At 62.9% G+C, this 57002-nt stretch carries 55 protein-coding genes, 1 tRNA gene and 2 pseudogenes (2 of these 58 running past the window's edge); 21 read left to right on the top strand and 37 right to left on the bottom strand.

Going from position 1 to position 57002, the window contains the following annotated elements; genetic code table 11:
- From merA to H0194_RS11195, 6 genes and pseudogenes are all read left to right on the top strand, one after another.
- Positions 1-1067, top strand: partial view of a mercury(II) reductase gene (gene merA / locus H0194_RS08535; protein WP_185175485.1) — the 3' portion only. 358 nt of this gene lie to the left of the window's left edge; 1067 of the gene's 1425 nt are visible here — the last part of the coding sequence; its start codon lies off the left edge, out of view; the stop codon is at positions 1065-1067.
- Between the two features lie 34 nt (positions 1068-1101).
- The gene (merB, locus tag H0194_RS08530; RefSeq protein WP_004601217.1) at positions 1102-1755 is read left to right on the top strand and encodes an organomercurial lyase MerB; all 654 of its coding nucleotides are present in this window, start codon (positions 1102-1104) and stop codon (positions 1753-1755) included.
- Positions 1756-1881: 126 nt separating this feature from the next.
- Positions 1882-2097 carry a hypothetical protein gene (locus H0194_RS08525; RefSeq protein ID WP_004601218.1) on the top strand — a complete coding sequence of 72 codons (216 nt, stop codon included), beginning with the start codon at positions 1882-1884 and terminating at the stop codon, positions 2095-2097.
- Between the two features lie 119 nt (positions 2098-2216).
- On the top strand, positions 2217-2699 hold the full coding sequence (locus H0194_RS10995) for a TlpA family protein disulfide reductase (protein ID WP_228496497.1): 483 nt from the start codon (positions 2217-2219) through the stop codon (positions 2697-2699).
- Positions 2696-3652 carry a cytochrome c biogenesis CcdA family protein gene (locus tag H0194_RS08515; RefSeq protein WP_005326045.1) on the top strand — a complete coding sequence of 319 codons (957 nt, stop codon included), beginning with the start codon at positions 2696-2698 and terminating at the stop codon, positions 3650-3652. The genes H0194_RS10995 and H0194_RS08515 overlap by 4 nt, the downstream gene beginning before the upstream one ends.
- Positions 3653-4027: 375 nt before the next feature.
- Positions 4028-4178: pseudogene (locus H0194_RS11195) on the top strand (IS481 family transposase); the annotation flags it as partial.
- Positions 4179-4441: 263 nt separating this feature from the next.
- On the opposite strand, the gene H0194_RS08510 reads toward H0194_RS11195, so the two are convergent.
- From H0194_RS08510 to H0194_RS08495, 4 genes are all read right to left on the bottom strand, one after another.
- A complete protein-coding gene (locus H0194_RS08510; RefSeq protein WP_174232238.1) occupies positions 4442-4756 on the bottom strand; it encodes an NIPSNAP family protein in 315 nt (104 codons plus the stop codon).
- Positions 4757-4855: 99 nt separating this feature from the next.
- Positions 4856-5185: a DMT family transporter gene (locus H0194_RS08505; protein ID WP_185175484.1), complete on the bottom strand. Its 330-nt coding sequence runs from the start codon at positions 5183-5185 to the stop codon at positions 4856-4858.
- Positions 5182-5541, bottom strand: a complete 360-nt coding sequence (locus H0194_RS08500) for a DMT family transporter (protein ID WP_048733039.1) — start codon at positions 5539-5541, stop codon at positions 5182-5184. The genes H0194_RS08505 and H0194_RS08500 overlap by 4 nt, the downstream gene beginning before the upstream one ends.
- Positions 5538-6083 (bottom strand): TetR/AcrR family transcriptional regulator, encoded by a 546-nt coding sequence (locus H0194_RS08495; protein ID WP_034997557.1) that lies wholly within the window; start codon positions 6081-6083, stop codon positions 5538-5540. Before H0194_RS08495 ends, H0194_RS08500 begins: the two co-directional genes overlap by 4 nt.
- Positions 6084-6280: 197 nt before the next feature.
- Here H0194_RS08495 and H0194_RS10990 point away from each other — a divergent pair.
- Positions 6281-6556, top strand: a pseudogene (locus H0194_RS10990) (recombinase family protein); the annotation flags it as partial.
- A gap of 148 nt (positions 6557-6704) precedes the next feature.
- Here H0194_RS10990 and H0194_RS08485 read toward each other — a convergent pair.
- From H0194_RS08485 to H0194_RS08475, 3 genes are all read right to left on the bottom strand, one after another.
- Positions 6705-7136, bottom strand: a complete 432-nt coding sequence (locus tag H0194_RS08485) for a single-stranded DNA-binding protein (protein ID WP_185175483.1) — start codon at positions 7134-7136, stop codon at positions 6705-6707.
- A gap of 91 nt (positions 7137-7227) precedes the next feature.
- A complete protein-coding gene (locus tag H0194_RS08480; protein WP_016456431.1) occupies positions 7228-7371 on the bottom strand; it encodes a hypothetical protein in 144 nt (47 codons plus the stop codon).
- 159 nt (positions 7372-7530) lie between these two features.
- Positions 7531-8553: a DUF4192 domain-containing protein gene (locus H0194_RS08475; RefSeq protein ID WP_185175482.1), complete on the bottom strand. Its 1023-nt coding sequence runs from the start codon at positions 8551-8553 to the stop codon at positions 7531-7533.
- Positions 8554-9135: 582 nt separating this feature from the next.
- On the opposite strand from H0194_RS08475, the gene H0194_RS08470 reads away from it, so the two are divergent.
- The gene (locus H0194_RS08470; RefSeq protein ID WP_185175481.1) at positions 9136-9669 is read left to right on the top strand and encodes a transposase-like zinc-binding domain-containing protein; all 534 of its coding nucleotides are present in this window, start codon (positions 9136-9138) and stop codon (positions 9667-9669) included.
- A gap of 101 nt (positions 9670-9770) precedes the next feature.
- Here the strand turns inward: H0194_RS08470 and H0194_RS08465 are convergent.
- Together H0194_RS08465 and H0194_RS08460 are read right to left on the bottom strand one after the other, a co-directional pair.
- A tRNA-Met gene (locus tag H0194_RS08465) sits at positions 9771-9844 on the bottom strand.
- 151 nt (positions 9845-9995) lie between these two features.
- Positions 9996-12968, bottom strand: coding sequence for a UPF0182 family protein (locus H0194_RS08460; protein WP_185176964.1), 2973 nt, complete (start codon positions 12966-12968; stop codon positions 9996-9998).
- 127 nt (positions 12969-13095) lie between these two features.
- Here H0194_RS08460 and H0194_RS08455 point away from each other — a divergent pair, with 127 nt between their 5' ends.
- Positions 13096-13644 carry a PPA1309 family protein gene (locus tag H0194_RS08455; protein ID WP_185175480.1) on the top strand — a complete coding sequence of 183 codons (549 nt, stop codon included), beginning with the start codon at positions 13096-13098 and terminating at the stop codon, positions 13642-13644.
- A gap of 75 nt (positions 13645-13719) precedes the next feature.
- Entirely contained in the window at positions 13720-14412 is a 693-nt protein-coding gene (locus H0194_RS08450) for a beta-N-acetylglucosaminidase (RefSeq protein ID WP_185175479.1), read from the top strand.
- Here the strand turns inward: H0194_RS08450 and H0194_RS08445 are convergent.
- Positions 14409-15479: a YlbL family protein gene (locus H0194_RS08445; RefSeq protein ID WP_185175478.1), complete on the bottom strand. Its 1071-nt coding sequence runs from the start codon at positions 15477-15479 to the stop codon at positions 14409-14411. The two genes, H0194_RS08450 and H0194_RS08445, sit on opposite strands and share 4 nt — an antisense overlap.
- 80 nt (positions 15480-15559) lie before the next feature.
- Here H0194_RS08445 and H0194_RS08440 point away from each other — a divergent pair, with 80 nt between their 5' ends.
- Positions 15560-16948 (top strand): zinc-dependent metalloprotease, encoded by a 1389-nt coding sequence (locus H0194_RS08440; protein ID WP_185175477.1) that lies wholly within the window; start codon positions 15560-15562, stop codon positions 16946-16948.
- Between the two features lie 27 nt (positions 16949-16975).
- On the opposite strand, the gene H0194_RS08435 is transcribed toward H0194_RS08440, so the two are convergent.
- Positions 16976-17527, bottom strand: coding sequence for a M48 metallopeptidase family protein (locus H0194_RS08435; RefSeq protein ID WP_246388867.1), 552 nt, complete (start codon positions 17525-17527; stop codon positions 16976-16978).
- Between the two features lie 136 nt (positions 17528-17663).
- On the opposite strand from H0194_RS08435, the gene H0194_RS08430 reads away from it, so the two are divergent.
- The gene (locus H0194_RS08430; protein ID WP_185175476.1) at positions 17664-18761 is read left to right on the top strand and encodes a hypothetical protein; all 1098 of its coding nucleotides are present in this window, start codon (positions 17664-17666) and stop codon (positions 18759-18761) included.
- 15 nt (positions 18762-18776) lie between these two features.
- Here the strand turns inward: H0194_RS08430 and H0194_RS08425 are convergent, their stop codons facing one another.
- From H0194_RS08425 to H0194_RS08395, 7 genes are all read right to left on the bottom strand, one after another.
- Positions 18777-20834 (bottom strand): ATP-dependent DNA helicase UvrD2, encoded by a 2058-nt coding sequence (locus H0194_RS08425; protein WP_185175475.1) that lies wholly within the window; start codon positions 20832-20834, stop codon positions 18777-18779.
- Positions 20835-20842: 8 nt separating this feature from the next.
- On the bottom strand, positions 20843-21931 hold the full coding sequence (locus H0194_RS08420) for a potassium channel family protein (RefSeq protein ID WP_185176962.1): 1089 nt from the start codon (positions 21929-21931) through the stop codon (positions 20843-20845).
- An 82-nt stretch (positions 21932-22013) separates the two neighbouring features.
- Positions 22014-25442 (bottom strand): ATP-dependent helicase, encoded by a 3429-nt coding sequence (locus tag H0194_RS08415; RefSeq protein ID WP_246388866.1) that lies wholly within the window; start codon positions 25440-25442, stop codon positions 22014-22016.
- Complete coding sequence (locus H0194_RS08410) at positions 25435-28617, bottom strand: ATP-dependent DNA helicase (protein WP_246388865.1); 3183 nt, start codon at positions 28615-28617, stop codon at positions 25435-25437. The genes H0194_RS08415 and H0194_RS08410 overlap by 8 nt, the downstream gene beginning before the upstream one ends.
- 126 nt (positions 28618-28743) lie before the next feature.
- On the bottom strand, positions 28744-29571 hold the full coding sequence (locus H0194_RS08405; protein ID WP_246388863.1) for a hypothetical protein: 828 nt from the start codon (positions 29569-29571) through the stop codon (positions 28744-28746).
- 22 nt (positions 29572-29593) lie between these two features.
- Positions 29594-30613: a DUF3152 domain-containing protein gene (locus tag H0194_RS08400; protein WP_185175473.1), complete on the bottom strand. Its 1020-nt coding sequence runs from the start codon at positions 30611-30613 to the stop codon at positions 29594-29596.
- An 11-nt stretch (positions 30614-30624) separates the two neighbouring features.
- Entirely contained in the window at positions 30625-30855 is a 231-nt protein-coding gene (locus tag H0194_RS08395; RefSeq protein WP_185175472.1) for a DUF3107 domain-containing protein, read from the bottom strand.
- Between the two features lie 268 nt (positions 30856-31123).
- On the opposite strand from H0194_RS08395, the gene H0194_RS08390 reads away from it, so the two are divergent.
- Entirely contained in the window at positions 31124-32347 is a 1224-nt protein-coding gene (locus tag H0194_RS08390; RefSeq protein WP_185176959.1) for a DEAD/DEAH box helicase, read from the top strand.
- 12 nt (positions 32348-32359) lie between these two features.
- Positions 32360-33586 carry an Rv3212 family protein gene (locus H0194_RS08385; protein ID WP_185175471.1) on the top strand — a complete coding sequence of 409 codons (1227 nt, stop codon included), beginning with the start codon at positions 32360-32362 and terminating at the stop codon, positions 33584-33586.
- On the opposite strand, the gene H0194_RS08380 is transcribed toward H0194_RS08385, so the two are convergent.
- Entirely contained in the window at positions 33583-34065 is a 483-nt protein-coding gene (locus H0194_RS08380) for a hypothetical protein (RefSeq protein WP_246388862.1), read from the bottom strand. The genes H0194_RS08385 and H0194_RS08380 overlap by 4 nt on opposite strands.
- Before the next feature lie 624 nt (positions 34066-34689).
- Here H0194_RS08380 and H0194_RS08375 point away from each other — a divergent pair.
- Positions 34690-34956, top strand: coding sequence for a WhiB family transcriptional regulator (locus tag H0194_RS08375; protein WP_185175470.1), 267 nt, complete (start codon positions 34690-34692; stop codon positions 34954-34956).
- Between the two features lie 90 nt (positions 34957-35046).
- Entirely contained in the window at positions 35047-35124 is a 78-nt protein-coding gene (locus H0194_RS11190; protein ID WP_425486472.1) for a 50S ribosomal protein bL37, read from the top strand.
- A gap of 107 nt (positions 35125-35231) precedes the next feature.
- On the opposite strand, the gene H0194_RS08370 is transcribed toward H0194_RS11190, so the two are convergent.
- From H0194_RS08370 to H0194_RS08360, 3 genes are read right to left on the bottom strand one after another with little or no spacing between them, the layout of a single operon-like run.
- A complete protein-coding gene (locus tag H0194_RS08370; protein ID WP_246388861.1) occupies positions 35232-35573 on the bottom strand; it encodes an anti-sigma factor in 342 nt (113 codons plus the stop codon).
- Positions 35574-36227 (bottom strand): sigma-70 family RNA polymerase sigma factor, encoded by a 654-nt coding sequence (locus H0194_RS08365; protein ID WP_185175469.1) that lies wholly within the window; start codon positions 36225-36227, stop codon positions 35574-35576. It abuts the gene before it with no gap.
- The gene (locus tag H0194_RS08360) at positions 36228-36923 is read right to left on the bottom strand and encodes an SOS response-associated peptidase (protein ID WP_185175468.1); all 696 of its coding nucleotides are present in this window, start codon (positions 36921-36923) and stop codon (positions 36228-36230) included. It abuts the gene before it with no gap.
- A gap of 28 nt (positions 36924-36951) precedes the next feature.
- On the opposite strand from H0194_RS08360, the gene aroA reads away from it, so the two are divergent.
- The gene (gene aroA, locus H0194_RS08355) at positions 36952-38334 is read left to right on the top strand and encodes a 3-phosphoshikimate 1-carboxyvinyltransferase (protein ID WP_185176956.1); all 1383 of its coding nucleotides are present in this window, start codon (positions 36952-36954) and stop codon (positions 38332-38334) included.
- Positions 38327-39358 (top strand): ribosome small subunit-dependent GTPase A, encoded by a 1032-nt coding sequence (gene rsgA / locus H0194_RS08350; protein WP_185175467.1) that lies wholly within the window; start codon positions 38327-38329, stop codon positions 39356-39358. Before aroA ends, rsgA begins: the two co-directional genes overlap by 8 nt.
- A 32-nt stretch (positions 39359-39390) precedes the next feature.
- Here rsgA and H0194_RS08345 read toward each other — a convergent pair whose 3' ends face one another.
- The gene (locus H0194_RS08345; protein WP_185176955.1) at positions 39391-39894 is read right to left on the bottom strand and encodes a DUF6912 family protein; all 504 of its coding nucleotides are present in this window, start codon (positions 39892-39894) and stop codon (positions 39391-39393) included.
- A 25-nt stretch (positions 39895-39919) separates the two neighbouring features.
- On the bottom strand, positions 39920-40330 hold the full coding sequence (locus tag H0194_RS08340) for an HAD-IA family hydrolase (protein ID WP_185175466.1): 411 nt from the start codon (positions 40328-40330) through the stop codon (positions 39920-39922).
- A 344-nt stretch (positions 40331-40674) separates the two neighbouring features.
- Between H0194_RS08340 and H0194_RS08335 the strand changes: the two genes are divergently transcribed.
- The gene (locus H0194_RS08335; RefSeq protein WP_185175465.1) at positions 40675-40995 is read left to right on the top strand and encodes a hypothetical protein; all 321 of its coding nucleotides are present in this window, start codon (positions 40675-40677) and stop codon (positions 40993-40995) included.
- Here H0194_RS08335 and secA read toward each other — a convergent pair.
- From secA to H0194_RS08295, 8 genes are all read right to left on the bottom strand, one after another.
- Complete coding sequence (gene secA, locus H0194_RS08330; protein ID WP_185175464.1) at positions 40992-43571, bottom strand: preprotein translocase subunit SecA; 2580 nt, start codon at positions 43569-43571, stop codon at positions 40992-40994. The genes H0194_RS08335 and secA overlap by 4 nt on opposite strands.
- 159 nt (positions 43572-43730) lie before the next feature.
- Positions 43731-44402: a ribosome hibernation-promoting factor, HPF/YfiA family gene (gene hpf / locus H0194_RS08325; protein WP_425486427.1), complete on the bottom strand. Its 672-nt coding sequence runs from the start codon at positions 44400-44402 to the stop codon at positions 43731-43733.
- 151 nt (positions 44403-44553) lie between these two features.
- Positions 44554-45216, bottom strand: a complete 663-nt coding sequence (locus tag H0194_RS08320) for a ComF family protein (RefSeq protein WP_185175463.1) — start codon at positions 45214-45216, stop codon at positions 44554-44556.
- 42 nt (positions 45217-45258) lie between these two features.
- Positions 45259-46992: an MtrAB system accessory lipoprotein LpqB gene (gene lpqB / locus H0194_RS08315; protein ID WP_185175462.1), complete on the bottom strand. Its 1734-nt coding sequence runs from the start codon at positions 46990-46992 to the stop codon at positions 45259-45261.
- Positions 46992-48587: an MtrAB system histidine kinase MtrB gene (gene mtrB, locus H0194_RS08310; RefSeq protein ID WP_185175461.1), complete on the bottom strand. Its 1596-nt coding sequence runs from the start codon at positions 48585-48587 to the stop codon at positions 46992-46994. The genes lpqB and mtrB overlap by 1 nt, the downstream gene beginning before the upstream one ends.
- Positions 48588-48671: 84 nt before the next feature.
- Positions 48672-49385, bottom strand: a complete 714-nt coding sequence (gene mtrA / locus H0194_RS08305; RefSeq protein ID WP_185175460.1) for an MtrAB system response regulator MtrA — start codon at positions 49383-49385, stop codon at positions 48672-48674.
- Positions 49386-49459: 74 nt separating this feature from the next.
- Positions 49460-50089: a dTMP kinase gene (locus tag H0194_RS08300; RefSeq protein ID WP_185175459.1), complete on the bottom strand. Its 630-nt coding sequence runs from the start codon at positions 50087-50089 to the stop codon at positions 49460-49462.
- On the bottom strand, positions 50086-50430 hold the full coding sequence (locus tag H0194_RS08295) for a DUF4259 domain-containing protein (protein ID WP_185175458.1): 345 nt from the start codon (positions 50428-50430) through the stop codon (positions 50086-50088). Before H0194_RS08295 ends, H0194_RS08300 begins: the two co-directional genes overlap by 4 nt.
- Positions 50431-50567: 137 nt before the next feature.
- Here H0194_RS08295 and H0194_RS08290 point away from each other — a divergent pair, with 137 nt between their 5' ends.
- Complete coding sequence (locus tag H0194_RS08290) at positions 50568-51686, top strand: hypothetical protein (protein ID WP_185175457.1); 1119 nt, start codon at positions 50568-50570, stop codon at positions 51684-51686.
- 33 nt (positions 51687-51719) lie between these two features.
- Here the strand turns inward: H0194_RS08290 and manA are convergent, their stop codons facing one another.
- From manA to H0194_RS08275, 3 genes are all read right to left on the bottom strand, one after another.
- Entirely contained in the window at positions 51720-52934 is a 1215-nt protein-coding gene (manA, locus tag H0194_RS08285) for a mannose-6-phosphate isomerase, class I (RefSeq protein ID WP_185175456.1), read from the bottom strand.
- A 374-nt stretch (positions 52935-53308) separates the two neighbouring features.
- On the bottom strand, positions 53309-54676 hold the full coding sequence (locus tag H0194_RS08280; RefSeq protein ID WP_185175455.1) for a phosphomannomutase/phosphoglucomutase: 1368 nt from the start codon (positions 54674-54676) through the stop codon (positions 53309-53311).
- 134 nt (positions 54677-54810) lie between these two features.
- Positions 54811-55347 carry a DUF3499 domain-containing protein gene (locus H0194_RS08275; protein ID WP_185175454.1) on the bottom strand — a complete coding sequence of 179 codons (537 nt, stop codon included), beginning with the start codon at positions 55345-55347 and terminating at the stop codon, positions 54811-54813.
- A gap of 22 nt (positions 55348-55369) precedes the next feature.
- Here H0194_RS08275 and H0194_RS08270 point away from each other — a divergent pair, with 22 nt between their 5' ends.
- Positions 55370-55843, top strand: coding sequence for a metallopeptidase family protein (locus tag H0194_RS08270; protein ID WP_185175453.1), 474 nt, complete (start codon positions 55370-55372; stop codon positions 55841-55843).
- A 19-nt stretch (positions 55844-55862) separates the two neighbouring features.
- On the opposite strand, the gene H0194_RS08265 is transcribed toward H0194_RS08270, so the two are convergent.
- Together H0194_RS08265 and manB are read right to left on the bottom strand one after the other, a co-directional pair.
- Positions 55863-56162 carry a WhiB family transcriptional regulator gene (locus tag H0194_RS08265; RefSeq protein WP_425486426.1) on the bottom strand — a complete coding sequence of 100 codons (300 nt, stop codon included), beginning with the start codon at positions 56160-56162 and terminating at the stop codon, positions 55863-55865.
- A gap of 335 nt (positions 56163-56497) precedes the next feature.
- On the bottom strand, positions 56498-57002 hold the end of the coding sequence (gene manB, locus H0194_RS08260) for a mannose-1-phosphate guanylyltransferase (protein WP_185175452.1). Its footprint extends 617 nt past the window's final position; 505 of the gene's 1122 nt are visible here — the last part of the coding sequence; the start codon falls outside the window, past its right edge — the gene reads right to left on this strand; it ends in the stop codon at positions 56498-56500.

The following is a 57002-nucleotide window of genomic DNA, read 5'->3' as shown; positions in this document are numbered from 1 at the left end:
CCGGAACCCAGGACGCACCGCTGCTCCGGGTGATCTCCCCGGATGGTGCAGTGAGAACGATCGAGGCCGGGCACTACCTCGTGGCCACTGGCTCCGCACCCTACGTGCCCCCCGTTCCCGGACTGGCCGAGGCCGGGTACCTGACCTCGACGACGGCGATGGAACTGGACGAGGTGCCCGAATCAATGCTGATCCTGGGCGGAGGCTATGTTGCCCTGGAGATGGCACAGCTTTTCTCCCGGCTGGGCTCCCGGGTGACCATGCTGGTCCGTTCCCGGTTGGCCTCGCAGGAGGAACCGGAGGCATCCAAGGCGTTGGCGGGGGTGTTCGCCGACGCGGGGATCCGGGTGGTCCGGCGGGCCATGGCCGACTCCGTGGCCTCCGGCCCGGACGGGGTCTCGGTGACGGCAAACGTGGCCGGGGACGAGGAGGTGTTCCGCGCTTCCCACATCCTCGTGGCACTGGGCCGCCGCCCGGTGACCGAGGGACTGGACCTTGACGCCGTCGGGGTGAAGACCGGCGCATCCGGCGAGATCGTGGTCGATTCCCGCCTGGCCACGTCCAACCCGCGGGTTTGGGCCGCCGGGGACGCGACCGGCCATCGGGAGTTCGTTTACGTCGCAGCGGCCCACGGCGCCCTGGCCGTGGACAATGCGTTCACCGATGCCCTGGCCGAGGTCGACTACCGGCACCTGCCCCGTGTCACCTTCACCAGTCCCGCCATCGGGGCGGTCGGGATGACGGAAAAGGAAGCTGTCGCCGCCGGGATCAGCTGCGAGTGCCGGGTCCTCCCCCTGGAGTACGTGCCGCGAGCCGTGGTCAACCGCGACACCCGCGGCTTCATCAAGGTTGTCGCGGACCGCGACACCGGACGGATCCTGGGCCTCTCCGCGGTGGCCAAGGACGCCGGGGAGATCGCCGCCGCCGGCGTCTACATCCTCGAAGCGGGCATGACCACCGCGCAGGTCGCCGCCGCCTGGAGCCCCTACCTGACGATGGCCGAGGGCATCAGGATCGCCGCCAAGGCCTTCAACACCGACGTCTCCAAGCTCTCCTGCTGCGCCTGAGCTGCAGCCCCCACTACCGAAGCAAAGGAATGCGATGACCGCCACCGACCAGGCCCTCACCTATCTGTTGTCCCCCGCGCGCTCCGGAATAGACCCGGAATTGTTCGTGCCGCTGCTGCGGCTCCTGGCCGAGGGCGAGCCCGTCACGGTCGCCGAACTGGCCACCGCCAGTGGCCGGAGCGAAGACACGGTCCGGCAGGGACTGGCCGCCGTCCCGGACACCGAGTACGACGACGAGGGCCGCATCATCGGCCTGGCCCTGACGATGCGGCCCACCCCGCATCGCTTCACCCTGGCCGGGGAACAGCTCTACACCTGGTGCGCCCTGGACACCCTCTTCTTCCCGGCCCTGATCGGGAAGGCCGCAACCATTGAGTCGACCTCCCCGGGTAGCGGGACCCTCATCCGGGTGATGACGGGCGCGGACGGCACGGTGACCTCCGTGCAGCCGGCCACCGCCGTCGTGTCCATCATCAGCCACCCGGGCACGGGGCCGGTGCGGTCATCGTTCTGCAACCAGGTCCACTACTTCGCCTCCCGCGAGGACGCCCAGCCGTGGTTGGATTCCCATCCCGACGGCGAAGTCCTGGACATCGAGGCGGCACACCGGGCCGGTGCCGCCATGGCCTCCGCCCTCCTCGCCGCGGCCGCCACGCGGGCCCCCGCGGCGCAGGACTCCTGCTGCTGAGCTTTAAAAGGACATGACATGACCCAGCACCCAGAACAGCCAGACACCGGCCATCAACCCGTCCGGCAGACCGGTCGCCCCGGGCGATACCACACACTGGTCGCAGGAATCGGCATAGCAGCGGCCATGATCCTGTGCTGCGCAGGACCCATCCTCATCGCCGCCGGAGCCCTCGGCGCGATCGCCGGATTCTTCTCAAATCCCCTCGTGTTACTCGCGGCCGCCACGGTGCTCCTGGCCGGGATCATCGCCGTCACCAGGCAGCGAAAACGCCGCAGGACCGACGACTGCTGCCCTCCCGCATCCCCCGAGCACCACCGCACCGACCACGGCACCGCCTGAGTCCCCATCCCCATTCCTGGAAGGAACCACCAGACACCATGACATACCCGAGATCCCGCCGTTCTCTGTCCGTTCCCCGGCCCAGGCACCTCGCCTCCGCCCTGTTTCTGGCAGCGGTCATGGCACTGACAACTGCCTGCGCCAGCTCACCGAGCGGCCCGTCGGCCGCGCCAGGCGGTTCGTCGCCCGACGCGGCCGGTGCCGTTGCTGTTACGGTCTCCGACATTGACGGCACTACCCGGACCATCCCGGACGGTAAGCCCGCAGCACTGTTCTTCTTCTCTGCCGGATGCGGTGAGTGTGTGGAAGGGGCCGATTCCCTGAACAAGGCCTCCACGGCCCTGGGAAGCTCGGCCGACTACCTCCTGGTGGACGTGGACCCCAGAGAACCGAAGGAGACCATCAACGGATTCCGCGATTACATCAAGGCCCCTGAGCTCCCTGCCGTCATCGACACCGAGGCCACACTGACCACCCGGTACAAGGTCACCTCCATAAGCACCCTGGTGGTGGTCGACGCGAAGGGCGACGTTACCTTCCGGGCCACCGACCCGTCTGCGGAAAAGATCCAAGAAGAACTCACCAAGGCCGGTGCCCAATGACAGCCCTGCTTGCCCTGGCCTTCGCCGCTGGAATGATTGCCCCGGTCAATCCCTGCGGTTTCGCCCTCCTGCCCGCCTGGATAGCCCAGACCATCGGGGACGCCCGGACGCGCCCGCTCGCGCTGCGTCTGGCCCACGGGCTCCGGGCCGGGCTCGCGCTCAGCCTCGGCTTCGCCGGGACCCTGGCAGCCTTCGGGCTGATCGTCAGCGCGGGCGCCAGGACCCTGATCAGCGCAGCGCCCTGGCTGGGAATGGCCACCGGGGTGATCCTTCTCCTGCTGGGCCTGGCCATGCTCACCGGACTCACACCACGGCTCCGTCTGCCGGCCTGGGCCACGAAACCCCGCACACAAGAAGCCGCAGGGGCAGGTCACAAAACCGGGCGCATGGTGGCCTTCGGGATCGGATACGCCGCAGCATCCCTCGGCTGCACCCTCGGGGTGCTCCTGGCCGTGATCGCCCAAGCCCAGGCCGTCGCCAGCTACGCCGGGCTGCTCGCGGTCTTCGCCGCCTACGCCGCAGGCTCGGCCACTGTCCTGATGCTCGTTTCGGCAGGCACGGCCATCGCCGGGGCCGCCCTCGGGCGAAGAATCACCGGCCTGGCCAAGCACAGCAACCGCATCGCCGCCTTCATCCTCACCATAACCGGCGCCTACCTCAGCTGGTATTGGTATCCCGCCGCCACCGGCGGAACCGCACAGGCCAACAGCCTCGCCGTATGGTCAGCCGCCGCCAGTGCCTGGATCAGCGACAACAGCACCCTGATCGCAGCCCTCGCCGCAGCCGTGGTGCTCGCATCGGCATTGGCCGCCCTCAACCGGCGCAGGAGACTGCGCATCAGACAGGGAACGCCGCCCACAGGCGAGGGCCCCGGGCAAAGCGGGGAACCCGACTGCTGCACACCAACTCCGGACAACAACTCGACCGAGGACCGGCCAGGCACGATCCCGTAGCTGGCCGAGGACTCCCAAAAAGCAAGGGGGAGAGGGAACCTTGCCCATCTTCTGGCAAACGAGGCGCCCGCCTATCAGGACAGGTTGGTACAGCGGCATCAGGCCGGAAGTCAATTCGTGCAGAGGACTTCGGGCAATCCGTCAGGAGCCCTCTGTACCGCCCCCGCAATGACGGGAACGTCAGTGTGGTGGACTTCGGAAAGCCACAGTGACACCCACTAGTTGTACTCGACCGTGACGTTGGTGGCACTTTCGGTCTTGTGAAATAGCTAGGCCTCCTGGCTTAGTGGAGCTGTCTAGTTCTTCACTGCCAGGAGGCCTCTATGCCCAACGGTAACGCCCGCTTGACCACGCATGCGAGAGCGTTGCTGGTGGCCAGGCAAGCTCATCCATATCGATGTGAAGAAACTCAGCCGCATCCCCGACAGCGGCGGTTGGCGAGTCCACGACCGATCCGCGACCGGAAGACCCGATCGGGTTCGACCACGTCCATGGCGCTGTCGATGACCACACCCGACTCACTTATATGGCCCACTAGCGGTCGCGGAGCGTCCTGAAAACCTAAAGTTTTATGAGACACCCGGCAGGAACTGGAATGTGAGACCTTTTCATGGGGCAATTGGCCTCCTCCCCGTCTCACTAAAGCTTCTCGCCCTAAGTTGTCGCAGGGTGGTGCTCGGTAGGGGTTTGTGAGGCATAATTGAGACATGAGGCTTTTGGGGTACACCCATCTGTACGCGCTGACCTGCGGCGTTGTGGGTTGTGCCGAGCGTGCTGCCGGAGTCCCTTTCAGTGTCCCTGGGGTAGGAGCGGCCGCATGAAGGTGCGCTCGTACCGCAGGACGCACTCGGACTCGTCTCGAATCCGGTCAGCGGCGATGAAGTCCGAGTGGGTGCCGAACAAGGTGCGGTACTGCTCGTAGGCAGCCAGGCTGGGGAAGCTGAACAGGGATTCCGCACGGTCACTCACACCTTCCGCGGGTAGGTAGTACCCGTGGTGGGTGCCGCCGTGTTCGTCGACATGCCGCATCCAAGCGCGGGCGAACTGTTCAAAGGCTGCGATCTGGTCGGGGTCGATGGTGTAGTGGACGACACAGGTGATCACATCCACAACGCTAGGCCCACAGGCGCTCATTGGGGAGCCTTTGTCTGTGCGCCTCGTGGTGCAGCACACCAATCTGCCTGGTTTACCTGCGGAAATGCGTCAGTTCGCCAAGTTGGCGCCGAGTTCAACGGTGAGAACTCCGACGGCGATGAGGAGGATGCCGAGGGCCATGGTTCGGGTGAGGGGTTCGTGGAAGATGACCCGGGCGAGGATCGCGGTGAGAGCTACGCCGGATGCTGCCCAGATGCCGTAGGCGACGCCAAGGGCCATGCCGTCGGCCAAGGCGAGACTTAAGGCGACGAACGCCACGAGATACCCCGCGATGACGCCGATGAACCATCTCTTCACCCGGCCACCGTCGGAGGCTCGTAGCGACATGGTCGCGACGACTTCGGACAAGATGGCGCCTGCGAGGAAGATCCATCTCATGAGTTGACTCCTGCTTCCTGGGCTGCGGTTTGCTGAGCTTTCTGGGAGCCGAGTTCGACGGTGAGGACACCGCTGATGATCGCAACCATTCCAAGACCCATCACAGCGGTCAGAGGTTCACCGAAAATCGCGGCGGATAGCACGGCGGCGAGCACGACCCCGCTGGCTCCCCAGATGCCATAGGCGACGCCGATCTGCATTCCTTCGCGCAGGCAGAAGGTGAGGAAGACGAAAGTGCCGATGTATCCGGCAGCAACCACGATGTACCAGGATGGGTGATTGAGCGCCGCCTTGAGAGACAGCGTCGCCGCCACTTCGGTAGTGATGGCGCCAGCGAGCAGGAACCACTGCTTCATGGGGTTGTTCCTTCGATCAGGGAGCGAATGCTGGAGACGACGGCTTCGAGATCCGCGCCGTGGAGGGTGGACACACCTGTGGCCTGGGCGCCCCAGAGTCCGTCGGCGGCGAGTCGGGCGGTGGTCAGCCTGGCTCGGGTGGCGGCGTCGAGATCGTCCGGGAGTTCGAGCCAGCGGCCCATCCGCGTAGTCCACGGTTCGGTGAGTTCGGGCCGATACGTCGCTTGGCCCCAGATGATGAACTCGGCGCGCTTGGCGGCCCCGTGGGCGGCGACGTGAACGTAGCTCAGGAGCCGCTCGGTGGCGTTGGCGTTCTCGAGGGGCTTGCCAAGGGTGGCAGTCATGTCGTTCTCGACGTTGGCCGCAGCGTGGTCGACGATCGCGGCGAGCAGTACGTCGCGGTTGCGGAAGTGATATAGCAATCCCGGTTTGGTGAGCCCGGCCTCGTGGGTCACTGCGTCAAGGGTAATGTCGCCACCCTCCGCTGCGTTCATGACGCGGAGGGCAGCTTCCAGGATCTCGGAGCGCTGACTGGTTCGCATATAGCTAACTTTACCATTTGGTAGGTGAAGCCTTCAACTGCGGGCGCTGGTAGGGGCACCTGGGGTACACCCCAAGCGAACAATTTGTGAATGACAAAACTTCCTGTTCGCTAGGGTTAGTTCCATGACTAACGGAACAGAACCGTCACTGCCTCTGGAGATCACTGAACAGTTGGGGGGCGATCTCAGGACAAAAGGTGGGCTATGCCCGGGTGAGTTCGAAAGATCAGAACCTTGATCGTCAGATTGAACAACTCAAAGCAGAGAAGGTCTTCACCTATTACACGGATAAGGCCAGTGGTGGATCGCGTGAGCGCCCTGGACTTGATGAAGCAATGCGATATGTCCGTGCAGGAGATCAGCTTGTCGTCACGTCGATGGATCGGTGCGCGCGTTCACTGACGGATCTGTACGCCATTGTTGACGAGCTAGTCAGCAAAGGAGTGTCGGTGAAGTTCCTCAAGGAGGGACAGACCTACTCAAAAGACTCCACCCCGATCGCCAAGCTGATGCTAGGGCTGTTGGGTTTTGTTCAGTTGGGTAAGGCCGTGAAAGAGCTGGATCAACACCGTGAAATAGTTGAAAAAATAACCCCGCAGGTTTCCCTGCGGGGTGTCGTTGTTAGAACGGTGCTTCGTCGTTGTCGGCGTCAGCGCCAGCCAGGGCGGCGTTCGCCGCCTCGCCTCCGCGACGGGCTGCTCGCGCAGCGGACTCTTTCTTGGAGTCGATCAGCTGCACGGTGTCGATACGGGCGACCAGCGGGTAGTGCTTCACACCGTCCTTGTCGGTGTAAACGTCGGTCTTCAGCGAGTAGCTCACCGCGATGCGGTCGCCGGAGCCGATGCAGCCAAACACACCGGAGTTCGCGGCATCCTGGACGTAGCCGGTCAGCTCCACGATCTCGGACTCGACCTTGCCGGTGGCCTTGTTCTTGAAGGTGTTGCGCGCGTAGACGCTGAGTTTCACCGTCGCGCCGCCGTTTGCGTGCTCGAACAGCTTCGGTGCGCGAGCTGCGTTGCCGACGATGGTGCCGTTGTTGAAGGGGTTGGACATGTTGGTTCTCCTTACCTGAGTGGGTGTGATTTGCCGTGCAATTTGGGCACTTAAGCAGCTGCTTTGCTGCTGCGGGGTGGTTGCGCTGTCGTTACAGCACTGCCCAAGGCAGCGGTGTGCCTGCCGCCTCTAGGTCGCGCAGTTCTTGTGCTGCGCCCGGATCGGCGTCCTCGCCGTCGATGCCGTCGGCGAGCTGGTAGAGCAGTTCCAGGTCGGTGTGGGTGATGTCGCGCATCACGTGCCTCCTTGTTCGGATTGATGGTCAATCCGTCTGTTGGAGACAGCTCTGCTGTCTAGGGGGTTCTCCCCCGCCCCGCTAGGTGTGCATCTCTGCAGGCCACGGCCCCGCGAGAAAAAGAAACCCCGTTGCATCGCTGCAACGGGGTGTGTGGTGCTACTCGGTGAACAAGATCGTGCGGGTCTTCTCGGCGCCCTCGCGGACGAGTTCAACCATCCGCTCGCCTTGGCCGATGTCTGTCAGCTTCGCGACCAACGACGGGAAGTTCTCGTCTGGCCCGATCTCGGTGGCTCGCTGCGCAGCCACGCCAGCTAGCCCCGGCTGGCCTGTGGCGTGCGCAAGCACGGCAACAGTGGTGGTGAGCTGCGCGCGCATCCCTGGCCAGCTGGTCGGGACAGCACGCATAACCTGCTCCGCGAACCGTAGGCCCGCCTGCGGGTCATCGAGCAGCGCCGCGAGCAGCGCGTCTCGCAAGCGCTTTGTAGTGAAGCATTTCAGCGCCGATCGAACAGCGCGCGTGCTCGGCTGGGTTATTCCTGCCGCCGCCTGCTCGTATTCACGCTGCAGCACGTCGGAGAACATGGGCGGGATATACGCCAGCGCGTCTTCGATGATGTCGGCGTGCTCGGCAGCGTCGATGCCGTGATCGGTGCTGTTCAACCGTGCCTCGATGTCGTCTTTGCTCGGCTCCGGCAGCTCGCCGGTGTGCTCTAGCATCTGCCGCAGCGCCGCCGATGCGGCGACCTCGCCGACAACGCCGTGGCGCGGCTCGTCGATGAGCGGATGCTGGTACACAGACCACCACGCAGCCCCGGTGACGATCTCAGGCACCTGCACCACCCCGAGCAGCGGCGGTAGGTGCACTGCCCCGCTGGTGAGGTACGTGGCCGTCTCGTCGAAGATCGGCTGTGCAATGTCGTCGCTGATCATGTACGCGATAACAGCGTCGAGTTCGAGGTGGTGGACCCACGCTGCGAACCGCTCGCGGCTCTCGGTGAGCTTTGCAACAGCTTCGTCCAGGTCGAACCGCGCGACCGGGCCGAGGCGGACGGTGTCGACGCCCTCGTCGTCGACGAAGAACGCGAGGATCAACGAGTTGTTCGGGTAGAACCCGAGGATGCCGGGGAGGTTCGCGAGGATCTCGCCGTGGGATGCAAGCGTGTGGGAATGAGTGGACATGGCAGTGCTCCTTTGCACGAATACGGGGTGTACGTGGGCAATCCCGTAGTCAGTCCGGCTCTGCCGGTCGCGCCCTGCCACGGCACCACCGCACCTGAAGCGTGCTGAGCGTCGCTAGCGCAGCCTGATGCTCGCTCGCTGGGTGTGAGCGCTAGCGACGCAGCATTGTTAGATCCCCGCGTCGCCGCTGGTTAAGCGTTACCTTTGGCGCGGTTGTGAGACTTGCACAGCAGTTCGCAGTTGCTTTCCTCGAACTGCCGACTCCCGTGGCGTTCCTTCGTTGCTGCCGTCCTAGCAATCACTAAGCAATGCACCGAAAACCTGCGCCGCGTCGTTGGAGCGTCGCAGTTCCGTTTGGTGCAGGATTTTGACCCTAGTGCACCAGCTAGTGCACCAAATGGCGATCCGATCACAAAATGAGGCCTATGCGACAAAAAGTGTGTCCGGGTTGGGGTTCTTTGCCCAGCTAGATAGGCAAAAATAGCGGTTTTATAGGACCCCAACCCCCTATAAACGCCTCAGAAGCGTTCAATCCCCACCCTTGTAGCCATCGCGTGGTAGTAAATGCGTTTGCCTTAAAGGATGAGCAAAAACCGACCTCGCTGCCCGGTTTGCCACGGACCAACAAAACGCAACGGAGCCACCTCAAAAGGCACCGTACGCTGGCGCTGCAAAGACAAAAGTTGCCGTGCCTCCACCACACAACGTTGCCCCGATAACCGGCTAAGTTCAGACTTCACCGCATTCATCGACTGCATCTGCAGCAAACAATCCATGCAAGAAGTAGCCGACGCGAAAGGCATCAGCAAACGAAGCCTTGAACGCAGATTCCGTACGTTCTGGTTCATCGACATCCCACATGAATGCGACAACTTCCGCATCTACGACCAAGTCTTTATCGACGGAACCTATACAGGCGCCGGCTGCCTGCTCATCGCTGCCACACGCGACTGTGTCCTCAACTGGGTGTGGGCACGAAACGAAACAACAGCAGACTATGAGCAACTCCTTAAGCCTCTACAGCCACCCCTGATGGTCGTACTCGATGGAGGGCACTTCATCCCAACCACCTACGAACACAACCTCGGCATCCAACAAGGATGGGCAGGCACCTAACCCCGACACGGGGTAACAACCCCGGACACACTTTTTGTCGCATAGGCCCAAAATGAAGAAGGCCCCTACCAGCGTTTCCACTGGTAGGGGCCTTATCTTAGTAGCGGGGGCTGGATTCGAACCAACGACCTCTGGGTTATGAGCCCAGCGAGCTACCGAGCTGCTCCACCCCGCGACGGATGAACTTGCATTCATCTGCGCGTCACCGGGAATTTAACTTCCCGTGTCAGCGACATTGGATTACTATACAGACGCCTTTGCGCTAACCCAAATCGCCTGCGCACGTGGAGAATCCGAGGTGCGCAGGCGACGATGTTTGAGGCTTTTTAGTTGCCCATCTTTTGGTATTCCTTAACTGCCTTATCAAGCTCGTCGAGGGCGCGGCCGTACTCCTCGTGTGAGCCGTCGCGGGCCTCCTCGATGCCCTTGAGGGCATCGTTGATGGCGTCGATAGCCTCCCCCTCCTTGCCGGAGCCGGAGGCCGGGGCGCTGCCGTCCTTGCCCTCGTCGGGCTTCTTGTCCTTGGAGTCGCCCTTGGTGTCGGACTTGTCGCTGGACTCCTCGGCGTCGTCAGGCGTAGAACCGTCGACTTCCTCGATGTCCTGGGCAGCCTTGGGATCAATGCCCACCTGGGACAGCGCCTCGGAGATGGTAGGCGCGTAGCCCACCGAGCCGCGGTAGGACACGAGCACGCGCAGAAGCTTCGGGAACGCCGATTCCTGGTTATTGCGTTGCGAGTAGATAGGCTCCACGTACAGCACGTTGCCGTCCTCCAGCGGGAGGGTGAGCAGGTTACCGTTGAACAGCTTGTTAGTGCCCTCCCACAGGCGACGGTCACGCGCCACCTGGTCCGAAGACATCATGACGTCCTGAGCCTGCTTCGGGCCCTGGGTCTGAGTGTTGGTGGGCAGCACCCGGACCGTGATGTCGCCGTAGTTGTCCGGATCGGAGCTCACCGACATGTGCGCGGAGAGGAACTGACGCTCCAGGCCGCGGTACGGGGTGGTGATCTGGAACGATGGCTTGCCGGTCTTCGGGTCGGCCGCCATCACGTAGTACGGCGGCTGGTCCAGGGACTGCTTGGAATCGTCTGCGGTCGGATCCTCCGGGACGGACCAGAAAGCGTCGTTGTTGAAGAAGACGTTCGGGTCAGACACGTGATAGCGCGCCAACAGCTTACGCTGGACCTTAAACAGATCCTGCGGGTAGCGCAGGTGCTCGCGGAGTTGGTCAGAGATCTCTGATTCCGGCTTCACGACGTCCGGGAACACGTCCTGCCAGGCCTTGAGAACCGGGTCACTCTTGTCGAACTCGTAGAGCTCCACCGAGCCATCGTAGGCGTCCACGGTGGCCTTAACTGAGTTACGGATATAGCCCACCTCATCGTTGATGAGGCGCTGGGTGGTGCCGTCTGGGTTCAGGGCGTCCTGGGTGGCATCGGTCAGCGAGGCGTTTTCGGCGTACGGCATCTTGCTCAAGGTGGTGTAGCCGTCGACAATCCACTTGATGCGCCCGTCAATGACGGCCGGGTAGGTGGTGGAGTCCGTGGTCAGCCACGGGGCCACCTGCTCCACGCGCTCGCGCGGGTCGCGGTCGTAGAGCACCTTGGAGTTCTCGCCCACACGGTCGGACAGCAGGAAGTTCATCTCCTGATACTTGAGTGCATAGGCGGTGCGATCAAACACGTTGCCGATGGTCACGCCACCCTTGCCGCTGTAGGTGGTGGTTTGGGTATCGGTGTCGTATTCCACCGGACCGATGCCGGTGTCGCCGACAATCGCGTAGTCGAGTCCATCCTTCGCCGAGGCGATGACCGGACCGTAGTACACGCGCGGCTCATCCACCTTGATGCCGAGTTCCTTGGCGTCCTTGTCCTCCTTGGCCTTGTTCTGCGACTGCAGATCGGAGACCGTGAAGACCGGGTAGCCACCGCGGGTGGAGCCGGCGTCACGGGCGACCTCATCCACCTTGTTGGCCTGCGCGGCCACGATGCCGTTGCCGTGAGTATAGACGGTGTGGCGGTTAATCCAGGAGCTCTGGTTGTCCTGCAGGGCGTTGGGGTCCAGCTCGCGGGCGGCCACCACGTAGTCGCGGACCTCACCGTCTACCTCGTAGCGGTCCACCGCGAGGTTGCTGGGGAAGCCGTAGAAGTTGCGCAGCTGCTGCATCTGGGTGAACGTGGGCGAGATAATTTCTGGGTCCAGCAGGCGAATGTTGGAGATTGTCGCCTCGTCGCTGGCGGCGGCCTTGGCGGCGTCTTTCTTTTCCCCGCCGGTGCCCCAGTTCTCCTCGTAGGTCACTTTGTCTTCACCCAGCCCGAATGCGTAGCGAGTGGCATCAATGTTGCGGGCGATGTACTCGGATTCCTTGGCCTGGCGGTTGGGCTGCACCGAGAACTGCTCGATGATGAGCGGCCACGCGTTACCAATGACCAGGGAGGAACCCACCATGAGTACGACGGCAATGCCCGGGATGCGCAGATCCTTGAGCACCACGGAGGCGAACAGCGCGGCGGCCACTACGACGCCGATGACCAGAAGGATAATCTTCGCGGGTAGGTATGCATTGATGTCAGTGAAGCTGGCGCCGGTGAAAATGTCGTGGCGGTTAAACAGCAGGCTATAGCGCTCAAACCAGTAACCGGCCACCTGCAGGAGCATCCAGATGCCAGCGGTCACGGCCAGCTGAATGCGGGCCGAGCGGCTGATGCCGCCCTCGACGCCCGCCACCTTGTTGCCGATGCGGATGCCACCCAGCACGTAGTGGCCGACGAGGGCGATGACGAACGCCAGCGCGGTGAGCAGTGTAAAGATGCTAATGACCAGCTGCCAGAACGGCAGGTCAAACGCGTAGAAGCCCAGGTCCTTGCCAAACTGTGCGTCGGTTTCCCCGAAGTCCTTGCCGTTGATAAACAACAGCACCGTACGCCAGGCGCTCTGCCCCATCATGCCGGCTACCACGCCCACCAGGATGGGGAGGTATTTCAGAACCGAGCCCACAGTGCGCTCGATGGCACGGCGGTAGTGGTACACCGGTGAATTAATATCGTCGAACTCTCGATCCCGCGGTCGCCCTTGCCACGTGGCGCGGCCCGCCAGCGCGGTGATCGCCGCGGCGATCAACCCGACCACGAAGAAGAGGATGAAGCGGGCGATGATCGTCGTGTTGAACACGCCGCGATAGTCCAGCGCACCGAACCACCTCCAATCGGTATAGACCCCCACCAGCAGGGGCCCCACGAAGAAGAGGATCGCGAGGATAGCTACCAGCCAGGTAAGTATCCGCGGTGGCTTTTTAATAGGTGCAGGTTGGGACAGGCCGGAAGCCAATTCCAGCTCCTTTACGTAGTGGATTGTGTACGGCGGTATAGGCTTTTAGCATAAAGCACCACGAGTCTATGACGAAAAAGGATTTGGGCACACAACTATGACCGAGTTAACACAGCAGGCGTTAAACAAGGCCATGATGGAGGCGGTGGAATTCATTCACGCCGAGGGCTGGGACGCCCCTCCCACCCTCTTCGCACTGGTGCCCACAGCGTTGCTCGCCAACGAAGTCGGCGCCGACTTCGACCCCGAATTTCACGACGCCGCGGGCGATGCCGCCCCACTCACCCTCGTGGTCCAAGACAACCTTCCGGACAACCTTCCTGCGGGCTCGGAGGAGCTCGCCGATTATGTGGCCCGCACCGTCTGGCCACGGGCGGTCGAAGGCGCCATCCTGGCCCAGGAGATCACCTTCAAGGATTCCGCGAGCGAGGATCCTTCCCCGCGCCCGGCGCGACTATTCTCCGGCGCGCTGCGCGAAGACGGCATCGAGCAGACCCTGCTGCAACTGCGCCCGACGGAGGACGAGCTCGCAGCCAAAGGGCCCTTCGCCGAAGACGACATCGAGCTGCGCGGTGGCCCGGAGGTCGCCCCGGGGCTTATCGCCGCGATCCGCTATGGCCTCGAGCAGGATCCGGAAGAGCTTTAAGTTAGACTTTAAGGGCTAGCAGCGGCGCTCAGTGGAGCGCTGCTCAAGGTAGCTATCAGTAAAGGAAGAGAGATCGTGCGCCGTCATATTCGTTTCCGCGCCCTGTGCGCCACCGCTGTGGTGACCGCCGTGGTCCCGCTGGCCGCGGCGTGCGACTCACTCCCGTCCAGCAACAAAGAAACCAGCGAGGTAAGCGCCCCCGCGTCCCCAGAGGCACCGTCGGACGCCCCGGCTAGCGCCACTCCTGAAGACCCCGAGGGCGCGACCGACGCCGAAACAAGCGCCGCAGAATCGGAGTCCGCCACGGAATCTGAATCGGCCTCCGCAGGGGCGTCGGAAAGCGAAAAAGGCCCGGTGACGGGCAAGAAGCTGTCCCCCGGCGTGAAAGATGCCTACGCGCAGTTTAAGTCGCTGGCCCCAGAGAAACTGTTTGCGCAGTTTGAGTCCTGCGATTCCATCGGCATCAAGAACAGCTATAACTGCTCCGGCAGCGAAGTGGGCCAGTTCCAGTTCTTCGAGTCCTCCGCGAAGGCCTCGCAGACCACCCAGCTGCTCACCGAGCTGCGCAGCTCCCACGTGGTGGAAGATACCGGCAGCCGCGTCGTGGGATGGTCCACGCTTGGTTCCACCGCTGTGGTGACCGTCGTGGATAACGACAAGGGCCAGGTCATGCAGCACATGATCTCCACCGACCAGGAGGACCCGGAGGACAAGATCGAGTCCCTCGGCCTGGCGCAACCCTCCGACAAAGAGCCGAAGCGCGACTAGTCACAGGTAGCCACGGGGCGCCCGGCGGCGAAGTCCTCCATGGCCTTGACGGCGTCGTCAAGCGTGGCGACCTTGGCGATGGTCATGTCACCGTAATCCCGGCTCGTGGCCTCCGCGCAGTTGCCGTCCGGGGCGAGGAATAACTCAGCGCCGGCGTCCTTAGCGGCACGCACCTTGTGCACGATGCCACCGATCTCGCCGACCTTGCCGTCCTCGTCGATGGTGCCGGTTCCTGCGACGAACTTCCCACCGGTGAGATCGCCTTCCTCGAGCTTGTCGACGACCGCGAGGGTGAACATCATGCCTGCCGAGGGGCCACCAATGTCCTGCAGGTTATAGGAGACCTTGATGTCGTCCTCCGGGGCCGAGGTCATGGAAATACCCAGCATGGGGATCTTCTTGTCACGCGGGTGCTCGCCCAGGATGACCTTTTCCTCACGTTTGTCCCCGGACCTGTTTTCGACCTCGAGCGTGACCTCGTCACCCGGCTTCTTGGAGCGGATAATGTTCTGCACCTGTTGGGGCTTGGTCACCTCTTGGCCGTCGATGGCCCGGATGACGTCCTCGAGGGCGACGGCATCCTTGGCCGCGCCGTCGTCAAGCACCTGCGCGACGACGACCTTGACGGGCTTGTCCAGGTAGTCCATCGCCGCGAGCGTGGCGGCGGACTCGGACTGCAGAAACAGCGCCGCGTTGGCCTCCTCCACCTCTTCCGGCGAGTGATTCGGCGGGATGACCTGCTCGATGGGGACCAGGGTGTCGTCGGTGAGCAACCACCGGGACAGCGCCTGGGACAGCGTCATGCGGGAACGCACAGACACGGTGGTCATGTTCAACTGCCCCGCGGGGTCGTCTACCTGCGGCGCCTGCACGTCCACGACCTGCTTGCCTTCCACCTCCGACAGCGTGTCGACGGTGGGGCCGGGCCCCTCGGCGGCATAGGGCACGGTGAGAGAAATATCGGTGCCCGGAATGCGATCGATGCTGATGAGCCCACCAAGGAGTACAACCGGAACCGCACCCAAGGTGAGGGTGGCCAAGCGACGGCTAGAGGCGGATTTCTTCATCTTTGAGAGACTACCGTGTTCGCTCTCAGCGTTGTAGTCAGGATGGAATTCCCGCAACCCGCGCCGGTAGATTGAAGAGTATGAGTAGCGGATTTGGATTTTCTTTCCCCCATAACAACAACGATGATGACGATAACGACAACAACCGCAACGACCCCAACAACCCGTTCGGGGCGTTTGGTTTTGGCGGGTCCGGCGGCTTAGGCGACATGCTTAACCAGTTCGGGCAGATGCTCTCGGGCATGGGTAGCTCCATGAATAGCCAGAGCGACGAGCCGGTTAATTACGAATTAGCAGAACGCATCGGCCGCCAACAGATCGGCAACGCAGGCAAGGTCAGCAGCGACGACGCCCGCGCCGTTGACGACGCGGTGCGCTTAGTCGAGATGTGGCTAGAAGATGCCACCGACCTCCCCGCCTCCAACTCGGTGGCGAAGGCAGTCTCCCCAGAGGAGTGGCTCACCACTACCCTGCCGATGTGGCGACGTTTAGTATCCCCAGTGGCCAAGCACATGAATGAGGCACAGCTGGCCTCCATGCCGGAGGAAGCCCGGGAGATGATGGGCCCCATGGTGTCCGCTATGGGCCAGATGCCGTCTATGAACTTCGGCATGCAGCTCGGCCATGCGCTGGGCGATTTAGCCAAGCAGTCCCTCAGCGGCACCGACTTTGGCCTGCCGGTGACCCCGGCGGGTACCACTGCCCTGCTGCCGGGCGCGATTAGCTCCATCTCCAAGGACGTTTCCGTGCCGCCGCAGGAGGTGCTGGTGTACATTGCCGCCCGCGAGGCCGCGCGCCAGCGTCTGTTTAAGCACGTGCCGTGGCTCGTGGAGCGTCTGGTGTCCTCGGTGGAGGAATATGCCTTGGGCCTGGAAATCGATACCTCCCACATTGAGGAAGCCACCCGCGACCTCAACCTGGAATCCGGCGATCCGGCGGCGATGCAGGACGCGATCTCCAAGCTGCAGGGCATGGACCTGTCCCCGCGCATTACCTCCCGCAACGCCGGCGCCGCCTCCCGCCTGGAGACCCTCCTCGCGCTGGTTGAGGGCTGGGTTGACGTGGTGGTAGCGGACGCGATGGGCGACCGCGTGCCGTCCACTGCCGCGCTCAACGAGGCGTGGCGTCGCCGCCGTGCCACCGGCGGCTCCGCGGAGAAGGCATTCTCCAACGTCGTGGGCATCGAGCTGGGTGCGCCTAAGGTCAGCGAGGCCGCCGACCTGTGGCGCCGCTCCACCACCGCCGTGGGCATGGAGCGCCGCGACAAGGTCTGGGATCACCCGGACTTTCTGCCCACCGCGGAGCACCTGGACAACCCCGCGTCCTTCATTGACTCCCTGCTGGATGACGCCCCGTCGGATGACTTCGACCAGGAATTTGCGAAGCTCGAGGAGATGCTCCGCAACGACGACGGCAAAGGCAACGACACCGGAGACGGCTCCGCGGAGAAGGGCGATGACACCAAGTAGCCCGGCCGACCCCGTCTCACTCGCGTCCTAACCCTGCTCGCGCCGCGTGCCAAAGCTCAATCCCTCGAGGAATCCCTTGGCACGCTCGGCCTGCGGGGCGCGATCCGCCCACTCCCAGAACTGCTTCGAATGGCCGGAGACAAACGTGTGCACCAGCTCGTGGATAATGACCGAGTCCAGCACGTAGCCGGGGACCTCCTGCAGGCGATGGGTGATTCGAATATCGCCGGTGGATAGGGTGCACGAGCCCCAGCGGTGGTTCTGGTTGGTCACCCAACGAATCGATCCCAGCCGTGCTTTACCCTCCAAGTACTGCTTGTTGAGCTCTTCCGCGCGGGCGTTCAAGTCCTCGTCCGACAAGCGCGCCTTACTCATCCGCTTCGCGAGTTTCGCCCGCATATCGGCCACCGCATCCCGCTCCTGAATGTCATCAAAATACGCAGGGATGCGCACCACTAACACGCCGTCCTCGACGCGGGCGGCATAGGACTTAATGCGACGTTCAGAACGGATAACTTTTACTGGCATTGCGGACATATCTGCTGCGCTTTCCATCATTGTCATTGTTAAGTTCGGCATGCTTCGGCAGCGTACTTTAAGCTGTAGACATTAGAGCTTATACAGCTGGGCGGTGCCCTTCGGGGGAAGGCACCGCGGCGTCGCTAGTCCCGCACTGGGACGCTGGCGACCAGAACTAATTCGGGGAGGAAGAACCATGACTATTGTCCACGACGAGACAGCAACGTCTTCTGTCGCACCAGAAACTGCACTCGAGGAACGCGTGCAGTGGGCGCCGGGCATCGGAATCTACCGGCGCACCGCCACGTCGGTAAGCCTCGGCGCGGATACCACGCGGGCCGTCCTCATCGAATCCGCAGACGCCCACGCCTTGGTCCCAGCGCTGCGTAACTTCCACCGCCCCATGCCACGCAGCGCGGCAGTGCAGTCACTGTGCACGCCTGCACTCGGCGACGCCCAGCTGCGACCCGCACACGCCCGCAACCTCATCGCGGAGCTGCTCCACGCCGGGGCGCTGCGCTGCCTCCCACCACAACCGGACACCCCGCCGCCCCCGGAACTCCTTCTCCTTGGCAGCGGGACGCTAGCCAATACCGTGAACACTATGCTCAAGTCCGCAGGCATCACGCCCCTGCGCCCGGCCGCGGATGACTCCGTTCCGCACTTCCTCGCACAAGCCGAGGCCGCCACCCCCGTCATAGCGGTGGGAATGCTCGGCGATGCCGGACCGCTCTCGCGCTGGCTCCTGCCCCGCCACGGCACGAGTGTGAGTGTGGACATCGTGGATAACCAGGGGCGGATCGGACCGCTGCGGCGCGACGCTCACGGGCCCTGCTTGCTATGCGTGGCGTTGCACCACGTGGACGCGGAGCCGCGTTGGCACGCAGTGATGCGGCAAACCTCAACGCTCAGCAACCCCGACGCCGAGATCCCCCACCACGATCCCGCAGTCTTGGCCATGACCGCTGCCCAGGCGGTGGCGTGTGCCCGCGAGCTCGTGGGGCTACCCCGGCCTTACACAGGCCTGCAACGCGACGGCGCGACAGCCTCACTGGGTACGGCGCTTGCGGTAGGCACCATGCTGACCATCGATCCTTACGCCGAACACAGTGTGCGCCGAGACAGCGTGGGGCAACACCCGCGCTGCCCATGGTGCTTTGCCTCCCGCGGGCGCAAGAACTACCTCTCGAACGTCGCGTTGCAGGAGCGCGCACGCGGGGTGCGGAATGCCTCCTACCGGCTGGCGCAGACCATTAGCCAGCTCGACGGTGTGGAGACGCCAGATCCATGCTGAGCAGCCCGAGCCGCCTTAGCCGTTGACGATGTCGAGGACCGCCGGACCGTAATTGTCCAGCTTCATCCGTCCCACCCCGGGGACGTCGAGAAGCTCCGCCGCGTCCTTGGGCCGGCGTTCCGCGATGGCGACCAACACCGCGTCCGAGAACACCATATACGGCCGGATGTCCTGCTCCTTGGACACGCGGCGTCGCCACGCCCGCAGCGCCTGGAATAACTCTTCGTCCATGCCGCCGTCGCAGTCCTCGTGGCGGCCGAGAACCTTTTCCGTGGAATTGTGCAGCGGTGACGTACAGACACGGCACGTCTTAGGGCGCCGCGTGCGATCGGGCACGACTTCCACGCCCGCCCCGGCCGGCCCATCGGGAACCACGTTGTCCAGGAAGCGGGTGCGCTGCCGGTTCGGACGCGACCCCGGGGTCTTGGCCAAAGGCCAGCTGAGCTGCAGGTGTTCGCGGGCGCGCGTCACGCCCACGTAGAACAGGCGGCGCTCCTCTTCGATCTGCTCGTCGCCCGCCTTGATGGCGTGGGAGATGGGCAGCATCTTCTCGGTGAGACCCACCAAGAACACGGCGTCCCACTCCAGGCCCTTCGCGGCGTGCAGCGTGGCCAACGTGACGCCTTCCATGGTGGGCACTTGCTTGTTGTCTGCGCGCTGCCGCAGGTCCTCCAACACGCCGGGCAGATCGATACCGGGCTTGTTCTCCGCGATGAGCTTGATGACGTCCAGCAAAGCGTTCAACGCCTGCCAACGCTCGCGGGCCTGCGCGCCCTGTGGTTCGGAGGCCGACAGCCCCAACGGGGCGAAATACTCCCGGGCGATGGCCACGGGCTCCCCCTCGGCCCCGGCGCGCACCGCGGCCACCAGCTTGGCGATCCCCTCGCGGACGTCGGCACGCTCGAAGAAGCCCTCGCCACCGCGCACCTGGTACACCACCCCGGCGTCGGCAAGCGCCTGCTCGAAGACCTGGGATTGGACGTTGATGCGGTACAAGATCGCGATCTCGGACGCCGGGACGCCTTCCTGGATGAGATCCAGGACGCGGCCGGCCACGGCGCGGGCCTCGGCCTCCTCGTCCTCGAAGGACTTAAACACCGGCGCGGGGCCAGGCGGGCGCATGCCCTGCAGCTCCAGGCGAGTGCCCGCCGCACGACCTTGGGCCTGACCGATCACGTCGTTGGCCAACTGTGTCACCTGCGGCGTGGAACGGTAGTCGCGCTGCAGCTTGACGACGGTCGCGTGGCTAAAGCGCCGCGAGAAGTTCAGCAGGTAGGACGGCGACGCACCGGTGAAGGAATAGATGGTCTGGTTGGCATCGCCGACCACCGTGAGGTCATCGCGATCCCCCAGCCACGCCTCAAGGACGCGCTGTTGCAGCGGGGTGACGTCCTGGTACTCGTCCACGACGAAGCTGCGGTACTGGTTGCGGAACTGGCTGGCCACGTGCGGCGCGTTTTCCAACGCGGCAGCCACGTGGACGAGGAGATCGTCGAAGTCCAGGCCGATGACCGAAGAATTGTTCTTCATCTCCTCGTACAGGCGGTAAGCATCCGCCACCTGACCGGCGTCCACGGGAGGAGTGCGTTTGAGTTTGGTGGCGGCCTCCGGGTAAGAATCCGCGGTGAGCAATGAGGCCTTCGCCCACTCAATTTCCGAGGCCACGTCCCGAATATTGTCCTTGGTGGGATTGATCCCCGCCTGGTTGACCGCGCGGGAAACCAGCGGGAATTTGTTGGTGACCAACTGCCACTCCTGCTGGCCATATACCTGGGGCCAGAAGAACTTCAACTGCCGCAGCGCCGCGGCGTGGAACGTATGCGCCTGGACGCCGGGCATCCCCATCTGGCTGAGCCGGTCCCGCATCTCGCCAGCCGCCCGCGAGGTAAACGTCACCGCCAGGACTCGGTTGGGAACCACAAAGCCTTCGTTGATGAGGTGCGCGATGCGATAGGTGATGGTGCGGGTCTTACCCGTGCCCGCACCCGCCAGGATGCACACCGGCCCACGCGGGGCGGTGGCGGCAACGAGTTGGTCTTCGTCCAGAACGCTCAGATCGATGGTTTGTGACACGGCGCGGCTTAGTCTTCCTCCATCGCCGGCTCAGGCGAATCCTCGGTGATGTGCTTGATGTAGAGCAAGTGATCGCCCGGCTTGAGCGAGCTGGCCTCCGGCGTATCCACGCGGAAGAGCTCGCCGTTACGCAGGACAGCGAGGACGATGTCCTTGAGGTGGCGCGGATTGGAGCCCACCTCGAATTCCTTGATGGCGCGTTCGGCCACGGAGAAGCCCTCATTGGGCGACAGCAGATCCTCCATCATCTCCACCACGGTCGGAGTGACGGTGGCCAGGCCCAGGAGGCGGCCGGCGGTCTCGGCCGAGGTCACCACGGAGTCCGCGCCAGACTGCAAGAGCAGGTGGCGGTTCTCGGACTCACGCACGGAGGCCACGACCTTGGCCTTCGGCGCGAGCTCGCGCACGGACAGGGTGACCAGCACTGCGGTGTCATCGGTGGACGGGGTGACCACCACAGACGCGGCGCGGGCCACGCCGGCGATCTTCAGCACGTCCTGCTTGGCGCCGGAACCGTACACGGTGACCAGGCCTTTGTGCTCCGCATTGGCCAGGGCGGCGCGGTTGGTATCAATGACGGCGATCTGGGATGCCGGGACGCCGTCGGCCAGAAGCGCAGACACGGCGCCTGCGCCCTTGGTGCCATAGCCAATAACAACGGTGTGGTTGCGCACGGTTTTCCTCCAGTGCTGAATATGGAAAGTCTTGCGGGACTGTTCGGTCAGCACGCTCAGGGTGGTACCGACCAAGATAACCAGGAAGGCGAGGCGGGCCGGGGTCAACAGCACGACGTTGATGAACCGGGCCCACGGGGTCACCGGGGTGATGTCGCCGTAACCGGTGGTGGACAGTGTGACCGTGGCGTAGTACATCGAGTCCAAGAACGTCAGCGGTTCTGAGTACCCATCACGATCCAGGTACACCACGAGCGAAACGAAGATGATGAGTCCAAAGGCCCACACAATTCGGTTAAGAATGAGCCGCCACGGCGACGGCTCCTCCGACTTCGGCATGTTGATGACATCAATCAGCGCGTGGTCGGGCAACGAGGACAACTCCACGCTGGGCCGGAATGCGTCCTTGAGCTTGGCGCGCATCTTCTTTTTCGACACCGGTTCACCTCCTTCATTTTGTTGATCAAGGTCATTGACCAAAGTATTGCAACGTCGTCGGGAAATATTAGCGCTTCCTGCTCCGTTCCGCCGATTCCCGCACCGGCTGCTCCCCCGCCGCTGACACAGACGAGGTCAACAATTGGGCCAACGCGACCGATTCGCTGCTGCCACCGCTACTGTCCGACCCAGGGTCTGCGTCCAGGTACACCGTTTCACCACTAGCGACATAGTGGAAGGCCGCGCGCACCGGCTTACCGTCCTCGGCGATGCGGCGCCAGCCTTCCGCATACACGGCCAACTGCTGCTGCGCGGCAACAAATTCTTGTCCCCGTGGCCGGCGACCCGTCTTCCAGTCCACCACGAGCCAGTGGTCGCCGTTGTCAAAGACCGCGTCCATGCGTCCGCGCAGCACTACCCCAGCGAGGGCAAACTCAAATGCCTGCTCCACATAGGTAGGCGTCCGCTCGGCCCACTCGCTGGCAAGGAAAGCTTCCTGGAGGCGAACAAGCTCTTCCTCGGCAGCTTCGGGGTTTACACCGGTTGCCTCGTCGGCAGTGGCCGAATCTGGTGCAAAGAAGTCCCGCATACCCGGCAACTCGTCTTCACTCAACAGCGCCTGGGAGCCAAAGCGTTCTTCAAGCCACGCGTGGAAGGCCGTGCCGCGCTTGGCGTAGCGGCTGGGCTTGAACGGCACAGGGCGACGACGTCGCCGGGCAAATTCCCCTGCATCCTGGGTAAATGCCACCACATCGCTGGCGGTCATCTCGCGCGGCATGTCCACGTACACGACCGCAGCCTGTGAAGCACGTTGCTCCTCAATGAGCGCGGTAGCCTCAGCTTCCCAGAAGTCGAAGGTTTCGCCTGCCGACGCCGCCGGAAGCTCCGCCATTGCCGCCTTCACCAGCTCAGCACCGCGAACGGCCTCCGGGCGTGGATGGAGCGCTGGGAACAACGCTGTCCGTGGCTCGGATTCTTGGGCGGCGGCCTCAGTCTCCGTTCCCGACGCTGCCGAGTCTGCGCTGGATTCAGTGGCGGCATCGGTCGTACCATGCCACATCGTCACGTAGTCCGGCGCCGCCTGTGCCATCGCCGCAAGGTGCTTGTACGGTTCAGTCTTGTCGCTTTCCACGCTGGCGGTGACCACCAGCTCTTGCTCAGCGCGGGTCACACCGACATAAAACAGGCGCTCGGATTCCTGTGCTTCGAACTCCCGTTTCTCCGCCATATACTGCTTGACCAGTCCGCTAATGCGCTTCCGGGTTTCCGCCTCCTCCAAAACCATGAAGTCATCGTCAATGAGAAGCTGCGGGTTGGTCAGGAAGGTGGACACCCGGGGGGCGTATTCCGCCGCGGTCTGGTGCGGCATGACCACGGTGTGCCATTCTAGGCCCTTCGCACTGTGGATGGTGGAGATCTGCACGGCACCGGGCGTCGGTGGCACTTTCCCCTTATTCATCCCGCGGTCATAAATCTGCTGCAGCTCTAGGTAGGACAACAGCCCGTCCAAGGAGCCTGTCCCGTAGTCAGCCACGACGTCGAGGAAGCGGTTAAGGTGTGCAGTGCCGGCGGCGTCGCCGCGCGCCATCACCTCAGTGCGCACGCCGAACATCAGCTCGATGTCGGTGAAGATATCCACCAGCGACTTGTGCAGGCTGTACGAGCGCAGGTGGCGCAGCTTCGCAGCCAGCTCCTCCAGGCGCTGCAGCCCCTCGGGGCTATAGCGCGAACGCTCACCCAAGTCCGCAACGGCATCCGCGAGGCCGAAGACCATGTCCGGCTGTGACTCTCGCAACTTGTCCAGCTGCGCGCGCAGATGCGCTTGCGCGTCAAAATCACCGTGGGATGGTTCCTGGGACGCGTGGCGTGTTGGTGCGTCCGCTCCTTGTGTCCCATCGGCCGAACTCGGGGTTCCAGCGAGGTTGCGTACACGACGCAACAGGGCTTCCAAGTCCGCGACGGACAGCCCAACGATAGGCCCGGACAGAACCCGCAGCGCCGCCATCGTGTCTTGAGGGCGCACCAGCATCCGCGCCAGCGCCACGAGATCCTGAATTTCCGGCAGGTTCAACAGCCCGGCCAGGCTCGTGACTTCGAAGGGAACACCGCGCTCAGACAGGGCCTCTACGATGCCCGGGACGTGCTTGCTCTTGCGGCACAGCACCGCGGCCTTCAAGGCGTCCCCTTCCACCGCATAGCGCTGCGCCAGGAGGTCGCCTACATAGTCGAGCTCTTCCTCCGGAGTGGAAAAGTAGCCCAGCTTCACCGCGCCTTCGCCCGCGCCCTCCCGCGGCTGCAGCGCCTTCACGGGGCGGTCGTTACCGGTTCCCATCGCGGCGTCACCGACGATATTGGCCATGCGCAACACACCGGCGGGATTACGCCAGGAGGTGGTCAGTTCCTTCTTCACAGCGGACTGGCCGTTCGCCTGGGGAAAGTCATCCACGAAGGCACGCAGGTTTTCCGTGGTGGCCCCGCGCCAACCATAAATGGACTGCATCGGGTCGCCCACCGCGGTCACCGTGAGGTTCGCCGCCGCTCCTTCTGCCGTGTCCGCGGCTGTATGTTGCCCCTTGCCGTTGCCAAAAAGGCTGCGCAGCAAGATGCGCTGCGGCGGCGAAGTGTCCTGGTATTCGTCCAGCATGACCACCTTGTAGCGGCTGCGCTGCGCCGTTCCGACAACCGGATGGGCCATAGCCATCCGCGCGGCCCACGACATCTGCTCGGCAAAGGTGGTGGCGTCTTGTTCACGCATGCGCTTCTTGGTTTCCTCTACCAAGGGCAGTAACTCGCGGCGCACGTCATTGGTACCCAACCACTTCAGGGCATCCTTGGTGAAGTAGTCCGCTTCCCTACCGGGATCTTGCGGCACGGCGTGCATGTTCATTTCAAAGGCGTTCGCCTGCTCGTAGACCTCCGCCATGTTCAGAAGGTTGTTGTCCATCTCCGCAAGCAAGGACATCACCTTTGTGGTGGTGTCCTCCACGGACGTCGAGGACGTGAGGGGGCCGGTGTAATCCTTGACCACCTCGTTCACAAGGGCGAACATTTGCCCCTCGGAGTAGTGTGTGGTGGAGGGCTCCGCCGGGATGAGAAGTCCGTATTCCCGGATGAGCTCAGCCGCGTATGCGTCATAGGTGGACACGTGCGGGGCAATCACTTCGAGAGACGCCGCAATGGTTCCTTCGGGATCGTGGTCCTTGAGTTTGGGCGAACCGGCGAGCGTGCTCAGCCGAGCCTTGATGCGCTTGCCCAGCTCCTGAGCGGCCTTGCGGGTAAAGGTGAGCCCCAGAATCTCTTCTGGCTTCGCGTAACCGTTGGCTACGAGCCACACCACGCGTGCCGCCATGGTCTCAGTCTTGCCTGCGCCTGCGCCGGCGACGACCAGCATGGGGCCGGGTGCCGCGCCGATGATATCGGCCTGCTGCGGGGTGGGGCTGTGCTTTTGTCCTAAAACCGCGGACAGAAGCTGGGGGCTAATGTGTGTCTTAGGCATCGGTGGTCAACGTCCCTTCGTTGCGCAGTGGGCACATGGTGCGAACCGGGCACCGGTCACAGTCCTTGTTTTCAATGGCCAGGAGTTTAGGCGCGGCAGACTGTTCCACCAGCGGTGGAAGCTTCCGCGCGAAGGCGTCCAGACTTTCTTCATCCATGGCGGCCTGGACTCGCGTGTCCAATTTTTGAGTCTTAGTATTCACCAGCATGAGTGTGGCGTCTTCCAACTCGATGCCCGGGCCGTCCACGACCTTGAGTTGGCCGGGAATCTGCCCGGAGTTTTGGCCGGAATCGACGTCGTTGCCCGCAGCTAGTTGGCCGTGACGCAGTGCGAGTTGGTAGGCCTGCAACTGCACATATTCCCCAATTGCCTTGTGCGTCGGGACGGACTTGCCGGTCTTCAGGTCAACGATGCGGACCTTGTCGCCGACGCGTTGGAGCGCGTCCGCGCGGCCGGTGATTCTTACGCCAGGGGCAACCTCGACGTCAATGCCCACCTCCAGTCCCAGGAGGTCCTCTGCGTTCGCATACACCTGATGGAAGCGGTAGGTCTTGTCCAAGATGTCTTGGAACGCGTCGAGCTCCGTCTGGCGCTTCCAGTGCGGTGACGTCTGCACCACGCGGAATGCGTCAAGAACTTCCAAACGCGCCCATTCCTCATCGACGCCACGGCCCAAAGCCTCGAAGTAGAAGTGCGCCAGGTTGCCCTGGTCCAATGCCAGGGACCGTTCCTCTTCCTCGTCCGCGTTCCGCAGCACAGCCTGTACCGGACACTTCATGAAGCTTTCGATGCGCGAGGGCGACAAAGCCGCGCGTTCGCGACGCGGCCGTTCGCCCACTGTCTCACGCGCCGCCCACCAGCTGTCCGGGTCTGCTCCGGGAACCCCTGCCGTGGCCATGCGGGCGAGTTGACGCGCGGCCTGCTTCCGTTCCACTTCGGTGGCTTTCGCCGAGCCCACAATGCGCCGCAGCCGGCCCACAAACGCCGGCGCTGACAGCAAGCTCACGGTCAGCGCCGAAGGCTCCTCTTCGTTCTGGTCGCCGACGGCGATTGTAGTGCCACCAGCAGCGCCAGTTGTTCTAGTCGCGTCCGCCGCGGTCGCCTGCTCGATGGACATTCCCCATGCTTCCGCTGCTTCGCTGAGGAATCGGGACGGTTCCATCACGTCCTCGCCATCTTCCGAGTCGGTGGCGGTAACCACCAACGCGCTGCGGTGCCGAGTACACGCGACGTGGAAGAGTCGGCGCTCTTCTTTGAGACGTGCGGCGGTGTGCGAGACAGGGACGTCTGGGTCAATCCCTTCGTCGATGAGGTCGACGAGATCTTCCTGCCCGAACAAGGAACCGGTTTCCCCCAACGAGGGCCAGGAATCTTCTTGCACGCCTGCCACGATCACGGTGTCCCATTCGCGGCCGACTGCACCATGCGCGGTGACTACCGCCACCGCGTCGGGCGGTGAAAGGCGCCGGTCGCGCACACCCGTGGGCAGCTCCTGCGTGAGGACGAAGTCAATGCAAGCCTGCAGGCTGTATTCCGCGCGGCGTTCGGCGAGGTCGCCGAATACATCGAAGAGCGCCATCACGGCATCGAGGTCGCGGTCCGCCTGAGAACCTGTGGCACCGCCGCGCAACGCGGCGGTCTGCAGGCGAGTAGATAGCTTCGTCGCTTCCCACACCGCCCACAAAATATTCTCATTCGGCTCCTGCGCCGCCACGGCTTTCCGCCCGGCGCGCAGCACCGCCTTCACGCGTTCTAGCACGGCTAACTCGCGCTCGGTGAGTATCGCGTCCAACTCCGCAACCTCATTCTCCAGCACGTAGCGCAAGGTCTCCGCTGCACGCTCATCAGGCGCCCAGCGGCGCAAGCCGCGCAGTAAGCGGCGCAGGCTCACGGGATCCGCGCCACCCACGGGCCCCGTGATGAGGTCCTCAACCTCTGAGTAACTCAGCGTGGAAATGCCGTTGCCCACCGCACGCAGAGCCAGCAACAGGTTGGCCACGATGCGCTGTTCAGACAAAACGACATCCGTAGGGTTGATGGTCACAGGCACCCCGGAGGCCAAGAGAGCACGTCGGATACGCCCGATGAGCGCGCTATCGCGCACTACTACTGCGATGTCACGCCACGCCACATCGTCAATGAGGTGGCGTCGGCGAACCGCATCTGCCACGACATCCCAGTGCACTTGAGGACTATCGGCCACCACAACCCGACGCGAGGCGTCCGGGGCGAAGCGCTGCTGCTTGGTCAACACGATGCGGTTATCCGCATCAACTGTTTTCTCGCGAGCGAGGAAGAATTTTTCGTTTGCGCCACGGAATCCAAAGACCGCCTTATCGCGGTCACCAGCCACGACACCGAGCTCAGCGTGGGCCAAGAGCTTCTCCACGAGTGCTCCCGCCATGGGGTCAAGCAGCTGCGCATCGTCAACCAACACGGTGTGCCAACGGCCAGCAATGAGCTGGTCCACATCGCTTTCCAGCACCAAGTTCATCAGCTCCGGCGCGGAATACTGCTCCGTGCCGGCAAGGCGGGTGATCTGTTCGTACTCCCTCAAGAAGTGGCCGGCGGCCACCCACATTGGGCGGCGGTGCAGCTCACCGTATTCGATCAGCTCCGTAGGGCCGAGGCGACGTTCGACCGCGCGCAACAAGAAGTCGCGCACAGCGCGGGCAAAACCCACGTAACCGAGCGCCGGGCGGATCTCCTCCGGCCAAGGGATGACCAGTGGCGCCCCTCGTTCCACGTCATCGGCGTGGCCACGGAGCAGCTGCCGGATGATCGCGTCTTGTTCCGCGCCAGTCAACATCCGGACCTCGGCGTCGCGCTGCAAACGGAGCAACGCAAAAGCAAGCGAGTGCACGGAACGCACCATTGTCTCGGTCGAGGAATACTCGGGATGCGCTGCCTCGTTATCTTCCGGCTCGCGTTCCTCCGATACGGAATGTGCGGCGGATCCTGTCGCACCGAGGCGTGCAGCGAGGTGTGCGCGAATCCGGGACCCGGATTCCTTATCTGGGGCAATGATGAGTACGCCGGAAGGGTCCGCTCCTTCCCGTACCCGGTCAACGGCAATATCGGCCAACAAGGTGGTGACGCCGGTACCGGCGCTGCCTTCAATGAACCACTGCCCTGCCTGTGGGAGTGAGCTCACGGCAGGTTCGTGGAAGTCCACACTGGCATGTTGGAGCAACCGAACATCAGGGCTCGTGCCGGCCAACAACGGGTGCGTGGAGGTGGAGCTTTCCGAAGAAGATTGAGGATGTAAGTGAGAGGGTGAGTGCAGGCGATCGCTCATGCACTACATATTGCCATTTACCCGAGACATGAGGAGGTTTTCTACGTGCTCGATCCTCGAACGGACGTTCGTCTTGGAATGAGGGTGCAGGTTATTGACGTAGCGCCGGTACGCCGCCGCCCGCAACAGCAGCTGATCGAAGTGCTTGATATGCCCGAAGCGGGAACAGATTCCCTCGTCCACTGCTTCCTGGATGAGCCCGTCCACCACTACCAATGCGGCTGTGTAGCCGCGGGGGCGCAGCGCGGCGGTAGGAACGATCGAGGTGATGACAGGAGCCTGCGCACCGTTGTAAAGAACGGATGCCAGCAGATCAGCATGTCCCAGGGTCAGCTCCCCTGGGCTAAGGTCCAAGGCCCGATAGGCCTCGCCGGTCTCTGCCCAGGCCATCTTCTCGGCTTGGGCAAAGACGTCCTCGCGCTGCTGCGCGGTCCCGGCATTGGGGAGGGCAACCTCCGCTTTTTCTAAAGCCTCTTCAAGCCGAAGGGCTACGAGCGCGGTCTCATCCACTCGCTTGGCGGGAGATCCTGCAGAATACGCCGAGGCAATCCACCCAGCCACGTTGTAGCGCCCGTCTGTCGAGCGCAGCGGCTTGGCCACACGCGCACCCTCGACGTTGAATTTGTCGGTAAGCTTGTCGCGCACCCGCGCGGAGAAAGTGCCAAAGTCCCCAGTATGGCTAAATACGGTTTCCCCGACCAACCAACCATTATCCCAGGCTGGCCCGAGTTGCTTCGGTGTGGCCGAGCGCAATGCTACCGAGGCCGAGGTGGTGAACGTATTCATCACATGCTGGGGCGGGTAGACCTCCGTCGCACCGGATTGCGTCATGTTTTCCTCCACTATGCGGTTACTATCGCGCCTGCTTGGGTTGGGCCACGTCAGTTGTCTGCGGGTTGGGGTATGGCCACGGGTTCGGCTCGCACACATCGCTGTTATCAGGATAAACCTCTTCGGGCGAGAGCTGCTTCAACTCGCGGTTGGACAGCGACAGCGTCTGCTGCATCATCACCGGGGCCAGTCCACCGTTGTGGGTACACGGCTGGTGTTCGCTGTAGCCGATGGCGTGGCCGAACTCGTGGTTGACCAGGTACTGCCGGTAATTTCCCACGTCGCCTTCGAAGGGATGCGCGCCGCGGACCCACCGGGACTCGTTGATGATCACGGTGGACTTGCCAGTGATACCGGTATGGCACGAGGTTTCCATGTCAATCTGCGAACCGCACAGTTCCGCGGTGGTGCCCACGGAGGTGAGCTGGAAAGTGGTGTCCGGGTTGTCCTCAGAGCTGACATGTACGAACTTGTAGCGCTCGTCTTCGATCCAGCCGCGGGGGTCCGCCAGCGTGGCGTCGACGATCTTAGCGAAGGCGTCGTCGCCGCCGTAGGCGGAGGTGTCCACACCATTTTCAATTTCGATGGCGTAGCGCACGGTCTTCTCGGCGCCCTTGCCTACTTCCTGGCCGGGCGTGCCGACGGCGCGATAGGTTCCGTCGCCCTTCTCCGTGTATGCCCCACCTGCCGGCAGCTCTTTCGCCGCAGCCGCGGAAACGCTGGACTCGCCGCCGTTGGTGTTGTTGGGGTCAGGGCCCGTCACTTCGTGGGCGGGTTGGTCCCCCGCGCCGTCGTCAGGCGTGCCCTCCCCGACATCCCCGGCTTCCGCCGCAGAAGTCGCCGCGGCGGACGTGCCCGTCGGGATAATGTCATCGCTACGCGCGATGTCCACCAACAACCACACGGTGAGCACCGCCAACAGCGGAATAGCCACTACGCGCCACCAGCCGTATTCTTCCGCAAAACGACGCAGTGCCTCCGAACCGGAATGGTTTCGGGGAACCGCAAAGCTTGTGCGGGGCGGGCGGTGCTGTGGACTCATGGGTTATGAGGTTACCCCATGAAGCCAACGCCGTGAGAACGCACGGCACCGACCTCAACGTAGACCACACGCTCGGTGCGGATGAGGTACTTACGCCCCTTCTCGTCTTCCATCTCCAGCACTCCGCCCTGGCTCAAGCCCTCGTTAATCTGCGCCAGCAGCTGGTCCTGATCTGCACCCTCGTTGGATACGGTGAGCTGCAGCTCACGGGCAGTATCTGCAAAACCAAACTTGATATCCATTATTCACAGTCTCTTTCTCTTTTATGTTCGTGTACGCGTGTGCCTTTCGCGTAATGCGCGCGGGCGGCACAACGCTCCATGATAGCCCCGCCGTCGCCACCGGCTGGGCCGGTGGACACAGGACCTCCCATCCGCCTCACATCACCCCTGCAAAAACGATAGGATCTAACGCGTGTCTGTTGCCAAATCTGCTGCCCATAAGTCCACGCCCACGTCCGCGGGAAAGCGCGCGGGATCCCGCCCGGAGGGTCGGGAGAAGACCGCTGCGGTGACGCCGACGTTCGCGGAGCTCGGAGTGGCGGCGGAGATTTGCGACGGCCTCCGCACCCACGGCATCACCAATACCTTTGCCATTCAGGAGCTCACTTTGCCGTTGGCGCTGCGCGGCCGTGACCTCATCGGCCAGGCCCGCACCGGAATGGGCAAGACACTGGCGTTTGGCGTGCCGCTGTTGGACCGGGTATTCGACGACGCTGACATCGCGGAAATGGACGGCACCCCACGCGCGCTCGTGGTGGTCCCCACCCGCGAGCTCGCAGTGCAAGTGGCCGAGGACTTTGAGGTCGCGGCCCGATTCTTACCCGTCCGGGTGACCACGATTTACGGCGGTACCCCTTACGAGGCTCAGGTGGCGCAGTTGCGTTCCGGCGCGGACGTCATCGTGGGCACCCCGGGCCGCCTGTTGGATCTGCACCGCCAAGGTTATCTGCGCCTGGACCAGGTGGCCATCGTGGTCTTGGACGAGGCCGACGAGATGCTGGACATGGGTTTCTTGCCGGACATTGAGAAGATCTTTGACGCCGTGCACAGTGGCGCCGACGGCGACAACCAGACCATCCAAACGCTACTGTTTTCCGCGACCATGCCGGCGCCCATCGCCGCACTGGCGCGCACGTTCATGAACAAGCCCGTGCACATTCACGCCGACGACCCCGGCACCGCGAGCACCCACGCCTCCACGAAGAAAATCACCTTCCAAAGCCACCGCATGGATAAGCTTCCCGTGATCCAGAAGGTGCTCAGCTCCCCTGGGCGCGGCCGCACCATCATCTTCACCCGCACTAAGCGCAGCGCCGCCGAGCTTTCCGACGACCTGCGTAGCGCCGGAATCAAGGCCGGTGCGGTTCACGGCAACCTCAACCAACAGCAGCGCAGCAAAGCGCTCGAGGCATTCCGCCGCGGCACGGTCAACGTGCTGGTGGCCACGGACGTCGCCGCCCGCGGTATCGACGTGGACGACGTCACTCACGTCATCAACTACCAGGTGCCGGACGATCCCATGAGCTTCGTGCACCGCATCGGGCGTACCGGCCGCGCGGGTCGCACGGGCATCGCTGTCACTTTGGTGGGCTACGATGAACTGGGCAAATGGCGGGCGATCAACGACGAGCTCGGTTTCGATCTCCCCGAGCCCCCGCAGTGGTTCTCCTCCTCCCCGGAACTGGCGCATTCGCTGGGGCTGGCTGAGGACGAGAGGGCACCGACACGTTAGACTGAGTCCATCATGAATGCCCCAGTTTTGCGCGCCACTCGCCGCGACGCCATTGCCACCGTCGTCATCACCGCCGTTTCCACCGTCGCCATCGCCGGCGCTTGGTTCACCGCCGACATCCGCGGGGCCCACCTCGACTCGGCCGACACCCCCGTCACGGAGGTCACCGCGCTGACGAAGCTGCCCACGTCCGTGGACGAGGCCTTCCGCGCTGAGAACAAGAACCCGGCGGGCATCGCTCGCCCGCTGACGGCTGCGGGGTTGACCATCGCGACGTCGGAAAGCGGCGCCCGCGCCCTGAACGCGGACGGCGACCAAGTGTGGGAATACACCCGCGACGCGGATCCGCTGTGTTCTGCCGGCGTCGCCTGGGGCAAAGTAGTCTTAGCCTTCAAGACTGGGCGCGGCTGCGGTGACGTTGTCTCCCTTGACGCGGCTTCCGGCACATACGCGGATACCCGGTCGGCAAACAACTCCGAGTCTGTAGTAGCCGTGTCCTCTAACGACCGGGTAGGAACGGTATCCAACGAACGCGTCGAACTGTGGCGCTCGGACCTCGTGCGCACGGTGGAATATGGCAACGTGGAGGCCAAACAAGAGGCTGAGCACCAACCACACGAGGAATGCACGATCGGCTCCGCACTCACTCGCACGGAACTACTCGCCGTGACTGATTCGTGCCCGGAGGATCCCGAATCCACGTTCCTACGCCTACAAAAGACGTCCCCGGAAGACTCCCGCAAGCCGGAAATCACCAAGGACATCACCATCGACGGCAGCGGTGCCCGCTTAGTAGCAGTGGGCCAAAACGCCGCCGCGGTCTACATCCCTGGCGAGTCACCGCGCATCGAGGCATATGACACCTCGGGCAAGAAGATCTCCTCAACCAAGGTGGAACCAGCCCCCGATCTGGTTGACTCCCCTTCCCCGTATGCCCCAGCGACCGCGGACCTACCGCACCACATGACGTGGTTCGACGGTAACCGCCTATACCTGTTCAATCCCGCAACGCTCAAGGTCGAGCGGGTCGTTGAGGACGCTCTCGGCACCGGAATCGGGCTCGGCGATCGTCTGGTGGCCCCCACCCGCGACGGTCTTGCCGAGGTGGACTGGGCAACGGGCAAGATTCGCCGCACAGTCAAGGTGGACCGCGGAGGCTACACCGGTCCGGTGCACCTGCAGCGCGCCGGCGAGGCACTCGTGGAACAGCGCGGCGACGAAATTATCGGCCTGCGCTAAAACGTCGAGCGCAACCACTGCACCGATGCCGGTGCGATGAGCAGCAGATACAGCACCATCAGCGCGGAGGCCAGCACAGCAACACCCAGCGCAATGGCACCGCCGGACATCATCTGGAACGAGCTCGCGGCCAGAATGAACTGCACCAGGACAATACCGCCGCGACCCCAGCGCGCACCCTTGAGCAGAGCGATCGACGCCGCGATAATAAAGCCGAAAACCACGGCGATGAAGACTGCGGTGCCGGTGCCCACCCACTGGGAGCTGGAGGCGTCGGACAGCACGTCAGGGGCCTGTCCCTTCGTGATGTCCTGGAATACCAAGAAAAAGCCGAATCCAATGGCGCACAGCGACTGAATGATGGCAATGATAGCCGCAATCACAATGGTCTGGGGCGCCTGCAGGGTGGCCGACGCGGAGGAATCGCGGGAACCAGACGACTTGCTTGCGGGGTATGACGAAGAACGTGGGGTATTCACAATCGGTTAGTCTATCGCGCCATGGTCATGGCGGAGGGATCGACAATTGCTGCGCACAAATCGGTGGGTGACGCCACAATTTCGCTAACACCGAACACATTGTCATCGCTTTGCGCAAATTAACAATATCCACGCACCCCTTACCCGGTAGCCATCAAGCAAACTCTAGGTTAACTCTCTCCGGACGATTTGACCGCATCCCCACCTATACTCCCTTAAGGTTCGTCTCATACAGGCAGGTAGCCAGATTGCTGACATATCCCCTGACGCCAGGAAACAACTATGGGAAGGGAAAGTATTCGGTTAACTTTTGTGATCCTTCACACAAATTGCGCTCTACCCCTAGCGGACTGAAGTTAAACATGTCATGATGCTCAAGTACCAAGAAACAACGGGTTGGTTAACCAGCCCAAAACTTTAGGAAAACCTAGAGTTCACGCCACGCAGTCATAGGCGGCGAGACGGCCCCATCCCAGCAGGGCCGCCCGCAGACCGACCGTGGCAACACCACACTCAACCCCTAGTGCGGTCGCTCGTTGGAGCCTGTCACTCCCGTGACTTTTTCTTTCGTGCCATTTGCACCGTAGTTTTTCACTGTCAAAAATTTGTTAGGAGATATCAATCATGGATTGGCGCCACGAAGCAATTTGCCGAGATGAAGACCCAGAGCTGTTCTTCCCAGTCGGAAACTCGGGCCCAGCTCTCACCCAGATCGCTAAGGCCAAGCTGGTCTGCAACCGCTGCCCCGTAGCCTCCCAGTGCCTGAACTGGGCCATCGAGTCCGGCCAGGATGCCGGCGTATGGGGCGGCCTGTCCGAAGAAGAGCGCCGCGCCTGGAAGCGCAAGCTCAACCGCACCCGCGGCCGCGGCCGTGCCCGCGTGACCGCCTAAGGCACCCGGATTTCCAAAGTTACTCCCCGGCCAGCTACAGTTAGTTGAGTTCAATTAACCTAGCAATCTCATTATTGTAAGGAGAACGCGATGAGCAAGCGTGGTCGTAAGCGCAAGGATCGCCGCAAGAAGGGTGCTAACCACGGTAAGCGCCCTAACGGCGGCTAACCGCAGCAGCACCTAGCAAATGACAAAGCCTCGGGGCCTGGATCAACATCCAGGCCCCGAGGCCTTTTGCGTTGTACTCCCCCGCCGAGAAGGACGCCGCCTGTGCCCTACTCCCGCCAGACGCGGGTCTCCGAGTAGCGCAACTGCACCGTGATGCGCTCGCGCAGGTGCTCGGGCGCAGCAGTGGACGAATCGCACTTGCGCACCAGGGAACGGATGAGCTCCTCCGAGGCCAGGCGATCGTTGCAATCATGGCATTCGCACAGGCGCTTGCGGATTTCTTCCTCCTGCTGCGCTGTCAACTCATAATCCATGAGCTGGCACAGCAGCGACTGCACTTCCTGCTCACTACACCCGCAGCAGCCAGATCCGGAATGCTGACTCCCCTTGTGATCGTGGTCGTGCGGGCTGGGTTGGGAGTCTCGCTGGGCATTACGCTCAGTGCTCATCTAGCGCCCCTCCTTGTTCGTGACGGCGGAATCTTTCTGTGCGGCTGCGGACTGTGTAGCGGGCTCATCTTGAGCCATGTCTGGGTGGTTGAGTCCGATGCCTTGTTCGCGGGCTACTTCCTTTAACGCACCGCGCAGTAGTTTTCTTCCGCGGTGCAGCCGGGACATCACGGTTCCCAGCGGGGTGTCCATGATTTCCGCGATTTCCTTGTACGCCAGGCCCACCACGTCCGCGTAGTAGACCACCATGCGGTAGTCCTCCGGGAGATCGTTCATGGCCTGGGAGATCGTCGAGTCCGGCATTCCCTTCAGCGCCTCCACCTCAGCGGACTCCAGCCCCGTGGAGTCGTGCCCGGAGGTGGTGTAGAGCTGCCAGTCCGTCAGCTCCTCCGACGAGGATTCCGTCGGGCGGCGCTGCGCCTTGCGGTAGGAGTTGATGTAGGTGTTCGTCATGATGCGATACAGCCACGCCTTCAAGTTGGTCCCCTGTTTGAAGGAGTCAAAGGCGGAATACGCCTTGAGGTAGGTTTCTTGCACCAAATCCTCGGCGTCCTGGGGGTTGCGCGTCATGCGCAGCGCGCCGCCGTACAGCTGGTCTAGCAGCGGCAGCGCCTGTTCCTCGAACTTGTGCCTCGAACTTGCAGATTCCGTCACTTAGGAAACCTGTCCTTTCTCTAGCGGGGCAATAAGTTCAGGGTAGTCGTTGCGGATGTTGCCCACTTCTTTGCCCACCCTTGTCGCCTGCAAATGCTCTCGCACGCGCTCCGGGGCTGGCTCCAACAGATCTCTGGCTTCCTCCGGTGTCCCCTCCAGCCAGGTTGGCATCTCGTCGTCAGCCAGAAAGCGTGGCAGCCGGTCATGCAGCCATTCCAAGGGGGCCGCCGACGCCGTGGTCACCATCGTCACGGACAACTGGTCCAGGCCCGTCGCCCACAGTCCTGCCGCGTAGAGCGGCCGCCCGTCGTCGCGGCGCACGAAATAGGGGTACTTGCCGTCCCCGTCACCGGCGTCGTGCCATTCGTAGTAACCGTCCAAGGGGATCAGGCAGCGCCCGCCTGCCTTCCCACTGAAGGCGTCCCGGAATGAGGGTTTGCTGGCCACGGTTTCCCCGCGGGCGTTAAACAGCGGCGGGCCGGTCTCGTCTTTCTTCCAGTGCGGGAACAGACCCCACCGCGCGGGCAGTACGGTGGCCATCCCTTCCACGATGCGGATGGCCGCCACCTTGTGCGTGGGCCCTATGTTGTACCGCGGCCCCGGCAACCCTTCCGGCACGTTAACGTCGTTGACCCCGGGCAGGGTCGCGACATCATCGAGGAGGGTTTCAGAGAACATGACAAAACGTCCGCACATGCCCACCATTATGGGCCAGTTTCCTATGATGGTGCATATGGGAAATTTTTGGCCAGCCCCGCACACAGACTCCCCGATCCGCTACGAACAGGCGATACCGGGTTCAAAGTCGATGACCAACCGGGCGTTGGTCTTAGCGGCGCTGGCAGACTCTCCATCGACAATCTTCCGTCCGCTGCGTTCCCGGGATACTGACCTCATGGCCGCCGCGCTGCGGTCCATGGGAGTAGGCATCACCGATCACGGCGACGCGTCCACCACGGCCCCATCAGGCGCCGTGGGCGATAAAACCAACACCGCCACAGCATGGAAGGTGCAGCCCGGCCCACTGCGGGGCGCGGAGTTAGACTGCGGCCTGGCGGGCACGGTGATGCGTTTCATCCCGGTCCTGGCGGCGCTTGCCGACGGCCCCGTCCGACTCGACGGCGACGAACAGGCTTACGGTCGGCCCTTGGGGCCGGTTTTGGATGCGCTACGCCAACTCGGCGTGGACGTCGAAGGCGACACGCTGCCGTGCACCATTACTCCTAGCCCCACCGCTCCCCGCGGCGGCGAGGTCACCATCGACGCCTCCGGCTCGTCGCAGTTCGTCTCTGCCCTGCTCCTGGCCGGCGCCCGGTTCCCGGAGGGGCTCACCATCCACAATTCCGCCTCGTCCCTCCCGAGCCTCCCGCACATCACCATGACCCTGGACATGCTGCGGCAGGCGGGCGTGGCCGCGAAAATGTCCGCAGATGAACGCTCCTGGACTGTGCACCCCGGGGCGATTCGCGGCGCCACGTGGGACATCGAGCCGGACCTGTCCAACGCCACGCCGTTTCTGGCCGCCGCGGCGGTAACCGGCGGCGCGGTGACGGTGCCGGGCTGGCCGGAGCACACCACCCAGCCCGGCGCCCAGTTCGTCTCCATTGCGGAGGAGATGGGCTGCCAGGTTGAGCTTGCCGACGGCCGCTTGACCGTCACCGGCCCCGCCCCCGGGGCGTTGCGCGGCGTCGACCGTGACTTTGGCGATATCGGCGAGCTCACCCCGACGGTGGCTGCGATGGCGGCACTCGCCAGCACCCCGTCGCGCCTGACGGGCATCGCGCACCTGCGCGGGCACGAGACAGACCGCCTCGCGGCACTGGTCACCGAAATCACCCGCCTGGGAGGGAAGGCAGAAGAGCTCCCCGACGGCATCGCGATTACTCCATCCCCCCTCAGCGGCGGCCAGTGGTTGTCCTACGCCGATCACCGCATGGCCACGGCCGGGGCCATCATCGGCCTGCGGGTACCGGGCGTGGACGTTGAGAACATTGACACCACTGGCAAGACCCTGCCCGGCTTCGCGGACATGTGGGAAGCCATGGTCCGCCAGGGCGCACACCACCAGGGCGTACACCGCCAGGACACGGTGAGTGACCGTGACTAAGCGCTTCCGATCGCAGGTCGCCGGCCGCTACGACGAATCGGACGTGCGCTCGCGCCCGGGCAAGGGATCGCGCCCGCGCACCAAGCGGCGCCCCTCCCACGAGAACGCGGAGTGGGGCATGGTCTTTTCCAAGGACCGCGGCCGCTGGGGCGTTGCGCTGGACGACGGTCCGGAGGTCGTATGCATGCGCGCCCGCGAGCTGGGCCGTACCGCCATCGAGGTCGGCGACCGGGTGGGGGTGGTCGGCGATACCTCCGGCAACGAGGGCAGCCTCGCACGCATCGTGAAACTCGCCGAACGCACGTCAGTGCTGCGGCGCACCGCGGACGATACCGACCCTTATGAGCGCATCGTGGTGGCCAACGCTGATCAGATGCTCATCGTCACCGCCGTGGCGGACCCGCCACCGCGCTCCGGCTTCGTCGAACGCGCGCTCATCGCGGCATTCGTGGGCAATGTGCATCCCATCTTGTGTCTGACCAAGACCGACTTGACCGATCCCACTCCATTTGCCGCGGAGTTCGCCGATCTCAACGTCACCGTGGTGGAGGCGGGCATCGACGATGAGCTCGACGCCGTCCACGGCATCGTCAACGGCCACATCACCGCGCTCATCGGCCACTCCGGCGTCGGCAAGTCCACGCTGGTCAACCGCCTGGTGCCCGACGCGCAGCGCGAAACCGGTGAGGTCTCCGCCGTGGGCAAGGGCCGACACACCTCCACCCAATCGGTGGCGCTGCGCCTCCCCGCGCACGAGGGCTGGATTATCGATACCCCCGGCATCCGCTCCTTCGGCCTGGCGCACGTGGACGCAGACACCGTCATCGCGGTCTTCGAAGACCTTGCCGAGGCCACCGAGGACTGCCCGCGCGGCTGCACGCACCTCGGTCCCCCTACCGACCCCGAGTGCGGCCTCGACGCGCTCGAGGAGGGCACGGCCTCTGCGCGGCGTCGAGACGCCGTGCGCAAGCTTTTGGCGGCCCTGCGCACCAACAACGACTGGGAGATGCCTGCGTCTGATTAGGGATTGCCCCGTCGCCTGCCGTGGCGCCGGCCCTACATCAGCTCGATGAGGAAAGGGAGCTCGGTGGGGTCGTAGTAAGCCATGAAGTTGTCTAGGGCATCGCCGACGGTGAGCTCGGCGGCCTCGTCGCCAAGATCCGCGGCGTCGATAGCCGCGATCGCCTTGGCGGTAGCCTCCTCGGATTCCTCCACGTCAATGTGGATGGCAGCGAGGTCCTTCGGTTCGATGACAGGAGGATCCAACTTCACCACGGACTCCCCCATCTCCGGCAGGGAGGTGACGTGGGACTGATCCAGGTCCACGCTCAACACGACGCGGCGGTGTGGGAAGGTCTCCTCTCCCGCGTCGAGAAGGCGCAACGACGCCGCGGCGGCCTGCAAGAAAGCGGCATAGGCAATCTCTTCCTCATCGCCCGAGGTATAGAAATCGTTGAGGGCGTCCGTGACGGCGAAACCCCAGGCCCCGCGGGCGGCGATGCGGCCGTCGGAGTGCAGGGCGGTGAGCATGTCAAAGGTCGCGGGGATATACACGCGCATGGTGTCGTTGGTGGGCATAACTGACTTAGAACTCGCCGTCGATGTCGAAGATGGCCTGGATCTCCACGGAGGTGCGCTCGAAAGCGGTATGCAAGATGCCCACCAGCCCGTTATCCACGGCGCCACGAACGTTCATGATGTTGTCGTCGATCATGACGCAGTCATTCAGCGGCAGCTCCAACGCATCGGCTGCAGCCTGGAACGCAGCGCGCTCGGGCTTGTTAGCACCCACCTCACCGGACAAGATCACCGCATCCACGTGGCCGCGGTACTCCCACTCGCGCACGTGCTCCGCGCCGGGGCCGCCGGGATCGTTAGACAAGATGGCGGTGGCCACATCCTGGGCCTTGGCTGCGGCCAACAGCTCCTGCCAGCGCTTCACGTCCTCTTCAGGTCCATCAAGAACGCCTACGTAATCAATAATCAAACCGCGCATGAATCCGTGCTTTCCTCGTCTGTGTTCGTGTGTCTGTGCTTGGGTCTATTTTTATGCTCTGAGGCCAACTCCGTTTGGCAACCGCACCGTTTCTCGGCGCATGCCGCGGACGCGTTTGCCACAATGGTTGTCATCGCCCACCTTAGCGCCTGCCCCCACCTATCCGCTTGTAAGACAAGCGAGAAAGGGGCTAGAACTTGTTCACCGAACTTACTCGTACGTCAGAGGTTCAACCTGTTCCGGGCTACGTCCTCTTGCGCCGGGCCACGCTCAGCAGCGTAGCTCCAACGAAACCGGCCTCCCCATCCACTGAGGACGCTCTAGGATTGGGAGGGACGCGGTCCGTGGCCAGCGGGAGCGACGGGTACCTCGGCAAGCTACTGCAGCCGGTCTTGGAAGTCGCCTGCGGGCACCGCCTCCCCAAGGCTTTGGACTCCCGACGCTACTCCAAGTCCGTGCAGCTGCACGCCGCGGCCTGGCATAAGCGCAACCGCATACTGGCCCACAAATACGGACCGCGGCGGCGAACTGTGAGCGCGGAGATCAAAAGCCTCCACATGCGGGAGGCGGGCGAGTTCTTCGGTACCACCGCGCTCGCCGGGCGCATCCACGGCTTCAGCGGACGGCTGCACGGCGGCGCGGTGGTGGTGTTCCGAATCCTCTAGGCGCCCTGGATTGGGGTGCCTGGGTTGATGTCGCCTTCGGCCTCGGACTCCGGGGCCTGGCCGGCCGCGAGCTGCTTGCGGAGCATGAACAGCTGGCGGACAGTTTCTTCCTTAATGCCGTCATTCATGCCCTGGAACATGTCGCCGCCCTCCTTCTGGTACTCCACCAGCGGATCGCGCTGTGCCATGGCACGCAGGCCAATGCCTTCCTTGAGGTAGTCCATCTCGTAGAGGTGCTCGCGCCACTTCTGGTCGATGACCGGGAGAATGACCATGCGCTCGGTCTGGCGCATCTGGTTCTCGCCACCTACCGCAGAGATGGCCTCCTCGAGCTCGTTGTACTGCTCCATGGCGTCCTCAACCAAAGCCTCACGCAGCTGCTCGGCGGTGAGCTCACCCTTGGCGCCGTACTCGGTGCCGTCGACAAGCTCCTGGGCCTGCACCTTGGGGCCGTAGAGCGACTCCAGGGCGTTCCACAGCTCGTCTAGGTCCCAGTCCTCCACGTAACCGGTGGCGGTCGCGCCCGCAACGTAGGCGGAGATGGTCTCCTCGATCATGTCGCGGATGTTGTCCTTGATGTCTGCCGCTTCGAGGATGGACTTGCGCTCGCGGTAGACCACCTTGCGCTGCTCGTTGAGCACCTCATCGTACTTGAGGACGTTCTTACGCATCTCAAAGTTCTGGTTCTCCACCTGGGCCTGAGCGCCCTTGATGGAGTTCGACACCATCTTGGAATCGATGGGCTGGTCATCTGGAATGTTCAGGCGGTTCATCATGTTTTCCATGGATGCACCCACGAAGCGGACCATGAGTTCATCGCGCATGGACAGGTAGAAACGAGTCTTGCCCGGGTCGCCCTGACGGCCGGAACGACCGCGCAGCTGGTTATCAATGCGGCGGGACTCGTGGCGCTCGGTACCCAGGACGTACAGTCCGCCCGCTTCGCGGACCTCGTCACCCTTTCGCTGGGAGCGTTCCTTCTCCTGCGGCAGCTCGCGCTCCCACGCTTCCTGGTAGGACTCTTCATCCTCGAAAGGATCCAGGCCGCGCTCGCGCAGCTTCATGTCCAGGATGACCTCGGGGTTGCCGCCCAGCACGATATCGGTACCACGGCCGGCCATGTTGGTGGCCACGGTGACATTGCTGGGAAGGCCGGCGCGGGCGATGATGTTGCCCTCTTCTTCATGGTGCTTGGCGTTGAGCACGTTGTGCTGGATGCCGCGCTTCTTCAGCAGCTGAGAAAGGTACTCGGAACGCTCCACCGACGTAGTACCCACGAGCACCGGCTGGCCGCGATCGACGTGCTCGGCGATGTCGTCGACGACGGCGGCGAACTTCGCCTCCTGGGTCTTGTAGATGACGTCGTTGAGATCTTCACGCTGGTTCGGCTTGTTAGTAGGAATCTGCACCACGTCCAGGCCGTAGATGGAGTTCAACTCCGCGGCCTCGGTCTCGGCAGTACCGGTCATGCCGGAGATCTTCTCGTAAAGACGGAAGAAGTTCTGCAGGGTAACGGTCGCCAGGGTCTGGTTCTCGTTCTTGATCTCAACGTTTTCCTGGGCCTCGATGGCCTGGTGCATGCCCTCGTTGTAGCGACGGCCAGCCAGCACACGTCCGGTGAAGGAATCAACGATCATGACCTCGCCATTGCGGACGATGTAGTCCTTATCGCGCTCGAACAGCTCCTTAGCCTTGATCGCGTTATTGAGGTAGGACACCAGCTGGGAGTGCTCGGGGGCGTAGAGGTTTTCAATGCCGAGCTGATCCTCGACGAATTCCACGCCTTCTTCGAGCACACCGACAGTGCGCTTCTTGTGGTCCACCTCGTAGTGGATGCCCTCCTGCATCCGCGGTGCCAGCTGTGCGAACACAGTGTAGAACTGCGAGGAGCCGCCGGCCGGGCCGGAAATAATGAGCGGGGTACGCGCTTCGTCAATAAGAATGGAGTCCACCTCATCGACGATGCAGTAGTGATGCCCGCGCTGCACCGTCTCGTCCAGGGAGCGCACCATATTATCGCGCAGGTAGTCAAAGCCCAGCTCGTTGTTGGTGCCGTATGTGATGTCGCAAGCGTAGGCTTCCTTGCGCTCCTCAGGCCGCATCTCGGACAAGATGACACCCACGGACAGGCCGAGGAAGCGGTGTACACGGCCCATCATCTCGGCGTCACGCTTGGCCAGGTAGTCATTGACCGTCACGATGTGCACGCCCTCGCCCTCCAGGGCATTGAGGTAGGCCGGCAGCAGCGAGGTCAGGGTCTTACCTTCACCGGTACGCATCTCGGCGACGTTGCCGAAATGCAGGGCGGCACCACCCATAATCTGGACCAGGTAGTGCTTCTGCCCCAGGACTCGCCATGCAGCTTCACGCACGGTTGCGAAGGCGTCGAGGAGGATGTCATTCATCTCCTCGCCGTCAGACAACCGGGTACGGAACTCGTCGGTCTTCGCCTTGAGCTCCTCGTCCGTCAGCGCCTCGTAATCGCCTTCCAGCGCAATGACGTCTTCAGCAATCTTCTTCAACCGCTTGACGGTGCGGCCTTCGCCTGCACGGAGCAGCTTGCTCAGTCCTAACACGTGAATTTAAGTCCTTTTTATATCGCGATGAACTTTTAACTTCCCACCATTGTACGCACTACCTTGAGGGCGGTCGCACCCGCTGCCTCGAAAACGTGTACACCCCGCTCCGCAACCCCAGCAGGGGCGCGAAACGGGGGCGTGAGAGTCAGCCGCTAGCTATCCTTCAGCATCCTCGGTCAAGGTGATGAGACCGTAATCGAAGGCGTGGCGACGGTACACCACGGAAGGCTGGCCGTTCCCCTCATTGATGAAGAGGTAGAAGTCGTGGCCCACCAGCTCCATCTGACTGAGCGCCTCGTCCACGCTCATCGGAGTTGCTGGGTGCTCCTTGGTGCGAACCACCTGTCCTGGGCGCTGCTCCTCAATGGTGGGCGCATACAGGTCGGCGAGGTTCTCCTCCTTCGGCTGCTCCGGCTCCTTCTGCACGGGCGGCTGCTCAGCCACCATTTCCGCGGCAAGCTCGCCGGTGCCCTTCGGGGCGCGGTGGCCGCTCTTCGCAGCCTGGCGACGCACCTTCACCTTGCGCAAGGAGCGCTCCATCTTGGCCAGCGCGGTTTCCAGCGCGGCGTAGAAGCTATCTTCCTTGGCCTCGGCACGAGCGATGTGCCCCTTGCCGGTGGCGGTGATCTGAATACGGTCGGACTGCGCCTCGCGGCGCGGATTGGGCTCGTGCTGGAGCTCAACGTGGAAGAACGTCAGGGTCGGATCTAGGCGCTCAATCTTGGACAGCTTCGAGGTGACGCGCTCCTGGAAGTGCTCAGGCACCTCCACGTTGCGTCCGGTAATCGTTACTTGAGCGGTGCTGTTGACCTGTGGATCGGCCATCATTGCCTCCCTTAGATTGTGGAATGAATTACTCCATCCCGGGGACTGTGACACTTCTGATTCTACCCACTGGTAATAACCTTTGGGCCACTGGGGTCAACTTTTTCCACTTTTCAAACCTTTGCACTGGCCACGGGGATAAAAATTGTGAAAATTATGCGTCAGCAAGGGTTACCCCCGCCACCACGGAACCACCTGCGGCGGTCAAGGTGTCCATACTTGCGCACAGGGTGGCCCCGGTGGTGATCACGTCATCGACCACCACCAGCGGCACCCCAGCTGGTGGTCGGCGCCGTAATTGCACGGCACCCCGCATGTTCTCCACGCGTTCCGCCGCGTCAAGCTCAGATTGGTCTGCAACGTGCGCCGCCGTCACGAGACAACGCGCAACCTCAATGGCGCTCCCCGGAACCTGCGCGCTCATCGACGCCGCGTGGCGGCACACCGCCTCTACCGGGTCACCGCCGCGCAGGCGCGCGGAGCGGGTTCGTGTCGGGGCGGGAACGAGAATAACGCTGGAGGGTAACTCACCGCGGGCCTGAAGATGCGCAAGCGCCGCGGCGAGCACCGCGCCGACGTATTCACGCGCCGCGTGATGCCCACGCTCTTTCATCGCCACGATGACGCTTTTGTGTGCCCCGCCGTAGGGTCCCAATGCCCACACCGGCGCCGGCAGCAATAGCCGACGGCGCACGGGATGCGGGGGACGTCGCAACGCTAAACGGCACGCGCCGCACAGATCGCTACCGGCCCGGCCGCACCCCGCACAGGCGCGCGGCAACACCAATTCCCCTAACGCCAACCCCCGAAGGCTCATGCGGCCTAGCCTACCGGCGCCGACCGCACAGCGCGCGGAAAGCTAGTTCGCAACGATAGGTGCGGAGCGCTTACCCTGCAGGCCAGGCACCTCGCGCCAGAAGGCAACTTCGGCCTCGTCCGCAGGAATCTGGAGAATTGCCCTCGCGTCGGTGATGTAAGTCGTCGACATAGAGTTCTCCACCGCCACCACCGGCGCCGTCACGTTGCCGGACGGCAGCGTGGTCACCGCGGAGCCGTCCTGCTCCACCCGCCACATCGGCGACTCGGTGGTCGAAGTACCCACCACCAAGGAACCATCGACTCGCCAGTCCAGCGACAACGCAGAACCGCCGAGCTCGCTCGCAAGCTCGCGGATATTGACCACCCGGTAGGCGCCGTCCGTCTCCTTGACCACGACACCGACGTAGACGCGGCCACCGGCGATCATCGCTACGCGGGCGCCGGTCGCGGACAAGCGCATAACGGAAATCTCGCCTTCGATATCCTCGTTCTGTTCCGTTCCCTCAAGCTTGACTTCGGTCTCCGCCACCTCGCCAGAGGTGGACGAACGGACCGCGCGCACGACCTTCTTGCCGTTGAGCACCACCCACGCCGCGGCGCTGTCGTATTCAAAGGTAGGGCGCGAAATAGTGCGGGCCGTATCCGATTCCGCCAAACCTTCGCCCATCGATCCCATGACTAGCTGCGACTTCTTGTCGTCATCCGGATCCTTGCGAACCACCGCGAAGTGACCGTCGGCGTCAATCTCTGCGGACTGGACCTCACCACTGGAGCCCAATTCCCCGGCGATCGGCGTTGCCTTCTCCCCTTCCACCCGCATGATGTTGCCGCCGTTGAGGGCGTACAGCGAAGACAAGGAGCTCGACGCAGATTCCGGATTAAAGTCCGCGAAATCATCAGTTGTCATCTGCTCCAACCCCTCCACCAACGGGGTGCCATCGGCGGTAATCTTGTACGGTCCCGGGATAGAGGCATTAGACAACGTCCACACCACCTGTGCCGCGAAGCGCAGACGCGCTTCCTCATCCATCTCAGACATACCGGCGAAACGATACTCTCCGTCTTCCACACCGGCGAAGGTCGCGCCGTCTGGCACCACCGTGGACGTTGCGGGTGCCAAGTTCTCCGAAGGGCCCTGCATGAGAAGCGTAATCAGTTCGGTGTCGAGGGACTTCTGGCCGTCGTAAAGCCAGCGCCGCTCTCTGACGAGGACCCGCCCATTTTGGCCATAGAAGTACACATTGTGTGGGCGGTACTGATTACGGAACTCCGTGCGTTCGATGGCCACGCCCTCCGGCAGGCTGGTGATTCGCCACTCGTCATCGGTTCTCCGCATCTCCACCTTGGCCTCGTACACCCCGTTTTCAGGGATATAGATGCCGCCCTCGCCCAGCTTGCCGATAACTGTGCCCCGCACCTCGAAGGTGCGCTTGGACTGGTCCTCCCCAGAAACGGTGGTCAGATCAATCTGATCCAATAACAAAGTCGGTCCAGACGGGTTCCAGTTGGCAGCCGTGGACTTGTCCAAGAACGAGCGCGCAGAAGCGTACTCACCCGCCGGAATAGCAGCGGCGGAGAAGAAATCACGCAACAACAAATCCGGCTCCATGCCGGGCGTAGGCCCCAGCGAAGGAGTCTCCGCAGCATCGGGAGAATACGAACGCATGACCTGCGGACTCGAATCTCGCGGGAGTGAGGAGCACGAGGTAAAAACCAAGGAACTGGTGACGATCGCCACGGTGGCGGCCACCCGGTTTTGCCAGCGTTTATACATCACTGCTCCTCCACTTCCGGCTTCCGACCACGGACGATCCCGGCCTGCTCGTCAGTCTTGCTGTCCCCGGAAGAGTTGCTTCCCGACGGGAGCGCGGGTGTCTCCGACTCCGGCAGTGCCGTGGTGGAATGCGGGACCACCAAAGGAATGGGCTCTTCCTCGTAGACGTCCTTGGGCTGCTTGGGCAGGATAAGCCGGAACCGGGAACCTACCCCGAGCTCACCAATCGCGTCAAGGGTGCCGCCATGGAGAACCACGTCCTCGCGGGCAATAGCCAAACCGAGACCCGTGCCGCCGGAATGGCGCTTGCGGGAAGCATCAGCACGCCAGAAGCGGTTAAACACCAACTCCTCCTGCCCTGGCTTCAGGCCGACGCCGCGATCCGTCACGGCTACACCAATCACCTTGTCGCCGTCCACGACGCGGACGTCCACGGGATTGCCCTCCGAATGGTCAATCGCGTTCGCCAACAGGTTGCGCAGAACACGCTCAATACGGCGGGAATCGCCATTGATTTGTACTGGCGCGTCAGGAATCTCAAAGCGCACATCCACGCCCAGCTTGGTAGCCAGGTGCTGAGTCTGCTGCCATGCTGCCTGCACGCACGAGCGCACGTCGAGCTGGGAGGTGGCCAGATCCGCCACGCCGGCATCGTGGCGGGAGATCTCCAGAAGATCGGCCAAGAGAGCTTCGAAGCGGTCAAGCTCGGTAATCATCAATTCCGAGGCGCGGCGCTGGTGCGCTTCCAAAGAATCCGGGTCTGCTGCGATGAGATCCGCCGCCATGCGCACGGTGGTCAGCGGCGTACGCAACTCGTGCGAGACATCGGAGGTGAACTGGCGCTGCAGATCGCCGTACTCCTCCAGCTGGGTAATTTGCTTGGAGAGTTTCTCCGCCATGTCGTTGAAAGAAATGGCGAGGCGAGCCATCTCATCTTCACCGTCGACGGCCATCCGCTCGCGCAGGTGCCCGGCCGCCAGGCGTTGGGCAATGCGGGAGGCGGAACGGATCGGGGCGATGACCTGCTGCGTGGCCAGCCAGGAAATCCCCACGAGGAGAACCACCACCACGAGGCCGGCAGCAGACAGCAAGCCGCGCATGAGGGCCATGGTCGCTTCCTCGTTCTCCATGCTCATCACGAGATAGACCTGCACGTCCGGAATGTCGGCCTCGGTGGGCGAGCCCACGATGAGCGCGTTATAGCTCGTACCATCCGAGCGCTCAATGGTCGTGTACTGGTAAGAAATTTGGTCTTCGGAAACGAATTCCCGCAACGCCTCCGGAATCCGATACCCCTCGGGCGACTTGGTCACAGAACCATCGGCGTTTTCCGCGAGAATCACCGGTTCATAGACCACCGAGGCGTCGGAAGACTGCGAAGACAACTGCGTCAATGACGCCCGCGCCGAATTGAGGCGCACCTGCACTGAATTCGCCGTGCCTGTCGCATTGATCTGCTGCTCCACGACAACTCGGGCGCGGTCAATCTCCTGGCTCGCAATGTCCTTCTTCTGGTCCACCAGTCGCTGCGCCAGCACGGACACCAGCGCGTACGCCAAAATGATCATCACCACAGTGGAGGCGGCAAAGATCATGCCGATGAAGCGCACCTGCAGCGAGTTGCGCCACGCTTCTACGAAGGAATCACGAAGGTTGTGGAGTTTCTGAAAAATGGCTTTCTACTCCCCGTCGACGGACATGAGCTTTCCCGTTTTGTAGCCAACGCCGCGGACGGTCAGCACGATCTGCGGATCTTCTGGGTCGTGTTCAATCTTCGCACGCAGGCGCTGCACATGGACGTTCACCAGGCGGGTATCCGAGGCGTGGCGGTAGCCCCACACCTTCTCCAGAAGCTCCTCGCGGGTGTGCACCTGACCAGGCTTGCGGGCCATCTCCAACAGGAGATCGAACTCCAAGGGGGTCAGTCCGATCTCCTCGCCGGGCTGACCGGACGCCGTGCGACGGGTGACGGTGTGCTCCGGGACGTCGATAAGCAAATCTCCGACCTCAATGAGTTCCGTCTCCTCCGCGTCGGTGCGGCGCAGCCGCGCCCGAATGCGCGCCACGAGCTCCTTGGGCTTGAACGGCTTGGTGATGTAGTCATCAGCACCCGATTCCAGGCCCAAGACCACGTCCACGGTGTCGGTCTTCGCCGTCAGCATCACGATGGGAACAGCCGACTCACGTCGGATGGCACGGCAGATGTCCACTCCGTTCATGCCGGGGAGCATGAGGTCCAGCAGGATAAGGTCTGGGTTCTCAGCCTGAAATGTGGGCAGCGCGTCGTTTCCGTCAGTCACGGCGATGGGCTCTAACCCCTCAGCCTCCAACACGATGGTCAGCATTTCCGAAATCGCTGGATCATCATCTACCACCAAAATCTTTGGCGCCATGTCCTCAACTCTCCTACCCATCACTGTCTGACTAGAACGGCCGCATAAGACCGCGAACTCCTCACGATAAGCAATTAACGCGCGGTAATAGCTGAATAAATCATATCCGTATCGCGGGAAACGAGCCAGCGCCCCGCCCAAGAACGGCGCGCCAATTCCTCATATGCCGCCGCGGTACGCACCTGGAGCCCGCCATCTTTTTCATAGGCATCTCGGGCCCGCGAGGCGTCCGCATCTGCGCGCTTTTCGGCGCGTTCTTGTGCCACCTCCGGAGGGGTGGACAGATAGACGCTTAAATCTGGGCGCGGAAGTTCGAGCGTTTCAAACTCAAGTTCGTAGACCCACCTCACCACGTCTTCTGCCGCCTCGCCCGGGAATCCACCGAGCCGCGCCGCGGAATATGCAGCATTGGAGGCCACGTAGCGGTCGACGATGACCACGCCCTGCTTGCTCAAGTCTCGCAAGTGTTCGGCAGCGCCGCTACGGTCCAATGCGAACAGCGTCGCCATCCCGTACACGGAATCTGGGAGGTCTCCCATGTGACCGTACAGCGCCCGTTGCGCAAGCTTCGCATGCACGGACTCGGCATAGCGTGGGAATGCCAAGGTGCCAACGGACTCCCCGGCTTCTTGCAGGCGGCGAACGAGCTCGGTAACAAGAGTGTTCTTCCCTGCCCCGTCAATTCCTTCGACGGTAACGATCACGCCAGAGCCTCAAGGTACGGCTCTAGGTCCTCCTCGGTGTCGACATCCTCAAGGATGCCGGCGGCGAGTTCATTGAGCGCTTCGTCGCCCTCGCCAATCAAGCCCCGGATGAAGGGGTAGTCCTCTGCAATGGCGCTCGAAGAAAACGGGGCGCCCGCCCAAATGGCAGCGATGGTGGCGGCCGCGTGGGCATTAGCCACCTCTTCCGCGGTGCCGCCGCTTCCCAGCATGCACGCGTCGCGTACGCCTTCGACAACGCCGTCATCGTCTAAATTGGCGAGCTCGTCGAAGAAATCAACGTTGGCGTCATCAGCAAAGATCTTCTCGTCCCAGGTTCCCATTCCACTCTCCCTCGTTGGAAATAGCGCATTGTCGGCCTAAAATACCCGAATTTCACGCGTCACACATTCACAACTATGCACACTACATGGTAGTGTCGTTATCGACTTGTTACTTAGAAGGGCCTTGGAGCTTTCACGTGGAAAAAGAAACCCGTCGCGTCGCCGCGTTCATCGTCGTCGGCCTTTTGCTGGCCGTCGGCGTTGGTTTTGGCGTGTGGCGAGTTAGTTCTCCGGCGAGCCCTTCCGTCACCGATACTGCCACGGCGGACACCAATATTTCGAGCGACTCGTCGACGACGCGGGCGGCAAAATCGGCGTCCGCCTCACAGCGCCAGGATGCTAACGATGATGCCTCCGGCGACAAGGACGAGCCTTCGAGTTCTTCAGGCTCTAAGAAGCGGGCACACACGGACAAGCACGATCCATTCCTTGCCCCCAATGCGCAGGTCTACGCCTCAGGCCCGGGCTCTGGCGAGCCCACCCGCTACTACCGCCCCGATTCAGTAGGCGGCTCTGACTACTCAGACGGCTCCGGGCAGACCGGCAGCGGCAACCAGACCGGCGGCGACGTTGGCGCGGGCAACGGTTCCACTGAGATCTATGCTGAGCCCACCCCGGGCGCCGGCGCAACGCCGGCACAACCAGGGCCGCTTACCGACGCCCCGGGCTCCGCACCGGATCCTGGAGCGAGCACCGGCGTTACCACCCCGGCACCTACTAGCTCACCCGCACCTGGCACGGACGTTCCCGTCACCACCACACCGGGTACCGGCACACCAGGAACCTCTACCCCTGGCACGACTCCGGGACAGACAACGAAACCGAACACCCCGTCCCCGAAGCCGACGTCTCCGACACGGGTTTCCCGCCCGGACCGCGACCCGGAAGGTGGCTGGGTGCCATTCCGCGGTGACGGTGGTGGCAGTGCCGACGGAATGCCCGAACCCACTGACGACGGCAACGATGGCGCCGATGGGACCGACGGCGGTGCGTTGGATGGTGCCCCCATCGCGGACGGCAACACCGACGGCACGGACAGCACCCCCCTTGCTGACGACACCTCCGCAGACAGCGATCAAGCCACCGCGACTGAGGGTACGGGCGTTGAGGTCCCGGAGGAACCCACCGTCGATGGAGATCAGCCCTCCGAACCAGCACCGCTGGACAAACCGGTTACCGATCTCTCCGACCCGATGAGCGGCGACAGCGACGCTGTTGCCGCGTCTCTCAACACCGCAGAACCGACAGCGGGATAGGACAGTCGAGCGCCTCCGCCCGCTACGTCCCTGCTACGCGCGGGCTACGAACAACTGGGTATTACCCTCGGCCAAGCCAGACGCTTGCTTGAGAGCATCTGCTGCCGGGATCCACAGTGCTCGGCCCGGTCGCAATTCGCATTGTTCCCCTGTCTCCGGGTCAGTTACCTGCGCGGCACCGGCGGTACACAGGACGATAACTGGGCCAGCGTAATCAATGTCCACTACATTGCGCGGTGCCAATTCGATACGCGAAATCCCAAATTCCTCAACCGGAACCGGATAATCCCACTGTTCGGTGACGTTGTCACTGGCCACCTTCACCTGCATCGAGCGCGGGTCGGCTAAGGACTCAAAGTCGAGAACTCGGACGAGTTCCGGCACATCGACGTACTTGGAGGTCAATCCACCGCGGAGGACGTTATCGCTATTGGCCATGATCTCCACTCCTAGGCCGGAGATATACGCGTGTAGCTGGCCAGCCTGAAGGAACATGGCTTCACCGGGGACCAAGTGCACATGGTTAAGCAGCAACGCGCCGAGAACACCGACGTCGCCCGGGTACCGGTTATTGAGGTCGATGACGGTGCGCAGGACATCTGCCATCCAGTCTCCGCGATCCACGTGATGCTTGGCAGAGTCCACGATAGCGTCGATCAGTTCAACGCGTGACGCCCGCGGGATAGTAATCCAGGTGGTGAACAAGGCACGAAGGTTGTCTTCTTCCGCTTCGGGGGCCGCATCCAGCATGGTGAGGTAGCGGCCCAGCTTCTCGCAGCGCAACAACGCGAAAAGCTCCCGAGTCGCAGGCAGCGGACGGAAGCCGGCCATGGCGTGGAAGTTGGTCAACGCGACGATGAGTTCCGGTTTGTGGGAGGCGTCCTTGTAGTTGCGTTCCGTGGCATCGAGAGCCACACCTTGGGAATTTTCCCTTTCAAATCCTTCCTGCGCCTGAGTTAACGTGGGATGCGCCTGCAGCGAGAGCGGCTCGTCGGCTGCAAGAAGCTTAAGCAAGAACGGCAGCCGGGAACCGAAGCGCTCCTCTACTCGGGCACCTAGCGCCGACTGCGGATCAGCGTCGATGATCTGGTCGAGGCGCTCGCCTGCGATGGTGGACGGGCTCACGGGGTGAGCACCGAACCACACCTCAGCAACGGGCCTGCCGTCGGACTCCTTCCCCATCAATTCTGGGATCGCGGACGTGGAACCCCAGGAATAGTTCCGAACTGAGCCTTCAAGAAGCTGCATTATTAAAACTGGTCCTTAGACAAACTCGTGAGGCGGTTACGGCCTATGTACTCGGTCAATATCGATCTGCTAGGTCAATATCATGCGCACGCAGTGCCGCGGCGCCACCATGGGAGGCACCTTGGTTGAGGAAGCAGGTCCGCCTTCTCCTACCTCCGTTAACACCCCACCAGACTAACACCGCGGCCTGTACGAACAGCAGCGCAGGCTCGGAGGTCACTGAATTGTTCCCAAAAAGATATAGGGAGATATTTCGACGGCAACCCAACCTCTCTGCGGCGTCGAAGAAAACATGGTGCCGCCACCGATGCGGACACCGGTGACGGTACAAGGTTCCCGCGCGGGCGAAGCCGCCCGAACGAGGTTTCGCGAAACTAGCCGCGGATGAACTTCAGGACGTCCTCTGCCAGGGCGTCGACTTCTTCCTGAGTTTCTGCCTCAGCGTTCAGGCGCAGCAACGGCTCTGTGTTGGAGGCACGGACGTTGAACCAAGCCTTGGTGTCCTTAAGCTCCACGGTCACACCGTCGAGGTCATCGGTGGACTCAATGCGGTCGGCCATGCCGTCCAAGACTGCCTTGATGGAGGCCTGCTGATTCTCCACGGTGGAGTTAATCTCGCCGGACGCTGCGTAGCGGCTGTACTCGCCCATGAGCTCGCTGAGCGTGCCCTCGGACTGTCCCAGCGCAGCCAGTACATGCATGGCGGCCAGCATGCCGGAATCGGCATTGAAGAACTCGGAGAAATAGTAGTGGGCGGAGTGCTCGCCACCGAAGCCAGCTCCGGTGGCAGCCATCTCGGCCTTAATGAAGGAGTGACCCACGCGGGTCCGCACGGCCTTGCCGCCGTTTTCTTCCACGATCTCAGGAACGGCCTTGGAGGTGATCAGGTTGTGGATGATGGTGGCACCCGGGTTATTAGCCAGGAAGCGCTTGGCCACAAGAGCACAGATCGCGGACGGCGACACAGGATCACCCTTCTCGTCCACAACGAAGCAACGGTCAGCGTCGCCGTCGAAGGCCAAGCCCAGGTCCGCCCCCTGCTCGACGACGAACTTCTGCAGGTCCACGATGTTCTTCGGGTCCAGCGGGTTTGCCTCGTGGTTCGGGAAGGTGCCATCCAGCTCGAAGTACAGCGGGCGGACGTCGAGCGGCAATCCCTCGAACACGGCGGGAACGGTGTGCCCGCCCATGCCATTAGCGGCATCCACGGCAACGACCAGCGGGCGAATCTCGCCCAGCGGTACCAGTTTGTTGAGGTAGGCAGCGTAGTCCGCCAGCACGTCCTTCTCGGACTGAGATCCTGCTGCGCCGTCGAAGGCCGGTACGCCTTCCACGAGCATCGTGGAAATCTCCCCCAGGCCGGTGTCCTGGCCGACCGGCTTGGCACCCTTGCGACACAGCTTGATGCCGTTATACTTCGCCGGATTGTGGGAAGCGGTGAACATAGCACCCGCGCAGTCCATGTCGCCCGAAGCGAAGTAGAGCTCATCGGTGGAGGTCAGCCCAAGCATGACTACGTCCAGCCCCTGGGAGGTCACACCGTCGGCGAAAGCCTGGGACAACTCAGGTGAGGAAGGACGCATGTCGTGGCCGACCGCCACGGTGGTTTCCCCCTCGGCGCGCAGCAGATTGCCGAAAGCCGCGCCGGTGTCACGAACAAAGTCAACGTCGATGGATTCGCCGACCACGCCACGGACGTCGTAGGCCTTGATTACTGCAGAGATTTCTTCACGGGTACGCATGCCTTAAACTTTACCGGCATTTCCCGGGCCCGGCCCGTTAACCTGTGCACGCACGCTACCCCCCCTTGGGGCGGGCAGCACCCGCCACTGCGTCGCCGGGGGTGAGGCCGCTGGGCTACCCGTCACTGGGCCAGCTACGCATCAGCGTCATCTGCAACGACTTTGAGGTGGGCCCGGCGGCGGATTTTCTCATCCGCGACACGACGGGTGCGGAACACGGGGTGGTTGGAGTTGTCTGGGTCCGCCGCGTCGAAGTTAGCGGCCCCGTAGTCGATAACGTCGTCCCCGCTGCCCGCATCGAGCCCGTCGACGAGTCCCGTGGTGACACGGCCGTCCTCACGCACCGCTTGTGCCAAAGCGAGAAGATCGTCATCATCTTCGATCTCGACAGCTTTAACTCGCACCAGTTCCCAGTTTTTGGGCGCGGTAATGCGCGCGCTGTGAGTTTCGCAAAGATCCCAGCTGTGCGGGTTGTTTTCCTGAATGAGCGGACCGATGACCGCGGTTTGATCAGCATAGGCATAGGTCAAGGTCGCCACGGCTAACCTGTTGCAACCGGGGCGGGAACAGCGACGAGGGTTCTGATCGGGAAGGTGACTCACAGTGGGTAAGTCTAAACCGACAATTGAGAGTTTGGACAGATCGGCGCGCCATGCCGCCAACCGAGCCATGGTCCGCCCTACAATCACAGGCATGCCAGCCAGCCCGCGCCACCACATCCGCCCGCACCGCAACCGCCGCGGCCGGGGACTGCGCGGCCCCGTGCTTCCCGAGCAAACCCCGCGCTATCGTTCGCGTGCCCAAAAATTCGACATGGCTGCGCTCGAGGCCTACGCACCTATCCACAATGCTTTTGCGGAGCAACTCAGCGGGCTCGACCTCGCCGTGGATACCGTGCCGCGCATGCAACTAAGCGTAGATATGACCGTCACGCCCGACGAAATCGTGGCGGATGGCCCCGTTCCCCTCGGTCGTGTCCTACCTGCGGGCATTGACTCCCAGGGGCGGCCCACGAGGGCGCGGCTCGTTTTGTTCCGCATGCCCATTGAACAACGCTGCACCACTCTGGAAGAGCGCGCTGACGTACTGTCCACGGTTCTCACCGTGTTAGTTGCCAACTACCTCAACATCGATCCCCAAGACGTGGATCCACACTTCGCTTGGTAGCTGTTTAACGAAAAACTATTTAGCCGATTTCCCGCTTCAGGCGGCGGCGCTCACGATCGCTCAGGCCACCCCAAATGCCAAAGCGCTCGTCATGCTCCAGGGCATATTCCAAGCACTCGTCCCGCACTGCACAGGCCTGGCAAATCCGCTTGGCCTCGCGAGTAGATCCACCCTTTTCCGGGAAGAAAGCATCCGGGTCCGTCTGTGCACACAGTGCTTGGTCTTGCCACTCCTGCTCGACGGCACCAAAGAGTTCATCGAGCGACATCTCTGCAGCAGCACCGCCACGGAGAATAGCGTTATTTGGCATCTGATCCACGCTGGTTCCTCTCTCCGTAGTTGGTTTCTTAGTTGATAACGATTTGTTGTCGGTGTGTTTCTTACACTGATGTGATTACACACTGGATCACTAAATATCGTCAACCCAGAACCGTCGAATTGAGAACCCTCACAGGTAAAAGCCAAGCTAAGTTTCACACCAGTCACACCAGCCCCAACCCTCCCCCGCCGGGGGTAAAGGGCGGGGGCACTACATGTAGTAGGTGGAATAGTGTGGTCTAACTAATCCCAAGGTCTATCGGCGTGTCGCGCACACCGCGTCCCCTCAAAGAGTTTTCGGACCCACGTGCCGCTGGCTCGCCTGCGCCAAGAGGCCTATGCGTCAGGAGAGAAGCGGACGCCGCCATCCGGGATGTCCACGCCCGGCCATACGCGCATGCCGTCCTGGAGCTCGCAACGCGCGCCGATGTGTGCACCCTCGCCAATAACGCAACCGCGGATGCGGGCGTTAGCACCAACCACGGCGCCCGCCGCGATAATCGAATCCTGGATGACAGCACCAGGCTCGATGGTGACCCCGTCGAACACCACGGTGCCGTCCAAGCGGCAGCCCGCACCAATCTGCGCGCCGCGCCCCACCGAGGTGCCTCCCAAGAGCAACACGCCGCCCGCCACGCCAGCGGAAGGATCTACGAGGGCCTCGCCGCGCTCGCCGTCGAGAAGCGGCGACGGCGCGATTCCGCGCACCAGGTCTGAAGAGCCCTGCACGAAGTCATCCGGGCGGCCCATGTCACGCCAGTAAGAGTTGTCCACGTGACCGTAGAAACGCTTACCCTCTTCCAGCACTGCCGGGAACGTCTCGCGTTCCACGGAGACCGCG

This window comes from Corynebacterium incognita (genome assembly GCF_014217255.1).
GTDB lineage: Bacteria > Actinomycetota > Actinomycetes > Mycobacteriales > Mycobacteriaceae > Corynebacterium > Corynebacterium incognitum.
Note: the sequence above shows the minus strand (reverse complement) of the source record. Positions and strands in the feature narration are given on the sequence as shown.

Coding starts and splice junctions, on each gene's coding strand:
- H0194_RS08505 (WP_185175484.1), bottom strand. CDS start 5,185: ATGAGATGGATCTTCCTCGCAGGCGCCATCTTGTCCGAAGTCGTCGCG.
- H0194_RS08385 (WP_185175471.1), top strand. CDS start 32,360: ATGAATGCCCCAGTTTTGCGCGCCACTCGCCGCGACGCCATTGCCACC.
- H0194_RS08500 (WP_048733039.1), bottom strand. CDS start 5,541: ATGAAGCAGTGGTTCCTGCTCGCTGGCGCCATCACTACCGAAGTGGCG.
- H0194_RS08270 (WP_185175453.1), top strand. CDS start 55,370: ATGCCAGCCAGCCCGCGCCACCACATCCGCCCGCACCGCAACCGCCGC.
- merB (WP_004601217.1), top strand. CDS start 1,102: ATGACCGCCACCGACCAGGCCCTCACCTATCTGTTGTCCCCCGCGCGC.
- H0194_RS08415 (WP_246388866.1), bottom strand. CDS start 25,442: ATGCCTAAGACACACATTAGCCCCCAGCTTCTGTCCGCGGTTTTAGGA.
- H0194_RS08430 (WP_185175476.1), top strand. CDS start 17,664: ATGACTATTGTCCACGACGAGACAGCAACGTCTTCTGTCGCACCAGAA.
- H0194_RS08395 (WP_185175472.1), bottom strand. CDS start 30,855: ATGGATATCAAGTTTGGTTTTGCAGATACTGCCCGTGAGCTGCAGCTC.
- H0194_RS08455 (WP_185175480.1), top strand. CDS start 13,096: ATGACCGAGTTAACACAGCAGGCGTTAAACAAGGCCATGATGGAGGCG.
- H0194_RS08400 (WP_185175473.1), bottom strand. CDS start 30,613: ATGAGTCCACAGCACCGCCCGCCCCGCACAAGCTTTGCGGTTCCCCGA.
- H0194_RS08295 (WP_185175458.1), bottom strand. CDS start 50,430: ATGGGAACCTGGGACGAGAAGATCTTTGCTGATGACGCCAACGTTGAT.
- H0194_RS08275 (WP_185175454.1), bottom strand. CDS start 55,347: ATGGCTCGGTTGGCGGCATGGCGCGCCGATCTGTCCAAACTCTCAATT.
- H0194_RS08320 (WP_185175463.1), bottom strand. CDS start 45,216: ATGAGCCTTCGGGGGTTGGCGTTAGGGGAATTGGTGTTGCCGCGCGCC.
- H0194_RS08440 (WP_185175477.1), top strand. CDS start 15,560: ATGAGTAGCGGATTTGGATTTTCTTTCCCCCATAACAACAACGATGAT.
- mtrA (WP_185175460.1), bottom strand. CDS start 49,385: ATGGCGCCAAAGATTTTGGTGGTAGATGATGATCCAGCGATTTCGGAA.
- H0194_RS08360 (WP_185175468.1), bottom strand. CDS start 36,923: ATGTGCGGACGTTTTGTCATGTTCTCTGAAACCCTCCTCGATGATGTC.
- H0194_RS08525 (WP_004601218.1), top strand. CDS start 1,882: ATGATCCTGTGCTGCGCAGGACCCATCCTCATCGCCGCCGGAGCCCTC.
- H0194_RS08515 (WP_005326045.1), top strand. CDS start 2,696: ATGACAGCCCTGCTTGCCCTGGCCTTCGCCGCTGGAATGATTGCCCCG.
- mtrB (WP_185175461.1), bottom strand. CDS start 48,587: ATGATCTTTGCCGCCTCCACTGTGGTGATGATCATTTTGGCGTACGCG.
- H0194_RS08375 (WP_185175470.1), top strand. CDS start 34,690: ATGGATTGGCGCCACGAAGCAATTTGCCGAGATGAAGACCCAGAGCTG.
- H0194_RS08495 (WP_034997557.1), bottom strand. CDS start 6,083: ATGCGAACCAGTCAGCGCTCCGAGATCCTGGAAGCTGCCCTCCGCGTC.
- H0194_RS08280 (WP_185175455.1), bottom strand. CDS start 54,676: ATGCGTACCCGTGAAGAAATCTCTGCAGTAATCAAGGCCTACGACGTC.
- H0194_RS08345 (WP_185176955.1), bottom strand. CDS start 39,894: ATGCGCGTGTATATCCCCGCGACCTTTGACATGCTCACCGCCCTGCAC.
- H0194_RS11190 (WP_425486472.1), top strand. CDS start 35,047: ATGAGCAAGCGTGGTCGTAAGCGCAAGGATCGCCGCAAGAAGGGTGCT.
- H0194_RS10995 (WP_228496497.1), top strand. CDS start 2,217: ATGGCACTGACAACTGCCTGCGCCAGCTCACCGAGCGGCCCGTCGGCC.
- H0194_RS08485 (WP_185175483.1), bottom strand. CDS start 7,136: ATGTCCAACCCCTTCAACAACGGCACCATCGTCGGCAACGCAGCTCGC.
- H0194_RS08420 (WP_185176962.1), bottom strand. CDS start 21,931: ATGCGCGCCAAGCTCAAGGACGCATTCCGGCCCAGCGTGGAGTTGTCC.
- H0194_RS08445 (WP_185175478.1), bottom strand. CDS start 15,479: ATGAAGAAATCCGCCTCTAGCCGTCGCTTGGCCACCCTCACCTTGGGT.
- H0194_RS08405 (WP_246388863.1), bottom strand. CDS start 29,571: ATGACGCAATCCGGTGCGACGGAGGTCTACCCGCCCCAGCATGTGATG.
- H0194_RS08435 (WP_246388867.1), bottom strand. CDS start 17,527: ATGCCGAACTTAACAATGACAATGATGGAAAGCGCAGCAGATATGTCC.
- lpqB (WP_185175462.1), bottom strand. CDS start 46,992: ATGTATAAACGCTGGCAAAACCGGGTGGCCGCCACCGTGGCGATCGTC.
- H0194_RS08480 (WP_016456431.1), bottom strand. CDS start 7,371: ATGCGCGACATCACCCACACCGACCTGGAACTGCTCTACCAGCTCGCC.
- hpf (WP_425486427.1), bottom strand. CDS start 44,402: ATGATGGCCGATCCACAGGTCAACAGCACCGCTCAAGTAACGATTACC.
- manA (WP_185175456.1), bottom strand. CDS start 52,934: ATGCAGCTTCTTGAAGGCTCAGTTCGGAACTATTCCTGGGGTTCCACG.
- H0194_RS08475 (WP_185175482.1), bottom strand. CDS start 8,553: ATGTCCACTCATTCCCACACGCTTGCATCCCACGGCGAGATCCTCGCG.
- H0194_RS08370 (WP_246388861.1), bottom strand. CDS start 35,573: ATGAGCACTGAGCGTAATGCCCAGCGAGACTCCCAACCCAGCCCGCAC.
- aroA (WP_185176956.1), top strand. CDS start 36,952: ATGGTGCATATGGGAAATTTTTGGCCAGCCCCGCACACAGACTCCCCG.
- H0194_RS08340 (WP_185175466.1), bottom strand. CDS start 40,330: ATGCGCGGTTTGATTATTGATTACGTAGGCGTTCTTGATGGACCTGAA.
- H0194_RS08470 (WP_185175481.1), top strand. CDS start 9,136: ATGAGCAAAAACCGACCTCGCTGCCCGGTTTGCCACGGACCAACAAAA.